We start from the raw sequence: 44,659 nt of genomic DNA, 5'->3' as shown, positions 1-44,659 counted from the left end.
GGCTTCACACCTACAATCACCACCGCAGACACACCGCACTCAAGGGCCAACCACCCGCCAGCCGCGTCCCCAACCTCACAGGGCAATACACCTAGTCGCGTTTGCAGATGCGGTCGAGGAGGTTGGCCGTGGCGCGCTGGACGCGCTGGTCGACATGGCCGGGGCGGTCCAGCGCGGGCGACCAGGCGAAGGTGCCGGAGGAGAAGACCAGGGCGCCGCTGGGCGCGCGGTACAGGGAGGTCTCCTGGTGGCGGCGGACGCCCTCGCCGTCGCGGTACGGGGAGTGGGCGAGCAGGATGCGGCGGGTGTGCTGGGGGAGGCTGGTGCGCGGGAAGTAGCGGTCGGCCTCGCCGGCGACCAGGCCGGGGAGTTCGTCGCCTTCCTGGGCGCCGGTGGCCTCCCACAGCCAGTGCTCGGTGTTGCGGACGACCAGGGGGGCGGGCTCGGGGACCCGTCCCGCGTACTGGATGCCCATCAACAGCTGTTCGGGATTGCCCAGTTCGCGCCAGAGGGCGGGGCGGCCGGGGCCCTGGCGCTTGCGGCAGCTGAGCAGGGAGTCCGGGCCGGCCGGCGACGCGGCGAGCTCCACCTGCCAGTACATGGTGTTGGCGGAGAGGAAGACCAGGGAGGTGCCGCTGTCCCGGGCGGCCTCGACCGTGCGGCGCATGGGCACCGACCAGTACTCGTCGTGGCCGGGGAAGACCAGGCCGCGGTAGCGGGTGGCGTCGACGCGGCCGGCGTGCAGATCGCGGGCGTCGGCGTAGGCGAGGTCGTAGCCGTAGCGCTCGGCCCAGCGGATGAAGTCGTAGGCGTGGCCGACGTGGAGGGGGAGGCCGGCGCCGGCGTAGGGGCGGTCGAAGGAGACGGTGGCGGCGGCGTCCTGCTCGCCGAGCAGGACGCCCTTCCCGTCCCAGGCGTGGTAGAGGCTGGCGCCGGTGTGGCCGTCCTCGGGGTAGAGGTTGTACGCCTGCCAGGTGATGTCGGGGAGCAGCAGGAGCAGGTCGGCGGGCTCGGCGTCGCGGACGGTGAAGGGGATGTGGGAGCGGTAGCGGCCGTCGGCGGTGGTCAGGACCGCGACATAGGCGCCCAGTTGCCAGTACGTGGGGACCTGGAGGCGCCAGGACAGCCACCAGTGGTGGCAGGAGACGGTGCGGTCGGCGAGCAGCGGGGCCTGCTGGGCGATGCCGGCGAGGCGGGGGCTGGTGGTGATCTTGGCGGCGCCGGCGCCCGCGTAGTGGCCGATGCGGTAGACGTCGATGCTGAAGGGCTGCGGCGGGTCGACCGAGACCCGGAAGTCGAGGGCCTCGCCGGGGGCCACCGCGCCGGGGACGGTGAAGCCCTTGATCTGGCCGTGGACGTCGTCGGCGGTGCGGGGGCCGTTGTGTTTTCGGGGCGCGGGCACCTGCAGGTCGCCCTGGGCGACGGCCGGATCGACGTACCAGGGGACGATGCGGCCGGAGTCGAAGTAGGTCTCGCTGCCGCGGAGCCAGGGCAGCGGGCCCTGGCCGAACGGATCCGTGACCGCGTGGGCGAGGGCACCCGACTCCCAGCGCCTGATCTGTTCCGTCGCCACCTTCCACTCCCCTCCCGCGTCCCCCATGGCCGCGGCCGACCGGGCCTACCCACCCTCCAGCACATCACATTACGCACTCACTCCGTCACCCTTCGTCGTGAATTTAGACGCCCTTGCCCCGAAGCCCGAACTGGAAGGGAACATTCAGCCGGTGCGGCGGGCGCCGCGCCCCGGACTCACGCCAGCCGGACCGGCTTCTCCGGGCGGACGCCGACGCGGTGCAGCCAGCCGCGGAGCGGTTCGGCGTCGCCCTCGTCGACCAGGCTGAGGACCGGGTGGCCCAGATCCGCGCGGCGGGTGCCGTCCACGAGGAGGGCCGGGCCGTCGAGCCAGTCCAGGCCGGGGGCGGCGCCGGCGGTGTCCACGGCGGCGCAGCAGACCATGGCCGTGACGTGGTCGGCGAGCAGTTCGCGGGCGGTGCGGGGCGGTTGCAGGGGGAAGAGCGGGAGGCCGCCGTCGACCGGGCCCTCGCCCCAGGAGGTATCGGCGGCGGGCGGTGCGGAGCGGCAGTGGGCGGCCTGGCGGGCGGCCTCCTCGCGCTCCTCCCGGGCGACCTCGGCGCCCAGCCGGGCGGCCAGCAGATCGCCGGCGCGGGTGTCGCGGGCCAGGCGGTCGATGACCCGGGCCAGGGTCGGGCCGGTGGCCGAGGAGGGGGAGGCTGTGGCCTCGGCCTGAGTCCGTCCCGCTCGGCCGGGGCCGAGCGCTTCGGGGATGCCCCCGGGGTGGTGGGCGGCGGGCGTGTGGGCGCGGGCCCCGGCGTAGGTGAGGCGGGGGGCGGCGGCGGGCCGGGGGGCGGGGCCGGCGTCGGGGGCGTCCACGGGGACGGCGGGGCGGTCCGGCGGGCGGGGCGGCTCCGGCGCCGCGCGGTCCGGGTCCGGTGCGGCGAGCGGGAGTTCGTCCAGGACGCGGTGCAGGCGGGCGGCCTCCAGGCGCCACTTCCGGTCCACGATCTCCTGCGGGTACTGCTGCCAACCGACCGGCGACCAGCCGGGGCCGGCCGCGGCCGGGCCGCCGTGGAAGAGCCGGGCGGCCAGCAGGGAGGCGGCCCGGTCGACGACGCCGGGCTCCTCCAGGAGGTCGCAGGCGGGCCGCTCGCCGAGCCGGGAGGCGAAGCCCTCGGCGAGGCGGTCGCGGCGGGAGAGCTCGGTGAGCGCGGAGACCACGCCGGCGTCCAGCCGGGAGGGCCAGCGGCCCATCCGCCAGGCGGGCAGCGCGACCCGGGTGAGCAGCCGGTCCCAGCCCGCGTAGGCCAGGCCGACCTGCTCCTGGGCGACGAGCCGCAGGCCGTAGTCGACGCCCTGGGCGCGCTCGGAGGCGGCGGCCGCGACCCCGCGCTCCATGAGCGTGGCGTGCTCGCGGGCAGCGCGCAGCAGCAGCCGGGCGACCCGGCCGACGAAGCAGAGCGGGAGGGCGCGCAGCAGGCCCCGGGCCTGGGCAGCGACCGCGACGGCCGCGTCCAGCCCGCGGAGGAAGCGGCGGGCGGCGGCTATGTCCGGATCCGCCGACGGGCCGGTGCCGGCGACGACGGGGGCGAGCAGGGCGCGCAGTTCGGCGACCCGCATCCACCACAGGAACGGCGAGCCGATGACCAGCACCGGGGCCTCGGACACCGGGCGGCCGGCCCGCCGGTCCGGGCGCGGCGGGGCGTGGGCGCGGTGGGTGCGGTCCTCCAGCCAGCTGTCGCAGTCCGGGGTGAGGGCTATGGCCGAGGGGGCCGGGACGTCGAGGCGGTCGGCGAGGTCGCGGACCAGGCGGTAGAGGTCGGGGGCGGCCTCCTCGGCGATCGGCACGGAGGGGCTGAGCGCGGGCCGGGCGCGGGCGACGACCGCGGAGACCAGGGCGGCCAGGAGGAGGCTGAGCGCTGTGAGGCCGCCGGCCGTCCAGCGGGCGACGGCCCAGCCGCCGTCGGTGCCGAGCCGGCCGGTGGCGCCGCCGACCAGGAGCACCACGGCGACGGCCGCCGGCAGCAGGGCGACCGCCAGCGCGGCACCGCGGACGCGGAGCACCGCGAGGGCGCGGGCACGCGCCACCAGGACGCCTGTTTCCGGACTTGCCACGAGCCTGTACACCCCCAGCGGTCCTGATGGAGCGGGACGGAGAGAACACGGGACGGACGGAACGGTCGTGCGGTGTGCGGGCGAGGCGTGCGGCCCCACTCCCCCACTGTGGCACCGGCCACTGACATCGCAATGCCGGTGGGCCAGTTGCCGGACGCCACCGCGGCAGCGGTGCCGGAGTTCGGCACCGCTGACCGCAGGACGCTTGCGCGGCACCCTAGTTGGGGGTGCGGAGTTCGTCAGCAGGATGCCCGCGCGGTCACTCGATGGAATGGCTTTGGGTAAAGCCGCGGTCCCGAAAACAGCAGGTCTGGGCCGCTTCCCGGCGGATGGAACGGCCGGGAACGCAACCGAGGCATATGTCAAGCAATTGACATATGCCTCGGTCGTCGTGAAGAGCGGGAATCGGGTGCCGACCGCCGCGCCGGGTCCTACGCCCCCGCTGCCGCCTTCGCGGCGATATCGGTGCGGTGGTGCGAACCGTCCAGCGAGATCCTGCCGACGGCGCGGTAGGCGCGCTCCCGGGCGGTGGCCAGGTCGGCGCCGGTGGCGGTGACGGACAGCACCCGGCCGCCCGCGCTGCGCACCGCCCCGGACCCGTCGCTCGCGGTGCCGGCGTGCAGCACGTAGGCGTCGGGGCCGTCCTGCTCCGCGACCTCGGCGAGGCCCTCGATCGGGTCGCCGGTACGCGGGGTGCCCGGGTAGTTGTGGGAGGCGATGACGACGGTGACCGCGGCGCCGTCGCTCCAGCGCAGCGGCGGGAAGGCGGCCAGCGCGCCGGTGGCGGCGGCGTGCAGCAGGCCGGCCAGCGGGGTCTTCAGACGGGCCAGCACGACCTGGGTCTCCGGGTCGCCGAACCGTGCGTTGAACTCGATCACGCGGACCCCGCGGGAGGTGATCGCCAGGCCGGCGTAGAGGAGTCCGGAGAAGGGGGCGCCGCGGCGCCGCAACTCGTCGACGGTGGGCTGCAGGACGGTCCTGAGCACCTCGTCGACCAGCTGGGGGTCGGCCCAGGGCAGCGGGCTGTAGGCGCCCATGCCACCGGTGTTGGGGCCCTGGTCGTCGTCGTGGGCGCGCTTGAAGTCCTGGGCGGGCTGGAGCGGGACGACGGTCTCGCCGTCGGTCACCGCGAAGAGGGAGACCTCCGGGCCGTCGAGGAACTCCTCGATCACTGCCCGCCCGTCTCCCGCCACCGCCCCGGCAGGAGTCGCTTCGCGACGCTGCGACACACAGGCCAGCGCATGCGCCCGGGCCGCCTCGACGTCCTCGGTGACCACGACGCCCTTGCCGGCCGCCAGGCCGTCGTCCTTGACGACATAGGGGGCGCCGAAGGCGTCCAGGGCGGCGTCGATCTCCTTAGGGGTGGTGCAGACGTAGCTGCGGGCGGTGGGCACGCCGGCGGAGGCCATCACGTCCTTGGCGAACGCCTTGGAGCCCTCCAGCCGGGCGGCCTGCGCCGAGGGACCGAAGACCGGGATGCCGCGCTCGCGGAGCGCGTCCGCGACGCCCGCCACCAGCGGGGCCTCGGGGCCGACGACGACGAGGTCCGCCGCCAGGCGCGCGGCGAGGTCGGCCACCGCCCGGCCGTCGAGGGCGTCGACCTGGTGCAGTTCGGCCACCTCCGCGATGCCGGCGTTGCCGGGGGCGCAGTGCAGCGCGGTGACGTCGGGGTCGAGGGACAGGGAGCGGCACAGGGCGTGTTCGCGGGCGCCGCCGCCGATGACGAGGACCTTCACGGGGTGAAGCCTAGACGAACGCACCAATCGGCCGGTCGCCGGGCGGGCCCGGATCGCACAAGGGGCGGCCTCGACCGGAAGCCGCCGGCGGCGGCGCCACCGTCCCCCCGCACGCCGACAACTCTTTCGGGTGAGATCGACGAGCGCCCTATACCGGATCCCGCACCACTTCCGGGCGGAAACCGGGCGATCTTGGGACAGAGCCCAGCCGTTCGGCGGTAGGAAAGGGGGCGGTGCGCGGCCCTCCCGTAGGCCGTGCGCGCACCGCACGTATCCGCCTACGAGGGAGCGCACGGGTGAGTCAGCCGGAGATGCAGCCCGAGGGGCCCCCTCGGGGCGAGGGCAGGCCCGAGGGGGGCCGCGGGCGGTCCCTGGACCGCGACCGGACCGAGGGCCGGCCGCAGCGCCGTCCCGCCGGGTCGCTCAGGAGCCGCGGCGACCTCGTGGGACGGGCGTTCCCGCACGGCGACTGGGGCGAGCCGGGCGACCGGCTGGACGCGCTGTACCTGTGGAGCGAGGAGGGGGCGCTGCGCACCGCCGACTGGTACCTGCGCGACCGGCTGGCCAAGCGCCGGGGGGCGCGGGCGCTGCGGGTGGGGGCCGCGGCCGGGGTGACCGCGGGCGGGACGCTGCCGCTGCTCGACCTCGCCGGCGTCTGGGAGCACGGGGCGCCGTGGGGCGCGCTGACGCTGCTGCTGGCGGCGGTGTGCGTGGGCTGCGACCGGTACTTCGGGGTGACCGCGGGCTGGATGCGGGACCTGGCCACCGCGCAGGCGATCCACCGGCGGGTGGAGGCGCTGCAGTTCGACTGGGCGGCGGAGAGCGTGCGGGAGGTGCTCGGGCCGGCGGAGGGCACCGCGAGCGAGGCGGCGGAGCGCTGCCTGGCCGTGCTGCGGCGGTTCAACGAGGACATCGGGGAGCTGGTGCGCGCGGAGACGTCGGACTGGATGGTGGAGTTCCGGTCCGGGCCGGTGCCGCAGGCCACGCACGCGGTGCTGCCGTGGGCCGCGCCGCGGCCGGACGGCCAGGGGCACCCGGCGCGGTTCATGCTGCCGCCCGGCACCCGGCCGAACATGCCGCGGCAGCGGCCGCCGGAGACGCCGCGTTGAGCGCGGACCGGCCGGGGCGGGGACACGGCGCCCCTGGCCGGTCCGGCCCGCTCAACTGAAGACGATCATGGAGCCCTGGCCCAGGCTCCGGGTGGCGGCCGCGTGCAGTCCGAGCCAGACGTGCCGTTCGCGGGCGAACGGACCGTCGTCCACGGGGACCCCGGTGGCCCGCTCCTCCAGGGAGGTGGGGCCGGCCGGCGGTGCGGGCGGGGCCGGTGGGTTGGCCGGGTCGATGCCCAGCGCCGGGGCGACCAGTTCGAGGTCCCGCAGCAGGCCGTGGGAGGAGCCCAACGGGCCACCACCTGCCAGCAGTTCCTCGGTGGCCAGCGGATGCGGGAAGTCGACCGGGACGTACGCGCCCGCGTGGTCGTAGTGCCAGACCAGGTGGGACTGCTGGGCGGTGGACTCGAACATCTCCAGCAACTGCTCGTAGTCGCCGCCGAGTTCGTCGACCGGGGTCACCTCCAGGCCGCACAGCCGTAGCAGATAGGCGCGGCGCAGGAAGTGCAGCGCGTCGTAGTCGAAGCCGGCGACCGGCGCCACATCGCCGGAGAGGCCCGGCATGTAGCTGAAGACGGGGACCGCGGGCAGGCCCGCGCTCGCCAGCGCGTCGTTGTAGGCGGCGAGTTCTTCGGAGAACGGGTTGTCGGGGCTGTGGCACAGCACGTCGACGAGGGGTACCAGCCACAGATCACATGCCACGGGTGGGGACTCGCTTCCGGTCGGGGACGAAGTGCACCGGCCCTCGTACCGCCACGGGTACGGCCCATGACGGCCGATGGTCGGGACAGCGTAGTGCTACCGGGCCGTTCCGACGAGAGCGAGGGAGTGCGCGTTGTACTCGCCGATCAGCCGCTGGGCCGCCGGCAGGTCGTGCCGCAGCAGCGCGTCGGCCAGTTCGCCGTGGCCGTGCCAGAGAAGGCCCTTCAGCCGCGGCTCGCGGCGCAGCAGCGGCACCGCGAACATCCAGGTCTGGACGCGGATCCGGTCCAGGAAGTCGCTGATGTAGGCGTTCTTGACGATGCCGCCCAACTCGCGCCAGAACCGCAGGTCGTAGCCGATGAGGACGTCCAGGTCGCCGGCCCGGGCGGCGCGTTCGGCCTCCTCGGCGCGGCGGCGGACGGAGATCAGCACCTCGGCGGGGGTGGTCAGCAACGCCCGTTCGGCGTTGCTGCGGAAGATGCCCTCGATGATCAGGGTGCGGGCCTCGACCATGGCGCGGAAGTCGTCGGCGGTGAAGGCGTGCACCTTGAAACCGCGGTGCTGCTCGACGTCGAGCAGCCCCTGGGCGCACAGGTCGAGCAGCGCCTCGCGCACCGGAGTTGCGGAGACGCCGTACTGCTCGGCGATCTCCTTGACGGTGAACGGGTGGCCGGACGGCAGCCGGCCCGCCAGGATCTCGTCGCGCAGCGCGTCGGCGATCTGCTCGCGCAGGGTGGTGCGCCGTATCACGGAGCTGTCCGAGCCCGGGGCCATGCGGTGCGTCTCCTTCGACGTCCATGACCGCGGCTGGAGCGGGCCTCGTCCACGACGGGCGAGGCGGTTGCGGGGTTTCACGTGAAACCTCGCAGCGAGCGGCCCCCGCCACGATAGGCGAGGGCCGCTCGCGCGTGCTCCGCGGAGGGGGCCGCTCAGACGGTGTGCGCGTCCGCGACGGCCAGGGCCGCGTCGAGGGCGGCGAGGCCCTCCTTGGCCTCGGCCTCGGTGATGGTGCAGGCCGGGACGACATGGGTGCGGTTCATGTTCACGAACGGCCACAGGCCGCCGCGCTTGCAGGCCGCGGCGAACTCGGCCATGGGTGCGTTGTCGGCACCGGCCGCGTTGTAGGGCACCAGCGGCTCGCGGGTCTCCTTGTCGCGGACCAGGTCGAGCGCCCAGAAGACGCCCAGGCCGCGGACCTCGCCGACGGACGGGTGCCGCTCGGCCATCTCGCGCAGCGCGGGGCCGATGACGTTCTCGCCGATCTCCGCGGCGTTCTCCACGATGCCCTCCTCGGCCATCGCGTTGATCGTGGCGACGGCGGAGGCGCAGGCCAGCGGGTGACCGGAGTAGGTCAGACCGCCGGGGTAGGGCCGCCGGTCGAAGGTGGCGGCGATCTCGGCGCTGATCGCCACGCCGCCGAGCGGGACGTAACCGGAGTTGACGCCCTTGGCGAAGGTGAGCAGGTCGGGGGTGACGCCGAAGTGGTCGGCGGCGAACCAGTGGCCGGTGCGGCCGAAGCCGGCCATCACCTCGTCGAGGATGAAGACGATGCCATGGCGGTCGCAGATCTCGCGGACGCCGGCGAGGTAGCCGGGCGGCGGGACCATGATGCCGGCGGTGCCGGGCACGGTCTCCAGGATGATCGCGGCGATCGCCTGGGGGCCCTCGAAGGCGATGGTCTGTTCCAGGTGGGCCAGGGCGCGCTCGCACTCCTGGGCCTCGTTCTCGGCGTGGAACGGCGAGCGGTAGAGGAACGGGCCCCAGAAGTGGACGACGCCGGCCGAGCCCGTGTCGGAGGGCCAACGGCGCGGGTCGCCGGTGAGGTTGATCGCGGCGGCGGTGGCGCCGTGGTACGAGCGGTAGGCGGAGAGCACCTTGGGGCGGCCGGTGTGCAGCCGCGCCATCCGGACGGCGTTCTCCACCGCCTCGGCGCCGCCGTTGGTGAAGAAGATCTTGTCGAGGTCGCCGGGGGTGCGCTCGGCGATCAGCCGGGCGGCCTCGGAGCGGACGTCCACCGCGAAGCCCGGGGCGAGGGTGCACAGCTTGCCGGCCTGCTCCTGGATGGCCGCGACGACCTTCGGGTGCTGGTGGCCGATGTTGGTGTTGACCAGCTGGGAGGAGAAGTCGAGGTAGCGGTTGCCGTCGTAGTCCCAGAAGTACGCGCCCTCGGCGCCGGCGACCGGGAGCGGATCGATCAGGCCCTGGGCGGACCAGGAGTGGAAGACGTGCGCGCGGTCGGCGGCCTTAACTGCGGCGCCGGCGGCAGGGTCAGGGTGCGTCGTGGTCACGGTCAGTACCTCGGATCGGGTCGCTCGGTTCCGCCGCCGGGCAGCGCGGCGAACGGCCCCAGCCTAGGGATCACGGTGCGTCGGGCGGTACCGACACTGTGTATGGCCCTCACCGCGGGCGCGGACAGTATGTCTACGGTCCTGGAGGAAACTCCAGAGATGCCCGGGGGTGGGGTACCTGCCCCCGGGCACCGTCAGGATCCGTGGCGCTGCGGGCGTGCCGCCCCGCGCACCGGCTCAGGCCGCCAGGGCGGTGGGGAACGCGGTCCGCACCGGGCCGCGCCAGTGGTCGGCGTACAGGTTCGGGCGGAGCGCCGACAGCCCGCCGCAGTACGTCGCGAAGTCGGCGGCCTGGGCGCCGTATGCGGTCAGCAGCCGGTCGGCCTCGGTGAACCGGTCGCTGCTCTTGGTCCGGACGACGACCAGGCCGCCGTCGGCCCGTACGGTGCGGCCGGTCTCCGCGTCGCGGCAGACCAGGGCGGCGTCGCAGGTGATCCGCTGGCCGTCGGCCACGAAGGTGGCGCGCTGGTGCTCGGTCTCGATGGAGCGGGCCAGTTCGGTGGGGGCCTCGATGCCGTAGGCGCGGTCGAGCACGGCGGCGAGGAAGTCGCGCGAGGCCGCACCGAGCGCCGGCTCGCCGGGCGGCAGCGGCTGCCGGTGCGTGACCGTCCGGCCGTGCTCCTCCGTGAGCCGGACGTCGAACTGCCGCTCTCCGGTGTCCGCGTAGCGCCGTTCGCGGAGCGTGAAGCGGTGCCCGCCGCGCTGCCGGTGGTCGTGGAAGGAGCGCAGGTCGGGGGTGTCGTAGTAGGCGGAGTGGTAGCGGAACCAGCGGCGGCCGTTGATGCACAGCACAGCGAACGGGCCGCCGGGGCGGCGGCGGTCGGTCAGGTCGGCCGCGAAGGCGGCGAAGACGTCGAACGGGACGAGGTAGTCGGTGCTGTGGCGGGCCAGGAGTGCGGCGCGGGCCTGGACCTCGGCCAGCGGGACGGGACGGGCGGCCATGGCGGCGCGTGCGATGGCTCGTACGGCGGGTATCACACGGTCTCCTTGGGATTCGGGGGCGGGGGATCGTGCGGGTCCGGTCGTCGCTCTCTGCGGTTTTTCTCCTTTCTTTACGATCGATAACCCCGGAAAGTTCCGGGACGCGGAATCAGCCATCCATTACGTCAGTTCCCGGACGGCACACTTTTTCTGACGTGAGGTCACCGCCGTGTCCGGATACGTGCCCCAGAAAGGCCGGTACTCCGTGGACGCGGCGGTCCGGGCCGTCCCCACAGGCGCGCACCATGGCCGAATACCGCCCCGGCACCGGTGCGCGCGGTCTCGATATCCTCGCCGCGGACAAGCGGCCGCTCCCACAGGGCGGAGCCGGGGGAAGCCGGACAAAAAGGGGCTGCGGGATCATGGAACAGCCTGGACGGACCGGGCAGCAGCGACGGGCCGGAGGGCTCGGCGGGCTGGCGCCGCTCGGCGCGCACGACCCCCAGCAGATCGGCGACTACCGCCTGCTCGGCCGGCTCGGCGAGGGCGGCATGGGGCGGGTGTTCCTGGCCCGTTCGGACCGCGGCCGGACCGTCGCGGTCAAGCTGGTCCGCGCGGAACTGGCCCACCAGGAAGAGTTCCGGGACCGCTTCCGCCGCGAGGTGCGGGCCGCGCGGAAGGTGGGCGGGGAGTGGACCGCTCCGGTCCTGGACGCGGACACCGGGGCCGAGACCCCGTGGGTGGCCACCGGCTACATCGCCGGCCCCTCCCTCCAACAGGTCGTCGCGCGCAACGGTCCGCTGCCGGAGCGCACGGTGCGGATCCTGGCCGCCGGACTGGCCCGCGCGCTGCGCTCCGTCCACGCCGCCGGCATCATCCACCGCGACCTCAAGCCGTCCAACGTCCTGCTGACCATCGACGGCCCCCGGGTCATCGACTTCGGCATCGCGCGGGCCCTGGAGGGCGTCACCACGAGCGTGGCGACCCACACCGGCTCGCCCGTCGGCTCCCCCGGCTTCATGGCCCCCGAACAGGTCCGCGGCGAGCCGCTCACCCCGGCCTGCGACGTCTTCTGCCTCGGCTCCGTCCTGGTCTACGCGGCCACCGGGCGCCAGCCGTTCGGCTCCGCGACGACCCTGCCGCACGCGATGATGTACCGCATCGCCGAGGAGGAGCCGGACCTGACCGCGCTCCCCGCGGGACTGCACGAGCTGATCGCGGACTGCCTGGCCAAGGACCCGGCCCGGCGGCCGACGCCCGAGGAGCTGGTGGCGCGGGCGGCGGACGCGGACGCCGACGGGGCGGCGGACGACGAACCGTGGCTCCCGGGGACGCTGATCGCCCGCCTGGGACGGCACGCCGTGGAGCTGCTGGAGGCGGAGGACCCGCAGGACGGCACGGCGGACCGGACGTCCGCCCTGCCGACCGCCGGCCAGGCGTCCGCGGCGGCCGCCACCGTGGCGTCGCCGGCCGCCCCGGCGCGCCGCCGCCGCACCGGCCGGACGCTGCTGGCCGCCGCCGTGCTGGCACTGGTCGGGGCGGGCGCCGCCACCGCCTACACGCTGCTGGGCAGCCCGAACGGCAGCGCCGCCGCCATCGAGAACGCCACCGGCCGCACCCCGGCGGCCGACGGCGCCATCCCCGCCGGCTATCTGGGCATCTGGTCGACGACCGTGGGCGACTCCGCCCTGGACGTCCGCCGCTTCACCCTCGTCCAGGGCAAGCCGGGCGAGACCGTGCTCCGGATGCAGGCCACCGGCCCCACGTACGACTGCCGGTTCGTGGCCACCCTCAAGAGCGCCGGCCCGCCGGTGCGCCTGGGCCCGTCCACCGTGGTCTCCGGCCCGCCCGACACCTGCCGCCCCGGCTCCCCCAGCACCCTGGAGCTGATCGGCGGCCAGCTGCGGCGCACCTTCGACCAGGCGAACGGCCTGGCGCCGCTGCTGTACGCGAAAAAGGGGTGACGGCGAAGGCGCGCCGCCTCCGCCGCCACCCCGGACGGCCGGTGTCCCCGGCGGGACCCGGCGGCCTCAGGCCGCCGCGAACCGCCTTACGACAGGAACGAGTTGATCTCGATCGTCTCGTCCCGGCCGGGGCCGACGCCGATCGCGGAGATCGGGGCGCCCGACATCTCCTCCAGCGCCTTGACGTACGCCTGGGCGTTCTTCGGCAGGTCGCCGAAGGTCTTGGCCTTGGTGATGTCCTCGGACCAGCCCGGCAGCATCTCGTAGATCGGCTTCGCGTGGTGGAAGTCGCTCTGGCTGTAGGGCAGTTCCTCGACGCGCTTGCCGTCGATCTCGTAGGCCACGCAGACCGGGATCTGCTCCCAGCCGGTGAGGACGTCGAGCTTGGTGAGGAAGAAGTCCGTCAGGCCGTTGACCCGGGTCGCGTAGCGGGCGATCACCGCGTCGAACCAGCCGCAGCGGCGGTCCCGGCCGGTGGTGACACCGCGCTCGCCGCCGATCCGGCGCAGCGCCTCGCCGTCCGCGTCGAACAGCTCGGTCGGGAACGGACCGGCGCCCACGCGGGTGGTGTACGCCTTGAGGATGCCGATGACCCGGCTGATCTTCGTGGGGCCCACGCCCGCGCCGGTGCAGGCACCGCCGGCGGTCGGGTTCGAGGACGTGACGAAGGGGTACGTGCCGTGGTCGATGTCGAGCAGGGTGCCCTGCCCGCCCTCGAAGAGCACGACCTTGTCGTCGTCCAGGGCCTTGTTGAGGATCAGGGTGGTGTCGGCGACATAGCCCTTGATCTTGTCGGCGTAGCCCAGCAGCTCCTCGACGACCTGCCCGGCCTCGATGGCGCGGCGGTTGTAGAGCTTGGTCAGCAGCTGGTTCTTGACGTCGAGGGCCGCCTCGACCTTCTGGGTCAGGATCGACTCGTCGTAGAGGTCCTGGACCCGGATGCCGGTGCGGTTGATCTTGTCCGCGTAGGTCGGGCCGATACCGCGGCCGGTGGTGCCGATCTTCCGCTTGCCGAGGAAGCGCTCGGTCACCTTGTCGACGGTGATGTTGTACGGCGTGATCAAGTGCGCGTTGCCGCTGAGCAGCAGCTTGGACGTGTCGACGCCGCGCTCGTTGAGTCCGCTCAGCTCGGAGAGCAGAACCGCCGGGTCGACGACGACACCGTTGCCGATGACCGGGGTACACCCCGGCGAGAGGATTCCGGAAGGGAGAAGGTGCAGTGCGTACTTCTGGTCACCGACCACCACCGTGTGGCCGGCGTTGTTGCCGCCCTGGTAGCGCACCACATAGTCAACGGAACCACCGAGCAGGTCGGTGGCCTTTCCCTTGCCCTCATCACCCCACTGAGCACCGAGCAGCACAAGTGCGGGCACAGGCGTACACCCCTTCCGGGCGGGGCATGTCCAACGTGCGTGGACGGCGCGGCGCCCGCGTGTGTACGCGTGACGTCTCGCCGGCGCCGTTGAACCGGTGCCCCGGAATAGACGAAGCCCCTGGCGCAATAGCGCAAGGGGCTCTTGCACCGAGATGCTACCTGAGGAAGGACCGAGGTGTCGGCGCAGTCTTCTGGGCACTCTCCCGCGGACTCGGTTCCGGGGTGCTGCCTGCTTGTGGTCATCGACCCGGTCGCGCGCAGGACGGACGGCGAGTCCGTGCGGATCGCCAAGGACGTGCTGTGCGCGGGCGCGGGGGCGAAGATCTGCCTCCCGGAGGGGCCGGCGGAGTTCGCCCAGGCGCTGGCCCGGCGCGGCCGGCGCCGTCCGGTAGTGATCGGCGACGACCGGGCGCTGCTCCGGGCCGTGGCGCTGCTCCACAAGGAGCGGGAGCTGGCCGGGGTGCCGCTGTCGATGGTGCCGGTGGGGCCGCCGGAGACGGTCGCGCTGAGCCGGACGCTGGGCCTGCCCACGGACGCGGTGGCCGCCGCGCGGGCCGTCCTGAACGGCGGCGAGCGGCCGATGGACCTGCTCACGGACGACAGCGACGGCATCGTGCTGGGCGGCCTGCGGATCCCCTGCGGCGAGGCGGACGGGGCGCCGGCGGCATACGGGGCGGCTTACGGCGTGTCGCCGGAGCGCGGTGAGCCCACCGCCGACGGGGCGCCGGGGCCGGCCGCGGCGCGGGACCGGGCCGTGCCTCCCGGGGAGGGCGGGCTCTCCGGGCGAGCGCCGTCCGAGCCGGCGAAGGGGGCCGGCCCGACGGACCTGGCGGGCCGGCACCGCCCCTGGTGGGCACCGGCCGCCCGCACCGCCCGTACGGCGCTGTCGCTGCTCACCGCGCCCGCTGCCGGGCGCTGGGGCGCCGGCCGGCCGGGTGCCGCCGAGGCCGGCGGCGGCCGGCGCGGGCGGGTGCCCACGCAGCGGCTGCGGCTGCGGATCGAGGCCGACGGGGCGCTGCTGGCCGATCTGGACCAGCCGGTGCGCGGGGTGTCGGTGGTGCCGGGCGCCGGGGACGGCGGGGGCGCGGAGCGGCCGGGCGGGCTGGCCGAGGTGATCGTGCACTGGCCGGGCGGGGAGCGGCCGGTGCGGGTACGGGCGCGGGCGGTGACGGTGTCCGGGGCGGACTTCCACTACCGGGCGGACACGCTCGTCGGCGGGCCCGTACGGACGCGGACCTGGACGGTGCAGCAAGGGGCCTGGCGGCTCCAGTTGCCGCGGCAGCGCTGAGGGCCGCAGGGGCCGGGCCCGCCGGGCGGTGCGCCGGGCGGGCTCAGCGCCGCGCGGCCGGGCCGCCGCCCTGCGCGGCCTCGGAGGCCGCCGGCCCGCCCTCCTGATCCGCGCGGAGCCCTTCGAGGTGGCCGCGCCAGCGCTCCAGCATGCCGGCGAGCTCGTGCTGCATGAACTCCGTGAAGGCCAGCGTCTCGCCGATCCGGCGGCCGGCGGCGCTGTCCGGACCGAGGCTGTCGACGCCCTCGCGCAGGGTGCTCTCCCAGCGGGTGAGCATGCTGTCCCGGCGGGTCAGGGCCTCGTACCACTGGTCGCTGTGGACGCGGTAGCGGTCGCGGCGGGAGCCGGGCTCGCGCTCGCGGCCGACCATGCCCACCTGGGAGAGGGAGCGGATCGCGCCGGAGACGGCCGCCGGGCTGACCTGGAGCCGCTCGCCCAGCTCGGCGGAGGTCAGGATGCCGGAGTCGGAGGCCAGCAGGCAGGCGAAGACCCGGGCCGGCATCCGCTGCATCCCGGTGTCGACCATCTGCGCCGCGAACCGCTCGACGAAAGTCAGGACCGCCGCGTCGTCGCGGGCGGCCGCCCGGCCCGCTTCCCGCTGCCGCTGCTCGCTCATGTCCGCATCCTCTCCCCTGACCAGAGCCTCCCACCCGACTTTATACGGTTTTTTAGCTTCACAATTTTGTGAAGTCAGAGTATCTTCGGGGGCATGACGCAGGCGATCTCGAACGCGGCCGCGCATCGTCGGGCAGGGAGCGCAGTCGGCGCACTCCCGTGGGGGCACCCGGCCGTCCACAGGCTGTGGACGGCCGGGTGGGCGGCGCCGTCAGCCGCCCGGGGTCACCAGCCGCGCTTCATAGGCGAAGACCGCGGCCTGGGTGCGGTCGCGCAGCCCCAGCTTCACCAGGATCCGGCTGACGTGCGTCTTCACCGTCGATTCGGCGACGACGAGATGCGCGGCGATCTCGCCGTTGGACAGGCCCTGGGCCACCAGCACAAGGACCTCCGTCTCCCGCTCCGTCAGATCCCCGATGCGCTCCTGGGCCGGGGCGCGCGGCGACCCCAGTCGGGAGAACTCGCTGATCAGGCGCTTGGTGACGGTCGGGGCGAGCAGCGCCTCACCGGAGGCGACGATCCGGACGCCCTCGGCGAGCTGGCCGGCCGAGGCGTCCTTGAGCAGGAAGCCGCTGGCTCCGGCCCGCAGCGCCTGGTAGACGTACTCGTCCAGGTCGAAGGTGGTCAGCACCAGCACCTTGGCGTCCGCGTCGGCGGCGACGATCTCGCGGGTCGCCTCCAGGCCGTTCATCTCCGGCATCCGGATGTCCATCAGGACCACGTCCGGCTTCAGGAGCGCGACCTTCTGCACCGCCTGCCGGCCGTCCACGGCCTCGCCGACGACCTCGATGTCCGGCATGGCGTTGAGCAGCACGGAGAAGCCCTCGCGGACCATCACCTGGTCGTCGACGATCAGTACCCGAATCATGCCGCGCCCCCGCCCTTCGTGAGCGCCGCCGGCAGGAAGGCGGCCACCTCGAAGCCGCCGTCCTCCGTCGCGTCGGCCGTCATCTCGCCACCGAGCATCTGCACCCGCTCCCGCATGCCGAGCAGACCGTGGCCGGCGCCCGGCGACGGCTTGGCCAGCCGGCTCGGGGCCCCGTTGACGATCCGCAATCCGATTCCTCCCAGGACGTACGAGACCTCCACCCGCGCCTCCGCGCCCGGCGAGTGCCGCAGGGCGTTGCTCAGCGCCTCCTGCACGATCCGGTACGCGGACAGCTCCACGCCCTGCGGCAGCGGCCGGACCGCCCCGGTGACCGTCGCCTCGACGGTCAGCCCCGCGCCGCGGACGCTCTCCAGCAGCGCGTCGAGGCTGGCCAGCGTCGGCTGCGGTGCCTCCGGGTCGCGTTCGGCGAAGGCGTCGGGGTCCTCGGAGCGGACCACGCCGAGGATGCGGCGGAGTTCGGCCAGCGCGGCGACGGCGTTCTCCCGGATGGTGGCGAAGGACTTGGCGAGCTCGGGCGGCGTGTCGGCGACCCGGTACGGCGCCGCCTCGGCCTGGATGGCGATCACCGACATATGGTGCGCCACCACGTCGTGCAGCTCCCGGGCGATCAGCGCCCGCTCCTCCAGCAGCGTGCGGCGGGAGCGCTCCTCGGCGGTGACGCTGCGGGTCTCGACGACCTGCTGGCGCTCCTCCCGCCAGGCCCTGATCGCCGCGGCGGAGACCAGCACCACCCCGGTGAAGAACGCCACCGGCGGCATATCGCCCAGCGCACCGCCCCCGACGAGCACCGACAGCACCGCCCCCAGACCGAACGTGACCACCCACATCTCCACGGCCAGCCGCGGCCGGGTCCGCAGCACCACCAGCGTCATCACCGCGAGATGGACGACGAAGCCGGAGCCCCAGACACTGAGGTACGGCGTGAAGAAGCGGAAGCCGACCGCCTCCACGAAGAACGCCATCAGCGACAGCCAGAAGGCGCCCACCGGCCGGAAGAGCACCAGCACCAGCGGCACCGCCAGCAGCAGCGCCAGGACCACGCCCAGCACCTGCCGCACCACGTTGTCGCCGTAGCCGGAGGCGCTGGACTCCAGGAAGACGATGAACGCAAGGAAGGCGACGACGCTGTGCGGGAGCCAGCGGGCCCACCGGCGGGCCCGGCCGGGCAGCCACGGCGCCCACCGGGAGAACTTGGCGTCGTCCAAGGGCGGCAGCGGGCGGAGGGCGAAGGCGTCGACGAACAGGTCCTGGCGCAGGGTGTGCAGCACGCCGTGGACTATTCGCGCCTCCGAACGCAGCGGGCCGTGCGTCTGGTTCGTCTCGTTCACGCCCCCTACGGTATGCAGTGACACCCCACCGGGGCGTCCTCACCGAAGCGGATCTGCCGGTATCCGTCTGAAGTACTACGCGGGGTGGCCGGGCCGGCACCCGGTGCTTCCCCCGGCGGCCGGTCCGGCGCCGCGCAGCAGCGCGAGCAACGCCCCGAAGGCGTCGGTGCCGGGTGTCAGCGCGGCGTAGTGGCCGGTGCCGGGCAGCTCGTGCAGCGCGGTGGCGGCCGGATGGGCGGCCGCGTAGCGGCGGGAGAGGTCCACGGGGACGTCGGGGTCGGCGGTGCCGTGCAGCAGCGTGACGGGGACGCCGGCGGGCGGATGGCGGACCGGGTCGGCGGCGGCCAGCCGGCCCGCGAAGCCGGGCCCGGGGCCGAGCAGCCCGGCGACCGCGCCGTCGCTCAGGCCCAGCTCGTGGGCGCGCGCCAGGTCCGCGACCGGAGCCACGGCGATGACGCGGGTGACCGGCGTGCCGGGGCGGGCGGCGGCGAGCAGCGCGAGGTGGCCGCCCGCGGAGTGCCCGACGAGCACGACCTCCCGGGGCGGGCCCCCGGGCTCCGCCCCGGCCCCGGCCGCGGCCGCGACGGCCGCCGGCACGTCCTGGAACGTCTGCGGCGCGCCGCCGCCCGCACCGACCCGGCGGTACTCGGCGAGCGCGACCGGCAGCCCGTGCCGGGCCAGCTCCGCCGCGCACGGCGAGAGATGGCGCCGGTCGTAGGCGGCCCGCCAGAACCCGCCGTGCAGCAGGACGACCAGGGGCCCGGCCCCCGGCCGGCGTCCGTACAGATCCACGACCTGGTCCGGGTGCGGGCCGTAGGGCACCGTGCGGTCCGGCGCCACCGGGGCGAGCCCCAGCAGCGCCGTCTCCTCGTCCGCCGCGCTCACCCGGCGCCGCCGCCCGACGGCGCGCCGTCGGACCCGGTGGCCTCCTGCTCCGGCCCGGCCGCCTCCGAACCCGGCTCCGCCTCCGCTTCCGGGCCCGGCTCCGCCGCGGCCCGTTCCCGCAGGACCTCGCCGAGCACCCACGCCGCCCGCTCCGCGTCCGCGAAGGTGGTGTAGAGCGGGGTGAAGCCGAAGCGCAGCACGTCCGGGTGGCGGAAGTCGCCGACCACCCCGCGCCGGATCAGCTCCGCCATCACCGCGCCGGCGACCGGCGTGCCGTGCTGCTCGTCCGCCGCGGCGGACGAGGGGGTGCAGGCCAGCGACACCTGGCTGCCCCGCCGCCGGTGCTCGTGCGGGGTGACCGAGCGGACCTGCCCGGGCGGCGCGTAAGCCGCCACGCACTCCAGGAAGAAGTCGGTCAGCGCCAGGCTCTTGGCGCGCACCTCCTGGATCGAGACGCCCTCCCACGCCTCCAGCGCCGCCTCCAGCGCCAGCATCGAGAGGATGTCGGGGGTGCCGACGCGGCCGCGCAGGATCCCGTCGGCCGGGGTGAAGCGGGGTGCCATCCCGAACGGGTCGGCGTGCGAGTTCCAGCCCGGCAGCGGCGACTCGAAGCGCTCCTGGAGGCTCTCGCGGAGGTAGAGGTAGGCGGGCGAACCCGGGCCGCCGTTGAGGTACTTGTACGTGCAGCCCACCGCGAGGTCGACTCCGCAGGCGTCCAGCTCGACCGGCAGCGCACCGGCGCTGTGGCACAGGTCCCAGACCGCCAGCGCGCCGGCGGTGTGCAGCGCGGCGGTGATCGAGGCCATGTCGTTGAGCTCGCCGGTGCGGTAGTCGACGTGGTTGACCAGCGCCAGCGCGGTCCGCTCGGTGACCTCGTCGGCGATCCGCGCGGGCTCGACCGGCCGCACCGCGAGGCCGGCCATCCGGGCCGCGGAGCGGGCGACATAGCCGTCGGTGGGGAAGGTCGTGGCGTCGACCAGGATCTCCGTGGTGCCCTTGCCGGCCATCCGGATCCCGCCGGTCACCGCCTTGAAGACGTTGACGCTGGTGGAGTCGCCGACCACCACCTGGCCCGGGGCGGCGCCGAGGAGCGGGGCGATCTTGTCGCCGATCCGCTCGGGCGCGGTCCACCAGCCGGCCTCGGTCCAGGAGCGGATGCGCAGCTCGCCCCACTCGTGGTGGATCACCTCGGCGATCCGGTCGGGCACCGACCGGGGCAGCGCGCCGAGCGAGTTGCCGTCGAGGTAGACGGTGTCGTCGAGGACGAACCGGTCGCGGGTGGTGGTGAGCGGCCCGGCCGCGTCCAGCTCCGCGGCGCGGTCCGCCAGCGTGCGCGCCCCGGCGCCCAACGGGCCGGGACTCTGCGGGGTTTCGCGGCTCTCAGACATGGCTTCGCGCCGTCCACAGCTCGGGGAAGACGTTCTTGCGGGCCCGCTTCTCCAGCCACGCGACTCCCGCGGACCCACCGGTACCCATTTTCGCTCCCATCGCGCGCCGGGTCGCCACCAGGTGATCGTTGCGCCAGCGCCAGACCAGCTCCGCGACGTCGGTCAAGAGCTCGGCCAGCCGCGGGAGTTCGGCGTCCTGCGGTCCGGCGAGGATCTCCGCCCAGACCTCCTCGACGGCCCCGTCCGGCTCGTGGCGCTCGGCCGGGTCGCGCCGCAGGACGGTCTCCGGGACGGGGTGGCCGCGGCGGGCCAGCAACCGCAGCACCTCGTCGTACAGGCTCGGTTCGTGCAGCGCCTTCTCCAGCGCGGCGTAGTCCTCCGGGGAACCGCGGTGCGGCACCAGCATCGACGCGGACTTCTCACCGAGCAGGAACTCCAGCCGCCGGTACATCGCGGACTGGAACCCGCTGCCCTCGCCGAGCGCGCCGCGGTAGGCGTTGAACTGCGCCGGCGTCAGCCGGGCCAGCGGCTTCCAGGCCGCGTTCAGCGCCTCCAGCTCCCAGGTGGAACGCCGCAGCGCCTCCGTCGCCGCCGGCAGGTCGTCCCGGCGCAGCGCCTCCGCCGCGGTCTGCCACTCGTGGACGATGACGGTGAACCACAGCTCCATCACCTGGGTGGTGACCAGGAAGACCATCTCGCCCGGATCGTCGGACTGGAGCTGCTGGAGGTGGGTGAGGACGCTCGCGCGGACGTAGTCCTCGTAGGGGGTGCTGGCGCGGGCGCCGATGCTCATATCGGGACCGAACGGCGGCTCCGCCTCGGTGACCGCGGGATCCGGCGCCGGGGCGCCGTACGCGGAGTGGGTGGGAGACGGCTGCGACATGAGGGACTCCTCAGGTGCGAACTACCGGGTAGCGGTCCGCTCCTTCCTCGTCGGCTCTGGAGCCCCGGTCCCCTCGGGCCGGGACGTCCCGGCCCACTGAAATCATCGGTGCTGCACCAGCGCCGCGCAAGGGCCGGCGACGCTCACATGACCGGCGCGGCTGCCCGCCCCGGGGGCCGGGACGGGCAGCCGCGGCAGCTCAGGAGAGCGTGTCGGCCGCGGTCGGCGAGGAGTCGCGGAGGAAGGTGGCGCAGCGCTCGTACTCCTCCTGCTCGCCGATCGCCTGGGCGGCGCGGGCGAGGGCGTGCAGCGCGCGGAGGAAGCCGCGGTTGGGCTCGTGCTCGAACGGCACCGGGCCGTGGCCCTTCCAGCCGGCCCGGCGCAGCGCGTCCAGGCCGCGGTGGTAGCCGGTGCGGGCGTAGGCGTAGGACTCGACGACCCGGCCGGCCTGGAAGGCGTCGTCGGCGAGCTGGGCCCAGACCAGGGAGGAGGCCGGGTGCTTCGCGGCGACGTCGGCGGGTGCGACGCCCGAGGCGAGCAGCGCGCGGGGCTCCGGGTCGTCGGGCAGGCGGGTCGGGGGCGGTCCCCCGAGCAGGTTCTCGTGAATCGGCATGGTCCCAGTCTGCCCGGTCGCTGCGCGGGGCTTGCCCCCACGTTGTCGGCTTTCCCGCCGTGGGCGTTTCTCGCGGCTGCGGGGGGGCGCTTCCCGCCGTGGGGGCTGCTGTGCGCCTGCGGCGCGGGGCCGCTGCGCGGGGCTCGGCGGCCGCGGTGCCGGGGTTGTGGGGCAGGGGTGTGCCGTACTGCCGCGCTTTACGTCCGGCACACCCCTGCCCCACAACCCCGGCACCTCCCGTCGGTGGGTGAGATTGCGGTGGGTGGGAGGTCGGGTGCGTGGGTTGGCGGCCGGTCAGGGTGGGGTGGTGCGTTCCGGGGGGCCTTGTTCGCCGGGGTCCAGGGGTGGGGCGGCCACGCCGCAGTGGTAGGTGCACTCGGCCTGGCAGGGCTCCTCGGTCGCCGGCTGGAGGACGTCGCGGCGGACGGTCAGCCAGGCGATCAGCGCGCCGATCAGCAGCACCAGCGCGCACAGCGGCATGGCGCGGCGGAAGGCGGCGGCGAAGGCGGGGGCCGAGCGGTAGGCCTCCGGGCCCATCCCGGCCAGCAGGGGCAGGGCGGCGACCGCCACCAGTCCGGCGGCCCGGGCCGCCGCGTTGTTGATGCCGCTGGCCAGGCCCGCCCGGTCGACGTCCACCGACGCCAGCACGGTGGCGGTCAGCGGGGCGACCAGCGTGACCATCCCGACGCCCAGCACCACCAGCGCCGGCAGCACATCGGTGACGTAGGAGGCGCCCGGTCCGACGCGGGTCATCAGCAGCATGCCGACCGCGCAGAGCACCGGGCCGACGGTGAGCGGGATCCGCGGCCCGATCCGCTGCCCCAGCTCACCGGAGCGGGCCGACAGCAGCAGCATCAGCACGGTGGTGGGCAGCAGCGCGGTGCCGGCCTGGAGGGCCGAGTAGCCCGCGACGACCTGGAGCTGGAGCACGGAGAGGAAGAAGAAACCGCCGAACGCGGCGTAGACGCACACCGTCACCGCGTTGACGGCGGTGAACTGGCGGATCGTGAAGATCTGCGGGGGCAGCATCGGATCGGGCCGCCGCCGTTCGACGCCGATGAAGACCGCGCCGAGCAGCAGCCCGGCCAGCGCGGGCACCAGCACACCGGGGGCCACGCCCCGGCCGGGTGCCTCGATCAGCGCGTAGGCGACGCCCGCCAGGGCCAGCGCGCCCAGGACCGCGCCCAGCACGTCGAAGCCGTGCGCCCTGGCCGCGCCCCGCTCCCGGGTCTCGGGGACGTGCCGCAGCGCGATCGGCACACAGACCGCCGCCAGCGGCACGTTCAGGAAGAACACCCAGCGCCACCCGGCGCCGTCCACCAGCCAGCCGCCCACGAACGGACCGACCGCCGCGGCCACCCCGCCCAGCCCGGACCAGGCACCGACCGCCCGGGCCCGGTCGTCGGGATGGAACACCGCCTGGATCAGGGCGAGCGAACCGGGGGTGAGCAGGGCCCCGCCGACGCCCTGGAGCGCGCGGGCCCCGACCAGCACCCCGGCGTTCGGCGCGAGCCCGCACAGCAGCGAGGCCGCCGCGAACCAGACGACGCCGATGACGAAGATCCGGCGCCGGCCGTACCGGTCGCCGAGCGAACCGCCCAGCAGGATCAGGGCGGAGAGGGTGAGCATGTAGGCGGTGACGGTCCACTGGAGGACCGCCAGGTCCGCGTCGAGATCCGCGCCGATCCTCGGCAGCGCGACATTGACGACCGTGCTGTCGAGCATCGCCATGCCCGAGCCGAGGACGGTCGTGGTCAGCACCCAGCGGCCCTGCGGCGAGGTCAGCCGGATCTGCCCCGGCGTGCTGCGCGGCTCGCTCCTCGCCGGCTCATCCATACGGTGAGCATGCCCCGATCCGCTGCGCTCCGCCCGTCCTTTGCTGCGGAAGGGCCCCGCAACCGGTGCGGTTGCGGGGCCCTTCGAGAAGCCGCGGGGCGGCCGGCGCCTACTTGAGCCTGGTGCCCGTGGAGCGCAGGTCGGCGCACGCCTTGGTGACGCGCTTGGCCATACCGGCCTCGGCCGCCTTGCCCCAGGTGCGCGGGTCGTAGGTCTTCTTGTTGCCGACCTCGCCGTCGACCTTCAGCACACCGTCGTAGTTGCGGAACATGTGGTCCGCGACGGGGCGGGTGAAGGCGTACTGGGTGTCGGTGTCGAGGTTCATCTTGACCACGCCGTTCTCCAGCGCGGTGGCGATCTCCTCCGCGGTGGAGCCGGAGCCGCCGTGGAAGACGAAGTCGAACGGCGCGCTCTTGCCGTACTTGGCGCCGACGCCCTGCTGGAGGTCCTTCAGCAGCTCGGGGCGGAGCACGACGTTGCCCGGCTTGTAGACGCCGTGGACGTTGCCGAAGGAGGCGGCGAGCAGGTAGCGGCCCTTCTCGCCCAGGCCCAGCGCCTCGGCGGTGCGCAGCGCGTCCTCGACCGTGGTGTAGAGCTCGTCGTTGATCTCGTGGGTGACGCCGTCCTCCTCGCCGCCGGTCGGGGTGATCTCGACCTCAAGGATGATCTTGGCAGCGGCGGCGCGGGGCAGCAGCTCCTGCGCGATGGCGAGGTTGTCGGCGAGGGTCTCGGCGGAGCCGTCCCACATGTGCGACTGGAACAGCGGGTTGCGGCCGGCCTTGACGCGCTCCTCGGAGATCGCGATCAGCGGGCGGACGTAGCCGTCGAGCTTGTCCTTGGGGCAGTGGTCGGTGTGCAGCGCGATGTTGACGCCGTACTTCTCGGCGACCACGTGCGCGAACTCGGCGAGCGCCACCGCACCGGTGACCATGTCCTTGCTGTACTGACCGCCCAGGAACTCCGCACCACCGGTGGAGATCTGGATGATGCCGTCGCTCTCGGCCTCGGCGAAACCGCGCAGCGCCGCGTGCAGCGTCTGCGAGGACGTCACGTTGATGGCCGGGTAGGCGAACTTGCCTGCCTTCGCCCGGTCCAGCATCTCGTTGTAGACCTCAGGGGTTGCGATGGGCATCTGTCCGCTCCTTGTATGTGCGGGGTGTGCGTTCTTGGCCCTGACCAGGGGGCGACGACTTCGCCGTGGCACATCTTCCCAGACTCACTGGATTGCTCCACATCGCCCGTACGGTGGCCTTCGGCGAGATCTGCGGTGTTTCACGGGAAACCGCACCCGGTGTTCCACGGGAGACCCTGTCCGCAATTCCCCGTGGAACACCGGGCTTTCGGCGAAGCCGCAGATCAACGAGAGCGGCCCGCTCGGGTCGTCAGCTCAGGTCGAGGTCGTCGAGCTGGTAGCCGGTGAGGTAGGGGACCCCGGCGTCGGCGATGGCCGAAGCCGCACCCCGGTCGACGATCGTCGCAACCGCAACCACCTCGGCGCCGGCCTCCCGCGCCGCCTCGACGGCGGTCAGCGGCGAACCGCCGGTGGTGGAGGTGTCCTCGACGACCAGGACCCGGCGGCCCTTGATGTCCGGGCCCTCGATGCGGCGCTGCATGCCGTGGGCCTTCTGCGCCTTGCGGACGACGAAGGCGTCCAGCCGGCGGCCGCGCGCGGCGGCGGCGTGCAGCATCGACGTCGCCACCGGGTCGGCGCCGAGCGTCAGCCCGCCGACCGCGTCGAAGTCGAGCTCGGCGGTCAGGTCGAGCATCAGCCGACCGACCAGCGGCGCCGCCTGGCTGTCGAGGGTGATCCGGCGCAGGTCGATGTAGTAGTCGGCTTCCTTGCCGGAGGAGAGCGTCACCTTGCCGTGCACCACGGCCTTGTCCTTGATCTGCTGCAGCAGCTCGCCGCGCACGTCGTCAGTCATGCGCACGAGCTTAGGACAGCGCCCTGGCCACTCCGTCCGCCGGCTACAGGGCGCGCCAGCTCCAGGTCGTCGAGACCTCCAGCGGGTCGATCGGGGTGACCAGGCGCGGGGTGGTGTTCAGGCCGTTCGGCGGGCCGGACTGCGGCTCCACGCAGACCGCCGCCTCCTGCTCGTCGTAGACCACGACCCATGCGGCGCGGCTGGACACCGTCAGCTCCAGCTGTCCCGGCCAGGTGAGCGTGACCTCGACGCCGCGCGGCATCCCGAAGCAGTCGTCCCAGGGCCCCGGCTTCGGCGTGATCCGGCGGCCGGCCGGGAGGTGGTCCGGCCCCCGCTCCTCCTGCCACTCGGGGGCGAAGTCGAGACGGACGTCCTCGCCCTTGCCGAGGTTCCGCAGGAACCACGGGTGCCAGCCGGCCTGCGCCGGGAAGGAGTCGCCGGTCGCCTCGACGCCCATGGTGAGCGTGAGCGAACCGCCGTCCTCGGCCAGCTCGACGACCTGGGTGACGGTCCCCGGATACGGCCAGGGGGCCGCGGGATCGGCCAGGTCGTAGGTGAAGGCGGCCCCGGTGTCGTCGACGCGCGCGGTGCGCCAGCGGAGGTCGCGGCCGGTGCCGTGGATGGCGTGCGGCGGGGAGTTGACCGGCATCTGGTGCAGCTCGCCGCCGTTGCGGAACCGGCCGTGGTCGATCCGGCCGCACCACGGGACCATCGGGAAGCAGCCGTACTTGTCGCCCTGCCGCAGCAGCTCCGTGCCGCCGATGCGGAGGCTGCCGATGCGGCAGCCGTTGTCGGGGTGAACGGTCAGTTCGGCCTCGCCGGCGGACAGCAGTACGCCGTCCGCGCCCCGGGCAGCGCTCTGCGTGGTGTTCTCGGTGCTCACGGAAGCGACCCTAGCGGGGTGCCCACTCACGGGCGGGGACCCGGGCAGGCGTGGCACCGCCCGCCACCGGCGGCCCGCCCCACCGGTGCCGGCGTCCGGCCCGGCGGGCCGACGGGTCACCGGCGGCGGCGCAGCACCCGTCCGACCACCACCGCCGACGCCAGCACCACCGCGGCGGCCGGCGCCGCCCAGCGCAGCGGTACCGAGCTCCCGCCGGCCTCCGGCGCGGGCACCGGTGCGTACCGGCCGCGCGGCGGGGCGTGGTCGACCTCCTCCGCACTGCGGCCGATCATCGTCCGGCGGGCGTGCGCGGCCTCGGCGGGCGCCGCCTCGTCCTCTTCTTCCGGGCCGCCGGGGGCGCCGGGCCCGTCCTCGTCGTCGGCGGCGAGGTCCTCCGCCGCCTCGGCAAGGGGCTCGTCGGGATCGGCCACCACGTCGACGTCGTCCTCGGCATCGCTGAGCGGATCGAGCGACGGGGGCGGCACCTCGGCGTCGAAGATGCTCTGCGGCACCGGACCGGGGGCCTCGGGCGCCTCCGCGACCGGCCGCTCCGCCAGATCCGCCGCGAGGTTCTCCGCGAAGCGGTCCAGCAGCCGGCGCCCGGCGGTCCTCGCGGCCTGGCCGTCGGCGGCGGCCAGCCGGCCCTCGCAGCGGACCGTGCCGGCGCACCGCAGCGTCGTCCCGGGGCCGGGCTCGGTGGCCGGGGCCGGCCGCACGGTCAGCGACAGCGCCACGGAACCGTCGCCGCGGGTCTCGGTGCCGGACACCTCGACGGTCACCGGGGCGGCCGCGTCGTCGGCCCCGCGGGAGCCGTCCCCCGACGCCGCTTCCGCGGCGGGCTCCGGGCCGCCGTCGACGGTCAGCGTGCCGCGGTAGGTGATGGTGGAGCCTGCGATCCGCAGCCGCAGCCGGCCCTCGGGGCGGTGCGGGGCGGCGTCGGCGTCGAGCTGGACGCCTGGGACACAGCGCGCCACCCGCTCCGGTTCGGTGAGCGCCTGCCGCACGGTCCGGACGGGGAACGGAACGTACACCTCATGCTCCATGGCATGGGAGCCTAATTCCTCCGCCCGCACGAGGGGAGCCCCAGGCCGGGACCGCGCCGCTCACTCCGCGTACCGCGGGCGCATCAGCGTCGACGGCGGCAGCCCGGGGATCCGCTCCCGGGCCGCCTGCTGCGCGTCGGCCCGCAGAGTCTGCGGCGGGACCGCGGTGGCCGGGGCGTCCGGGGCCGCCGCGAGCCGGGGCGGCCGGCGGGCGGCCAGGACGAATCCCCAGTACCGCCGCCCGTCCGGCGGCGCGACGGCCGCCGCCCGGTCGCCCGCACCGGGCCGGGCCGGCGGGAGGACCGGGGCGAGGGGGCGGTCCGCGCCGCCCGAGAACTCCGGCGGCCGGCCGGGGATCCGGTAGGGCAGGGTCTTCAGGCCCACCGAGCGCAGCGTCGCCTCCACCGTCCAGTACGCCCGCGGCCGGGCGAGCGGCGGTCCGGCGTGCACCACCAGCCGCCCGTCGGGGGCGAGCGTCCGCAGCGCCAGGCCGTAGAACTCCTGGGAGTAGAGCTTGGTGCTGGCGGTGATGCCGGGGTCGGGGAGGTCGGAGACGACCACGTCGTACCGCTCCGGCCGGCCGCCGCGCGAACCGGCCTGCCACCGCAGCCAGTTGAAGGCGTCGGCGGTGACCACCCGCACCCGGGGATCGTCGAACGCGTGCCGGTTGAGCGCGGACAGCCCCGGGTCGGTGCGCGCCAGCCGCACCACCTCCGGGTCGAGCTCGACGACCGTCACCGACCGGAGCGTGCGGTAGCGCAGCAGCTCGCGCAGGGCCAGCCCGTCGCCGCCGCCGAGGACCAGTGCCCGGCCGTGCCGGCCGCCGGCCATCGCCGGGCCCACCAGCGCCTGGTGGTAGTCGCGTTCGTTGTCCGAGCTGACCTTCAGCCGCCCGTCGAGGTAGAGCTCCAGCGGTCTGCCGGAACCTTTCCTCCCGCGGCCCGAGCCGGTTCCGCCGTCGTCCGCGGCGTCCGTGCCGCCGGTCAGCACCACCTCCTGGACGCCGGTCTGCTCGGCCACCCGGGCCGCCGCCCCGTACACCGCCCGGCGCGCGGCCTGTTCGAACGAGCCGGCCAGCGCCATCCCCGCGCCCAGCAGGGCGAGCGCCAGCACGTTGGCGGCGAGCAGCGCCCAGCGCGCGCGGGGCGTCAGATCGCGGCCGAAGAGCCACAGCACCAGCACCGCGCCGGCGAGGAGGTTGACCGCGCCGGTGACCAGCGCGCCCGTCAACTGCCCCAGTCCGGGCAGCAGGAGGAAGGGGAAGGCCAGCCCGCCGACCAGCGCGCCGACGTAGTCGGCGGCGAACAGGTCGGCCACCGCACCGCCGGCGTCCTGCCGGCGCACGCGCTGGATCAGCGTCATCAGCAGCGGTATCTCGGCCCCGATCAGCACGCCGATGGCGAGCGAGAAGCCGACCAGCGCGGTGCGGGACTGGTCCAGCCAGACGAAGCAGGCGTAGAGCGCCATCGCGGAGCCGCCGCCGACCAGCGCCAGCACCGTTTCGATCGCACCGAAGCCGACCGCGGCCCGGCAGCGCAACCGCTTGGCCAGCAGCGCCCCGACGCCCATCGCGAACACCATGAAGGAGAGCACGACCGACGCCTGGGTGACCGAGTCGCCGATCAAATAGCTTGCCAGGGCGACCAGTTCGAGCTCGTAGACCAGGCCGCAGGCCGCGCAGACGAAGACCACGGCGAGCACCAGCAGCCGGCCGAGCCCGGACGGCACCGGCAGGCACGCCGGCCGCAGGACCTCCGGCGGTCTGAGCGTGCCGACGACGAGGGGCTCTGACGGGTCGATCATGACATGAACGCTACGTGACGATTTGGTGGCACTACGTCACCCACAGGAGTGCAGTCTGCGTGCTGCGCACACCAGTTGAAGCACGCACAGAAGCGAGGCGCCATGGCCGGCGCTAGGCCGCGATCACCGTCCGCACCCCGACCCGGGTGCGGGTCGCCACCAGCCGCCCCTCCTGCGGATACGCATGCCAGGTGCGCCAGCGCACCTGGCCGTGCCGGCGCTGCGCCAGCATCGCGGTGAAGGCGTGCGGCGAGCCGGGGAAGGTGCCGGCGAGGCCGTAGGGATGCTCGGCGACCAGCGCCAGCAACTCCTGCGCCCGGCCGGCGAACGAGCCGCGCGAGAGCGTCTCGACATGCGCCGCGAACTCGTACTCCCAGTCACCCAGCCGCTTGGCCACGCCGAGCGGCAGCGGCGTGCTGCTGCCCGGCATACAGGCGACGGTCTCGGAACACGTGCCGTGCTCCTCTTCGAGCAGCACCTGGTGAGAGGCCCCGAGCAGCCTCAACTGCACCTGGGCGTCTTCGAGTTGGAGGTCCAGTACGGCCAGCGCCGGCAGGGGCTCCCTGCCCAGCGCCCAGGCCAGGTCGGATGCCCGGGTATCGGTGTAAGCCGTTTTGAGGGTCGTGAGCATGGGTCGGCTCCGCAAGCACGCAGGGGAATGGTGGGCCGGCCCGCCCAAGAAGGGGATCAGGGATGAGTGACTGCCTGCCGGCTCGTGCCCACGCGGGGTCCGAGAACTGGGGGATTCTCAAGGGAGAGGGAATCACGGATGCAGGCGCGCCCACAGCGTTTTTACCCATCTTCGCCCTGGTTTCCATCGCTAGGGGGCCATGCAGTTCACCTGTTCAACACCCCATCACACAAAGGACTTCGGGCCATTTCTCGCCACGCTCCGGGCACCGGCGCAGCACCGCGTGAGCCGGCCGCACGGGCGCCGGCGCGGGGCGCGGCGCGGCGGCCGGACCGGCCAGGGAAAAGGACGTGCCCACGGCCGCGGACGGATGCGTCCGCTGCCATGGGCACATGCGTGCGGGCGTCGAGGCAAGTACCTCAGCGGCCCCTGGCGTCGCGTTCAGGAGCCGCCGCCACAGCCTCCCCCGCCTCCGCAGCTGCTCCCACCGCCGCAGGAGGAACCCCCGCCGCAGGAGTGCCCGCCGTGATGGCCACCGCCCCCGCCGCACGAGGAGTGGTGGGTGTGGTGGTGCCCGCCGTCGCTCGTACCGGAGCCGGAGTCGCCGCCGGCCACCCACCAACTGCCCCCGCCACCGGCCGCACCGCCGCCTGCTCCCCGGTACCCGCCGGACGCACGGCGCTTCCTACGGGAGCCACCCCGCGCGGCCAGGGCCACCACCACCAGCACGACCACCACGATCGCGGCGAACACCACGAATCCCGTCATCCCTGCCTCACACCCCTTCCGTTCCCCCGAAGCGAGGCATCGCTCCGCCGGCGCTCCCGCGCCGCCGCGGCACCGTCCGCGCCGCCGGCCGCCGGTCCGGGCGGCCGTCGTCCCCCTTGGTCAGGGGGCTGATGCCCGGACCCCGGCGGCGCAAAGCACAGTTGAGGAACTCCAGAGGTTCGGCGGAGGATGGCGCCCATGGACCGACCGCTGCTCAACCGACGCCTCGCCGCCTTCGGCACCACGATCTTCGCCGAGATGTCGGCGCTCGCCCAACGCACCGGCTCCATCAACCTCGGCCAGGGCTTCCCCGACACCGACGGCCCGGAGGAAGTCCGGGAAGCGGCGGTGCGCGCCCTGCGCGACGGCCGCGGCAACCAGTACCCGCCGGGCCCCGGCATCCCCGAGCTGCGCACCGCCGTCGCCGCCCACCAGCAGCGCTTCTACGGGCACCGCGGCCTGTCCTACGACCCCGACACCGAGGTCCTGGTCACCGCCGGCGCCACCGAGGCCATCGCCGCCTCGCTCCTGGCGCTCCTCGAACCGGGCGACGAGGTCATCGCGCTGGAGCCGTACTACGACTCCTACGCCGCCTGCATCGCGATGGCCGGCGGCCACCGCGTCCCGGTGACCCTGCGCCCCTCGGCGGAGACCGGCCGGTACCACCTCGACCTCGACGAGCTCCGCGACGCCGTCACCGACCGCACCCGCCTGATCCTCCTCAACACCCCCCACAACCCCACCGGCACCGTCCTGTCCCACGACGAGCTCACCGCCATCGCCGAACTCGCCGTCGAGCGCGACCTGTTGGTCATCACCGACGAGGTCTACGAGCACCTGGTCTTCGAGGGCGAGCACCTGCCGCTCGCCTCGTTCCCCGGCATGCGCGAGCGCACCGTCACCATCGGCTCGGCCGGCAAGACCTTCTCCTTCACCGGCTGGAAGGTCGGCTGGGTCACCGCCTCCCCCGCGCTGGTCACCGCGGTCCGCTCGGCCAAGCAGTTCCTCACCTTCGTCTCGGCCGGCCCCTTCCAGTACGCCGTGGCCGAGGCGCTGGCCCTGCCCGACTCCTGCTTCACCGGGCTCCGCGCCGACCTGCGCGCCAAGCGCGACCTCCTCGCCACCGGCCTGGCCGACGCCGGCTTCCAGGTCTTCCGCCCGGCCGGCACGTACTTCATCACCACCGACGTCCGCCCGCTCGGCGAGGTGGACGGCTTCGCCTTCTGCCGCGCCCTCCCCGAGCGCGCCGGCGTCGTCGCCATCCCCAACGCCGTCTTCTACGACCACCAGGACCAGGGCGCGCCGTTCGTCCGCTTCGCCTTCTGCAAGAGCGTCGAGGTGCTCCAGGAAGCGGCGGACCGCCTCAAGCGGCTGTAGGCACCGGGCGCGGACGGGGACCGGGGCCCGGAACACGACGCGGGCCCCGGAGCCGACGGGGTCGGTTCCGGGGCCCGGGCAGCCGGGGCGGGGGTGCTCAGCCCTCGTCGTCGCCCGGCTTCTCGTCGGAGTCGCCTTCGATCTCGGTCTCCAGACCGAGCTGCTCGACGATCCACTTGTCGAATTCGATCGAGGCACGCACCCAGCTGACCGTGCTCGACACAAAGTGTTCGAGCGAGACGCCGGTGCCGACCAGCATCGATGCCTCACCGATCAGACGGACGCTGCCGTCGTCGTGGGTGTGGGTGTACACCTTGGGCCAGAGCGTCCGACGGTTCCAGTCGTCGATCGCCTCCAGCAGCTTCAGCTTCTCGTCGATGCCGTGGACGCGGTCGTAGAACGTACGGACCGAGAAGATCTCCTGCTCCGCCTCACCGCGGAACATGAAGTACGTGCGGAACTGCTCCCACGGGGCGGCGAGGTCACCCTCCTCGTCGACGACGTACTTCAGCTCCATCTGGTCGAGGAGCTGCTTGACCAGGTCCTGGTCGGGGACGACGGGCCCCTCAGGCCCCGACGGCTGCGGTTCGGGCTGGCCCCCGAAATTCGGAATCGAGGACGGGTCGATGCTCACCGTGGAATTCCCTTCGTATGGTCCTTGCCATCCTCCCCCATACGCTCCCGGTCCTGGCAACCCCAGGGCGGCGGACCGGCGCGTATGGGGGCGGCGCGGCTGGTCAGGCGGCGGTGCGCACCGCCTCGACCGACAGTCGCTCGCCGTCGCCGTCGACGTCCACCCTGACGGTGTCCCCGTCGAGCACGTCGCCGGCCAGGATGGCGCGCGCCAGCTGGTCGCCGATGGCGGTCTGGACCAGGCGGCGCAGCGGACGGGCGCCGTAGGAGAGGTCCGGGGCCGGGGCGCCCGTGACCGGCTCCTGGCCGAGCCAGGCGAGCCAGCTCAGCGCCCGGTCGGTGACGTCCAGGGTGAGCCGGCGGTCGCCCAGGCGGCGCTGGAGGTGGTCCAGCTGGATCCGGGCGATCCGCTGGAGCTGGTCCGTGCCCAGCGGGTGGAAGACGACCAGGTCGTCCAGGCGGTTGAGGAATTCGGGGCGGAAGGCGGACCGGACGGTCTCCAGCACCTTCTCCCGTTTCTGCTCCTCCTTCAGCAGCGGGTCCATCAGGAAGTTGGAACCGAGGTTGGAGGTGAGGATGAGGATGGTGTTGCGAAAGTCGACGGTGCGGCCCTGGCCGTCCGTGAGGCGCCCGTCGTCGAGCACCTGGAGCAGGATGTCGAAGACCTCGTGGTGCGCCTTCTCCACCTCGTCCAGCAGCACGACGCTGTACGGGCGGCGGCGGACCGCCTCGGTGAGCTGGCCGCCCTCCTCGTAGCCGACGTAGCCGGGGGGCGCGCCCACCAGCCGGGCCACGCTGTGCTTCTCGCTGTACTCCGACATGTCGATCCGGACCATCGCCCGCTCGTCGTCGAAGAGGAAGTCCGCCAGCGCCTTGGCCAGCTCGGTCTTGCCGACGCCGGTGGGGCCGAGGAAGAGGAACGAGCCGGTGGGCCGGTCCGGGTCGGCGATGCCGGCGCGGGTGCGGCGCACCGCGTCGGAGACCGCGCTGACCGCCTCGGTCTGGCCGATCAGCCGCTTGCCGAGCTCCTCCTCCATGCGGAGCAGCTTCTGGGTCTCGCCCTCCAGGAGGCGTCCGGCCGGAATGCCCGTCCAGGAGCCGACCACGTCCGCGATGTCGTCCGGGCCGACCTCCTCCTTGACCATCGACTCCTTGGCCGCCTCCTGCTCGGCCTCCGCCTGGGCGGCCTCCTCCAACTCCCGCTCCAGATTGGGGATCTCGCCGTAGAGCAGCTTGGAGGCGGTGTCGAAGTCGCCGTCGCGCTGGGCGCGCTCGGCCTGGCCGCGCAGGTCGTCGAGGCGCTCCTTGAGCTCGCCGACGCGGTTGAGGCTCTGCTTCTCCTTCTCCCAGCGGGCGGTCAGACCGCGCAGCTCCTCCTCCTTGTCGGCGAGGTCCTTGCGCAGCTTCTCCAGCCGCTGGACGGAGGCGGCGTCGGTCTCGTTGCGCAGCGCCAGCTCCTCCATCTTCAGCCGGTCCACGGAGCGCTGGAGCTCGTCGATCTCGACGGGGGAGGAGTCGATCTCCATCCGGAGCCGGGAGGCCGCCTCGTCGACCAGGTCGATGGCCTTGTCGGGCAGGAAGCGGGAGGTGATGTAGCGGTCGGAGAGGGTGGCCGCGGCGACCAGCGCGGAGTCGGCGATCTGGACCTTGTGGTGCGCCTCGTAGCGCCCCTTGAGCCCGCGCAGGATCGCCACGGTGTCCTCGACGGTCGGCTCGGCGACCAGCACCTGCTGGAAGCGCCGCTCCAGCGCCGGGTCCTTCTCGATCCGCTCGCGGTACTCGTCGAGCGTGGTCGCGCCGACCATCCGCAGCTCACCGCGGGCCAGCATCGGCTTGAGCATGTTGCCCGCGTCCATCGCCGAGTCGCCGCCGGCGCCCGCGCCGACGACGGTGTGCAGCTCGTCGATGAACGTGATGATCTGGCCCTCGCTGGCCTTGATCTCGGCCAGGACGGTCTTCAGCCGCTCCTCGAACTCGCCGCGGTACTTCGCGCCCGCGACCATCGCGCCCAGGTCGAGGGCGACCAGCCGCTTGTTGCGCAGCGACTCGGGGACGTCGCCCTTGACGATCCGCTGGGCCAGCCCCTCGACGACCGCGGTCTTGCCGACGCCCGGCTCGCCGATCAGCACCGGGTTGTTCTTCGTCCGGCGGGAGAGCACCTGCACCACCCGGCGGATCTCCTGGTCCCGGCCGATGACCGGGTCGAGCTTGCCCTCCCGGGCCGCCGCGGTGAAGTCCGTGCCGAACTTCTCCAGCGCCTTGTACGTGCCCTCCGGGTCCGCGTTGGTCACCCGCTGCGCGCCGCGGCCGGCCTCGAAGGCGGCGAGCAGCTTCTTGGCGGTGGCGCCCTGCGCCTCCAGCAGCTCACCGGTGCGGCCGCCCTTGGCGGCGGTGCCGATGAGCAGGTGCTCGGTGGAGATGTAGGCGTCGCCCAGGTCCTTGGCGCGCTGGGCGGCGTCCGCGATGACGGCGAGCAGCTCGCGGTCCGGCTGCGGCGGGGCCACGGTCGAGCCCTGGATGCTGGGCAGCCCGGCGAGCAGCCGCTCGGCACCGGATCGCAGCTGGGCGGCGTCCGCCTCGACGGCCGCCAGCAGATCCATGATGTTCTCGTTGTCCTGCCCGGCGAGCAGTGCGAGCAGGAGGTGCGCGGACGTCATGTCCGCGTGCCCGGCGGTGACCGCCCGCTCATTGGCGGCGCTCAGCGCCTCCCGGCTCTTGTTGGTCAGCTCGGCGTCCACGTCTGCCTGGTCCTCCTCGTGCGTCCGGCGCTCGGCGCGCTCTCCTTATCCAATCCTGCCTTGATTAACGTGCGATAAGTTGAGTCTACTCCACTCAAGGCACTCGCTCACGCTTGCGGGTGAAGATCCGACGATCGGCCTCTTCCGCCGGCCACGGCCCGTGACACTGGCCTTCGACCACAAGGAGGTGCAGCATGACGGCTATGGCACACGAGCCTTTGCCCACGCAGGACGACTCCCTCCTCGAGGGCTTTCTAGCCCTGGACACTCCGACCGGCTTCAGGGCCGAGCTCATCGAGGGGGAGATTGTTGTGACACCGCCGACGGACGGCGATCACGAGGACTACCTGGGCCTCATCATCGAGCAGGTGCTGTATGAGTCCGCGATCCGCATGCAGGTCTCGGGCTACAAGGGACTCGTCCTTCCCGGCGCAGGCGACCAACCTGCCGACCACACGATCCCCGACGCCACGTTCGCCCCACGCGAGCTGCGCCTCTTCCGGGGTGCGGAGCCGTGGATGCCCAGTGACGGCGTCGCCATGGTCGTCGAGGTGACGTCGAGCAAGCCCCGCAACGACCGCGTCGCCAAGCGCCACGCCTACGCCCGCGCAGCCATCCCGCTTTATCTCCTCGTCGACCGCGGCAAGTCCGCGGTCACGCTCTTCAGCGAACCGAAGGGCGACGACTACCTCACCATTCACACCGCCCTCTTCGGTGACCGCCTTCGCCTCCCCGCCCCCTTCTCCTTCGACCTGGAGACGGCCGACTTCGTGTGACCGGCCGGGGCCGCTCGCCGGCCCCCAACTACCCTGGCGCCCATGGCCCACGACCTGCGCGCACTGTCCCCCGAGTACCTCGCCTTCTGGGACGAGTACCTGATGTCGACCCTCACGACCCCGCGGGCGGACGGCACCCCGCACGTCGTCCCGGTGGGCGTCACCTTCGACGCCAGGCAGCGGATCGCGCGGGTCATCACCCGCAAGGACAGCACCAAGGTCAAGAACATCCTCGCCGCCGGCGCCGACGGGGCGCGGGTGGCGGTGTGCCAGGTGGACCGCGGCCGCTGGGCGACCCTGGAGGGCGTCGCGCGGGTGCGGACCGACGCGGAGACGGTCGCCGACGCCGTGCGCCGGTACGCCGAGCGGTACGGCCGCACCCCGCAGCCCAACCCCGACCGCGTGATGATCGAGATCGCGGTGACCAAGGCCCTCGGGCGGGCCTGAGCGCCCGGCCCGCAAGGCGCCCGCGCCACCCCACGCCTCCGCCATCCCGCGCGCCCGCGCGCCCGCGCACGACGACTTCGTATCGGCCGTATCCGCGTGCGCGTCGATGGCCGGGACGGGCACCGGGCACCCCGCCCCGGCCGGCAGGTCCGGACCTGGCCGAAACGGGACTCTCCCGCTCCGCCGACGGGCACCCACCTGGTACCTAGGAACGGCAGGAACGAACACCTCCGTGCATCCGCGAGCGGCAAACGGAACCGACCCGGACACGGCGACGGCAGCTGGAGGCCGCATGGCGTCGGCATCGCACACCACGACGACCGTTCCGCGCCGGTCGCACGGGAAACGGACAGCCCGGCTCCGGCCGCGCGCCGAGAACCGCCCCCGCTGCGGCGGCCAGTTGGCCGTGAATCAGGACGGCTGGAAGATCTGCCACGCCTGCGGATATGCCTCGCCACCCGGCGCCGCCCCTCCACCCCGGGCCCTTCGCGGGGGTATCGTCGCCCCCACAGTCGCCACGCCCCGGAGGGCACGATGAACTCGGTCCGAGTGACGGCGATCGCCTGCCTGATGCCGCTGTCCGAGCTGGACGAGGATCCGTTCCTGGTCGACGACCGCAGCCAGCACGCCATGTGCAAGCAGTGGGCGGCGGCCCGTGACTACCGCCTGACCTGCCAGCTCAGCCTGCACCAGCTGCGCGCCGACCACAGCGCGCTGTGGCACGACGTCGAGGCGGGTCTGGTCGACGTGTTCGTCGCGCCCAACCGCCGGACGCTGGAGAACGCCATCGACGGCGCCGAGGAGTTCACCGAGCGGTGCGCGGCCGCCGGCATCCGGCTGGAGACCACCGACCTGGACGAGCCGGTCTACACCCTGGCGATGAAGTCGCAGGTGCACCGGCGGCTGTCGATGCCCACCGCGGGCTACGACGGCCGCTGATCGCGGACGGTGGCGCGGGGAAGCCCGGCGCCAGGACGCACGAAGGGCCGGGGTGGTGTGGCCACCCCGGCCCTTCGTCGCGTCGGCTACGGCGTCACTCCGACGACCGCTTGGGCCGCCAGACCACCAGCGCGCTGGTCTGCTGCACGTCCTGATACGGCACCAGATCGCGGCGGTAGGAGGCGTGCACCGCCGCCTCCCGCTGCCGCATCGTGCTGGCCGCGCCCTCCAGGGCGCCCTGGAGCTCGGCGACCCGCTGCTGGAGGGCCGCGACCTGGTTCTCCAGCTCGATGATGCGCTTGATGCCGGCGAGGTTGATGCCCTCCTCCTGCGACAACTGCTGGACCGTACGCAGCAGTTCGATGTCGCGGGCGGAATACCGGCGGCCCCGCCCGGCCGTGCGGTCGGGCGAGACCAGGCCCAGGCGGTCGTACTGCCGCAGGGTCTGCGGGTGCAGGCCGGAGAGCTGGGCCGCGACGGAGATGACGTACACCGGCGACTCTTCGGTCAGTTCATACGGGTTACGACGCTGCCCGCCCCGGCTGTCCATCTCATGCTCCCTTCGCGGCCTGGAACAGCTCCGCCCGCGGGTCGGGGCCCGCGGTCGCCTCGCGATAGGACTCCAGCGCTTCCCTGGCCCGGTCGCCGAGGTCCTTGGGAACGACCACCTCTATGGTGACCAGCAGGTCACCGCGGGTGCCGTCCTTACGGGCCGCGCCCTTGCCGCGGGCCCGCATGGTGCGTCCGTTGGGCGTGCCGGCCGGCAGCTTGAGCGTGACCGGCGGGCCGCCCAGCGTCGGCACCTTGACCTCGCCGCCGAGCGCGGCCTCCGGGAAGGTGACCGGCACCGTGACGGTGAGGTTGTCGCCCTTGCGGCCGAAGACCGGGTGGGCATCCACATGGACGACCACGTAGAGGTCGCCGGCCGGGCCGCCGTGCTCGCCCGGTGCGCCCTTGCCGCGCAGCCGGATGCGCTGCCCGTCCGAGACGCCCGCGGGGATGCGGACCTGCATCGTGCGGGAGCTGGACGCCCGGCCGCTGCCCTTGCAGACCTCGCAGGCGTCCTGCGCGATCAGGCCGCGGCCCTTGCAGTCGGCGCACGGGTCGGTGAGCGAGAAGCCGCCGCCCGCGCCCCGGCTGACCTGGCCGGTACCGACGCAGGTCGGACAGACCCGCGGGGTGCCGTTCTTGTCGCCGGTGCCCGAACACGCCTTGCAGGGCGCCTGGCTGGACATCCGCAGCGGGACCGTGGCCCCGTCGACCGCCTCGGTGAAGCTGAGCGTCACCTCGGACTCGACGTCCTGGCCGCGGCGCGGCTGGGTGCGGGTGGTGGCGCCACCGCGGTTGAACAGACCGCCGAAGACGTCCCCGATCCCGCCGCCGAAACCACCGGAACCGCCGGCCCCGCCCCCGGCGCCCCCGAAGAGGTCGCCGAGGTCGAAGTTGAAGTTTCCGCCCCCGCCGGGGCCGGGGCGGAAACCTCCGTTGCCGAACAGCGCCCGGGCGTCGTCGTACTCCTTGCGGCGCTTGGCGTCGCCGAGCACGTCGTTGGCCTCGGAGATCTCCTTGAAGCGCTCCTCGGCCTTGGCGTCGCCCTTGTTGGCGTCCGGGTGGTACTCGCGGGCGAGCTTGCGGTACGCCTTCTTGATCTCCGCCTCGGTGGCGTCCTTGGGGACGCCGAGGACCTTGTAGAAGTCCTTCTCGACGAAGTCCTTGGTGCTCATCCTCGACGTCCCTCCTTCCGGGCGGCTCTCTCGTCGGCCCCTACGTCAGCCCTCGTCCGGGCCACCGCTCTCCTCGTCCGCAGCCTCGGCACCCTTGGCTCCCTTACCGCCCTTGGCGCCCTTGGCCTCCTCCTCCGAGGAGGACTTGGCGTTCTGCGCGCCCGGCTGCGGCTCGGCGACCGCGACCCGCGCGGGGCGGATCGTGCGCTCACCGATGCGATACCCGGGCTGCAGGACGGCGACGCACGTCGTCTCCGTGACGTCGGGCGCATAGGAGTGCATCAGCGCTTCGTGGATCGTCGGGTCGAAGGGCTCGCCCTCCTTGCCGAACTGCTGGAGGCCGAGCTTGGCCACCACGGTCTCCAGCGACTCGGCCACCGACTTGAAGCCGCCGACCAGTTCGCCGTGATCCCGGGCCCGCCCGACGTCGTCGAGCACCGGAAGGAGCTCGGAGAGCAGGTTGGCGGCCGCGATCTCCTTGACCGTCACACGGTCCCGCTCCACCCGGCGGCGGTAGTTCTGGTACTCCGCCTGGAGGCGCTGGAGGTCACCGGTGCGCTCGTTGAGTGCGGTGCGCACCTGGTCCAACTGGGCCTGGAGCGCAACGTCCTGGACGTCCCCGGCCGGGGCCGAGCCCGCCTTGTCGGCGGACTCGGCCTTCGCCGCGTCTTCGGGAGCGGCGTCGGAAGGGACGTCGGGCTTCTCCTCGAAGCCCGGGGTCTCCTCCGTCACGCCGCACCGTCCTTCTTGGGCTTCTCGTCGTCGACGATCTCGGCGTCCACGACGTCGTCCTCGGCCTTGGCCTTCTGGCCGCCGGCCTGGGCGCCCTCGCCGCCGGCCGCACCCTGGGCGGCCTGGGCGTCGGCGTACATGGCCTGGCCGAGCTTCTGGGAGACGGCCGCGACCTTCTCCGACGCGGTCTTGATCTCGGCCGTGTCCTCGCCCTTGAGCTTCTCCTTCAGCTCGCCGACGGCGGTCTCGACCTCGGCCTTGACCTCGGCGGGCACCTTGTCCTCGTTGTCCTTGAGGAACTTCTCGGTCTGGTAGACCAGCTGCTCGCCCTGGTTGCGGGCCTCGGCGGCCTCGCGGCGCTTGTGGTCCTCGTCCGCGTAGCGCTCGGCCTCCTCACGCATGCGGTCGACCTCGTCCTTCGGCAGCGAGGAGCCGCCGGTGACGGTCATCTTCTGCTCCTTGCCCGTGCCCAGGTCCTTGGCGGTCACGTGCATGATGCCGTTGGCGTCGATGTCGAAGGAGACCTCGATCTGCGGGACGCCACGGGGGGCCGGCGGCAGACCGGTCAGCTCGAACATCCCGAGCTTCTTGTTGTACGCCGCGATCTCGCGCTCGCCCTGGTAGACCTGGATCTGCACGGACGGCTGGTTGTCCTCGGCCGTGGTGAAGATCTCCGAGCGCTTGGTCGGGATCGTGGTGTTGCGCTCGATCAGCTTGGTCATGATGCCGCCCTTGGTCTCGATACCGAGGGACAGCGGGGTGACGTCCAGCAGCAGGACGTCCTTGACCTCGCCCTTGAGCACACCGGCCTGGAGGCTGGCGCCCATGGCGACGACCTCGTCCGGGTTGACGCCCTTGTTGGCGTCCTTGCCGCCGGTCAGCTCCTTGACGAGCTCGGCGACGGCGGGCATACGGGTCGAGCCGCCGACCAGGACCACGTGGTCGATCTCGGACAGCGCGATGCCGGCGTCCTTGATCACGTTGTGGAACGGGGTCTTGCAGCGGTCGAGGAGGTCCGCGGTCAGCTGCTGGAACTGCGAGCGGGTGAGCTTCTCGTCCAGGTGCAGCGGGCCCTCGGCGGAGGCGGTGATGTACGGCAGGTTGATCGTCGTCTCGCTGGACGACGACAGCTCGATCTTCGCCTTCTCCGCGGCCTCGCGCAGACGCTGGAGCGCCATCTTGTCCTTGGACAGGTCCACACCGTGGCCGCCCGCGAACTGCTTGACCAGGTAGTCGACGACGCGCTGGTCCCAGTCGTCACCACCGAGGTGGTTGTCACCGTTGGTGGCCTTGACCTCGACGACGCCGTCACCGATCTCCAGCAGCGACACGTCGAAGGTGCCACCGCCGAGGTCGAAGACGAGAATGGTCTGGTCTTCCTTGTCCAGGCCGTAGGCCAGGGCGGCGGCGGTGGGCTCGTTGACGATGCGCAGGACGTTGAGGCCCGCGATCTCACCGGCCTCCTTGGTGGCCTGGCGCTCGGAGTCGTTGAAGTACGCCGGGACGGTGATGACCGCGTCGGTGACCTTCTCGCCGAGGTAGGACTCCGCGTCCCGCTTCAGCTTCTGCAGGATGAACGCAGAGATCTGCTGCGGGTTGAAGCCCTTCTCGTCGACGTTGATCTTCCAGTCGGTGCCCATGTGACGCTTGACCGACCGGATCGTCCGATCGACGTTGGTCACCGCCTGGCGCTTGGCGACCTCACCGACCAGCACCTCGCCGTTCTTCGCGAAGGCGACGACGGACGGCGTGGTCCTGGCGCCCTCGGCGTTGGTGATGACGGTGGGCTCACCGCCTTCGAGAACACTGACGACGGAGTTAGTCGTGCCCAGGTCGATGCCGACCGCACGTGCCATTTCGATTCCTCCAGCTGACTTGAGTGGAACAGGCTCAAGGGTGCAGCACCGCGCCGAACCTGTCAACAGACCTGAGTCGGACCCACTCAACTTTTATATCGCCCTTATCCTCACCGGGTCGTCGGGAAGGACGCCGGCGCCGGGCCGCTGGTTGCCCGCGCGACACAGATCACCGGCCGGGCGGCTTCATGGGGCCCCGAATACTGGGTAACCTCAGCGCAGACCCGAAAAGTTACTGCTTAGTAGTTCCGCTCAGATCTCCGCGGCCCGGCCGTTTCGATCGCGCGGAGCGCCTTTCGATTCCCGCTCTCGCAGGTCCGAGGAGCCTCCCATGCAACTCGCCGCGATCATCGTGTCGCTGGTCCTAATCGCGGTCGGCGTCGCGTTGTTCGGCCGCGCCATCCTGCAGATCTTCCGCCAGGTCCGGCTCGGCCAGCCCGTGCCCGCCGGCACCCGCACCGACGAGCCCGTGCAGCGCACGGTCACCGTGGCCAAGGAGTTCCTCGGCCACACCCGGATGAACCGCTGGGGCGTCGTCGGCGTGGCGCACTGGTTCGTGGCGGTGGGCTTCTTCTCCCTGCTGCTGACGATCGTCAACGCCATCGGACAGCTCTTCAAGGCCGACTGGATCCTGCCGATCATCGGGGACTGGGCGCCGTACAACGTCTTCGTCGAGTTCCTCGGCACCATGACGACGCTCGGCATCCTGGCCCTGATCGTCATCCGGCAGCTCTCCAAGCCGGACAAGCCGGGCCGCAAGTCCCGGTTCGCCGGCTCCAACTTCGGCCAGGCGTACTTCGTCGAGGCCGTCATCCTCATCGTCGGCATCTGCATCTTCATGCTGCACGCCCTGGAGGGCGCCCAGCACCACGTGGACGGCTACGAGGCCTCGTTCTTCATCTCGTACCCGGTCGTCGCGGGGCTGAAGGGGCTGAGCGTCGCCACGCTCCAGAACCTCACCTACTTCTTCGCCGGCCTGAAGATCGCCACCTCGTTCATCTGGATGATCACGGTCGCCCTCAAGACCGACATGGGCGTGGCCTGGCACCGCTTCCTGGCCTTCCCCAACATCTGGTTCAAGCGCGAGGCGGACGGCGACGTGGCGCTGGGCGCGCTGCAGCCGATGACGTCGGCCGGCAAGCCGATCGACTTCGAGGACCCGGGCGAGGACGACCAGTTCGGCGTCTCTCAGATCGAGCACTTCTCGTGGAAGGGCCTGCTGGACTTCTCCACCTGCACCGAGTGCGGCCGCTGCCAGTCGCAGTGCCCGGCGTGGAACACCGGCAAGCCGCTCTCCCCGAAGCTGCTGATCATGTCGCTGCGCGACCACGCGCACGCCAAGGCCCCGTACCTGCTCGCCGGCGGCGGCAAGGACATGGAGGGCACCGAGAAGGCCACCGAGGAGCAGCTCAAGGACGTCCCGGCCGCCGCCCTCGCGGAGGCCGAGCGCCCGCTGATCGGCACCCTCGAAGAGAACGGCGTCATCGACCCCGACGTCCTGTGGTCCTGCACCACCTGCGGCGCCTGCGTCGAGCAGTGCCCGGTGGACATCGAGCACGTCGACCACATCGTCGACATGCGCCGCTACCAGGTCATGATCGAGTCCTCGTTCCCGTCCGAGGCGGGCACGATGCTCAAGAACCTGGAGAAGAAGGGCAACCCCTGGGGCCTGGCCAAGAAGCAGCGGCTGGCCTGGACCAAGGAGGTCGACTTCGAGGTCCCGGTCGTCGGCAAGGACATCGAGGACCTCACCGAGGTCGACTACCTCTACTGGGTCGGCTGCGCCGGCGCCCTGGAGGACCGCGCCAAGAAGACCACCAAGGCGTTCGCCGAGCTGCTGCACATCGCGGGCGTGAAGTTCGCGATCATGGGCGGCGACGAGGCGTGCACCGGTGACTCCGCCCGCCGCCTGGGCAACGAGTTCCTCTTCCAGCAGCTCGGCCAGCAGAACGTCGAGGCGCTCAACATGGCCTTCGGCGAGGACGGCGAGGACGAGTCCACGAAGAAGCCCAAGGCCTCCAAGAAGATCGTCGCCACCTGCCCGCACTGCCTCAACACGCTCGGCAACGAGTACCCGCAGCTCGGCGGCGACTACGAGGTCATCCACCACACCCAGCTGCTCCAGCACCTCGTCGACGAGGGCAAGCTGATCCCGGTCACCCCGGTCGAGGGCATCATCACCTACCACGACCCGTGCTACCTGGGCCGCCACAACAAGATCTACACGCCGCCGCGCGAGATCATCGGCAAGGTCCCGGGCCTGCGGAACGAGGAGATGCACCGCCACAAGGAGCGCGGCTTCTGCTGCGGCGCCGGCGGCGCCCGGATGTGGATGGAGGAGCGGATCGGCAAGCGCATCAACAACGAGCGCGTCGACGAGGCCCTCTCCCTCAACCCCGACATCGTCTCGACGGCCTGCCCGTTCTGCCTGGTCATGCTGACCGACTCGGTCAACGGCAAGAAGAACGAGGGCAAGGCCAAGGAGTCCATCCAGGTCGTCGACGTCGCCCAGCTGCTGCTGGACTCCGTCAAGACCCCGATGGACCCGCCGTCCGACGACGAACAGCCGGCGGGGGCCCCGGAGCCGGAACCGGTGAAGTAACCCTCGCGCCGCGCGGCGCTGGGCTGGGCTTGCGGCCCCTACGGCTTTCCCGCCGTGGGGGCCGCTGTTTTTGTGCCTGCGGTGCGGTTCCGCTGCGGTGCCGCTGCGCGGGGCGGGTCCGCTGCGGCGCGCGTCCGCTGCGCGGGGCTTGTCGGGTGCGGTGCCTGTCCGCTGCGCGGGGCTTGTCGGCCGCGGTGCCGGGTCTGTGGGGCGGGAGGGGTGGGGGGGGTAGCGAGAGCTAAGGTAGCCGCACACCCAGCCCCCCCACCCCC

Annotated in this window: 36 protein-coding genes; 8 read left to right on the top strand and 28 right to left on the bottom strand. The window is 73.1% G+C overall.

The genetic code is table 11. The features are described from left to right. Positions 1–91: 91 nt before the first annotated feature. From ACIQE0_RS33415 to purD, 3 genes are all read right to left on the bottom strand, one after another. Positions 92–1,573, bottom strand: a complete 1,482-nt coding sequence (locus ACIQE0_RS33415) for a N,N-dimethylformamidase beta subunit family domain-containing protein (RefSeq protein WP_402338988.1) — start codon at positions 1,571–1,573, stop codon at positions 92–94. Positions 1,574–1,749: 176 nt separating this feature from the next. Then, positions 1,750–3,630 (bottom strand): hypothetical protein, encoded by a 1,881-nt coding sequence (locus tag ACIQE0_RS33410; RefSeq protein WP_402338986.1) that lies wholly within the window; start codon positions 3,628–3,630, stop codon positions 1,750–1,752. A 431-nt stretch (positions 3,631–4,061) separates the two neighbouring features. Then, positions 4,062–5,366: a phosphoribosylamine--glycine ligase gene (purD, locus tag ACIQE0_RS33405; protein WP_402338984.1), complete on the bottom strand. Its 1,305-nt coding sequence runs from the start codon at positions 5,364–5,366 to the stop codon at positions 4,062–4,064. A 296-nt stretch (positions 5,367–5,662) separates the two neighbouring features. On the opposite strand from purD, the gene ACIQE0_RS33400 reads away from it, so the two are divergent. Next, a complete protein-coding gene (locus ACIQE0_RS33400) occupies positions 5,663–6,475 on the top strand; it encodes an SLATT domain-containing protein (RefSeq protein ID WP_402338982.1) in 813 nt (270 codons plus the stop codon). A 51-nt stretch (positions 6,476–6,526) separates the two neighbouring features. Here ACIQE0_RS33400 and ACIQE0_RS33395 read toward each other — a convergent pair whose 3' ends face one another. From ACIQE0_RS33395 to ACIQE0_RS33380, 4 genes are all read right to left on the bottom strand, one after another. After that, positions 6,527–7,177, bottom strand: coding sequence for a hypothetical protein (locus ACIQE0_RS33395; RefSeq protein WP_384103595.1), 651 nt, complete (start codon positions 7,175–7,177; stop codon positions 6,527–6,529). 96 nt (positions 7,178–7,273) lie between these two features. Then, the gene (locus ACIQE0_RS33390; RefSeq protein ID WP_366334817.1) at positions 7,274–7,951 is read right to left on the bottom strand and encodes a GntR family transcriptional regulator; all 678 of its coding nucleotides are present in this window, start codon (positions 7,949–7,951) and stop codon (positions 7,274–7,276) included. 155 nt (positions 7,952–8,106) lie between these two features. Next, positions 8,107–9,465, bottom strand: coding sequence for an aspartate aminotransferase family protein (locus ACIQE0_RS33385; RefSeq protein WP_402338979.1), 1,359 nt, complete (start codon positions 9,463–9,465; stop codon positions 8,107–8,109). Between the two features lie 237 nt (positions 9,466–9,702). Beyond that, entirely contained in the window at positions 9,703–10,503 is an 801-nt protein-coding gene (locus ACIQE0_RS33380; protein WP_366334821.1) for a VTC domain-containing protein, read from the bottom strand. 365 nt (positions 10,504–10,868) lie between these two features. Between ACIQE0_RS33380 and ACIQE0_RS33375 the strand changes: the two genes are divergently transcribed. After that, positions 10,869–12,410 carry a serine/threonine-protein kinase gene (locus ACIQE0_RS33375; RefSeq protein ID WP_402338977.1) on the top strand — a complete coding sequence of 514 codons (1,542 nt, stop codon included), beginning with the start codon at positions 10,869–10,871 and terminating at the stop codon, positions 12,408–12,410. 86 nt (positions 12,411–12,496) lie between these two features. Here the strand turns inward: ACIQE0_RS33375 and ACIQE0_RS33370 are convergent, their stop codons facing one another. Beyond that, positions 12,497–13,783 (bottom strand): adenylosuccinate synthase, encoded by a 1,287-nt coding sequence (locus tag ACIQE0_RS33370; RefSeq protein WP_366334825.1) that lies wholly within the window; start codon positions 13,781–13,783, stop codon positions 12,497–12,499. 237 nt (positions 13,784–14,020) lie between these two features. Between ACIQE0_RS33370 and ACIQE0_RS33365 the strand changes: the two genes are divergently transcribed. Beyond that, positions 14,021–15,073 carry a hypothetical protein gene (locus ACIQE0_RS33365; protein ID WP_402338975.1) on the top strand — a complete coding sequence of 351 codons (1,053 nt, stop codon included), beginning with the start codon at positions 14,021–14,023 and terminating at the stop codon, positions 15,071–15,073. Between the two features lie 43 nt (positions 15,074–15,116). Here ACIQE0_RS33365 and ACIQE0_RS33360 read toward each other — a convergent pair whose 3' ends face one another. From ACIQE0_RS33360 to ACIQE0_RS33295, 14 genes are all read right to left on the bottom strand, one after another. Next, positions 15,117–15,689: a GbsR/MarR family transcriptional regulator gene (locus tag ACIQE0_RS33360; protein ID WP_402338973.1), complete on the bottom strand. Its 573-nt coding sequence runs from the start codon at positions 15,687–15,689 to the stop codon at positions 15,117–15,119. Positions 15,690–15,899: 210 nt separating this feature from the next. Then, entirely contained in the window at positions 15,900–16,556 is a 657-nt protein-coding gene (locus ACIQE0_RS33355; protein ID WP_366334830.1) for a response regulator transcription factor, read from the bottom strand. Further along, on the bottom strand, positions 16,553–17,905 hold the full coding sequence (locus tag ACIQE0_RS33350) for a sensor histidine kinase (protein ID WP_402338970.1): 1,353 nt from the start codon (positions 17,903–17,905) through the stop codon (positions 16,553–16,555). Before ACIQE0_RS33350 ends, ACIQE0_RS33355 begins: the two co-directional genes overlap by 4 nt. Positions 17,906–17,980: 75 nt before the next feature. Beyond that, a complete protein-coding gene (locus tag ACIQE0_RS33345; RefSeq protein WP_402338968.1) occupies positions 17,981–18,790 on the bottom strand; it encodes an alpha/beta hydrolase family protein in 810 nt (269 codons plus the stop codon). Next, positions 18,787–20,178: a kynureninase gene (gene kynU, locus ACIQE0_RS33340; RefSeq protein ID WP_366334836.1), complete on the bottom strand. Its 1,392-nt coding sequence runs from the start codon at positions 20,176–20,178 to the stop codon at positions 18,787–18,789. The genes ACIQE0_RS33345 and kynU overlap by 4 nt, the downstream gene beginning before the upstream one ends. Continuing rightward, the gene (locus ACIQE0_RS33335) at positions 20,171–21,061 is read right to left on the bottom strand and encodes a tryptophan 2,3-dioxygenase family protein (RefSeq protein WP_402338966.1); all 891 of its coding nucleotides are present in this window, start codon (positions 21,059–21,061) and stop codon (positions 20,171–20,173) included. Before ACIQE0_RS33335 ends, kynU begins: the two co-directional genes overlap by 8 nt. A gap of 199 nt (positions 21,062–21,260) precedes the next feature. Then, entirely contained in the window at positions 21,261–21,674 is a 414-nt protein-coding gene (locus tag ACIQE0_RS33330; RefSeq protein WP_366334840.1) for a DUF3151 domain-containing protein, read from the bottom strand. Between the two features lie 294 nt (positions 21,675–21,968). Then, the gene (locus tag ACIQE0_RS33325) at positions 21,969–23,510 is read right to left on the bottom strand and encodes an MFS transporter (protein WP_402338964.1); all 1,542 of its coding nucleotides are present in this window, start codon (positions 23,508–23,510) and stop codon (positions 21,969–21,971) included. 109 nt (positions 23,511–23,619) lie between these two features. Then, positions 23,620–24,642, bottom strand: a complete 1,023-nt coding sequence (gene fbaA, locus ACIQE0_RS33320) for a class II fructose-bisphosphate aldolase (protein WP_366334858.1) — start codon at positions 24,640–24,642, stop codon at positions 23,620–23,622. A gap of 250 nt (positions 24,643–24,892) precedes the next feature. Beyond that, positions 24,893–25,435: an orotate phosphoribosyltransferase gene (pyrE, locus tag ACIQE0_RS33315; protein ID WP_366334860.1), complete on the bottom strand. Its 543-nt coding sequence runs from the start codon at positions 25,433–25,435 to the stop codon at positions 24,893–24,895. 43 nt (positions 25,436–25,478) lie between these two features. Next, positions 25,479–26,318: an aldose 1-epimerase gene (locus ACIQE0_RS33310; RefSeq protein ID WP_366334862.1), complete on the bottom strand. Its 840-nt coding sequence runs from the start codon at positions 26,316–26,318 to the stop codon at positions 25,479–25,481. Between the two features lie 116 nt (positions 26,319–26,434). Next, the gene (locus tag ACIQE0_RS33305) at positions 26,435–27,361 is read right to left on the bottom strand and encodes a carbon monoxide dehydrogenase subunit G (RefSeq protein ID WP_402338961.1); all 927 of its coding nucleotides are present in this window, start codon (positions 27,359–27,361) and stop codon (positions 26,435–26,437) included. 60 nt (positions 27,362–27,421) lie between these two features. Then, a complete protein-coding gene (locus ACIQE0_RS33300) occupies positions 27,422–29,164 on the bottom strand; it encodes a polyamine aminopropyltransferase (protein ID WP_402338959.1) in 1,743 nt (580 codons plus the stop codon). Positions 29,165–29,276: 112 nt separating this feature from the next. Beyond that, positions 29,277–29,795, bottom strand: coding sequence for a DUF2617 family protein (locus ACIQE0_RS33295; protein WP_366334868.1), 519 nt, complete (start codon positions 29,793–29,795; stop codon positions 29,277–29,279). Between the two features lie 966 nt (positions 29,796–30,761). Here ACIQE0_RS33295 and ACIQE0_RS33290 point away from each other — a divergent pair. Next, positions 30,762–31,940 (top strand): pyridoxal phosphate-dependent aminotransferase, encoded by a 1,179-nt coding sequence (locus ACIQE0_RS33290; protein WP_402338957.1) that lies wholly within the window; start codon positions 30,762–30,764, stop codon positions 31,938–31,940. A 97-nt stretch (positions 31,941–32,037) separates the two neighbouring features. Here ACIQE0_RS33290 and ACIQE0_RS33285 read toward each other — a convergent pair whose 3' ends face one another. Both ACIQE0_RS33285 and clpB read right to left on the bottom strand, forming a co-directional pair. Further along, complete coding sequence (locus tag ACIQE0_RS33285; protein WP_366334874.1) at positions 32,038–32,574, bottom strand: YbjN domain-containing protein; 537 nt, start codon at positions 32,572–32,574, stop codon at positions 32,038–32,040. Between the two features lie 103 nt (positions 32,575–32,677). Beyond that, the gene (gene clpB, locus ACIQE0_RS33280; RefSeq protein ID WP_366334875.1) at positions 32,678–35,311 is read right to left on the bottom strand and encodes an ATP-dependent chaperone ClpB; all 2,634 of its coding nucleotides are present in this window, start codon (positions 35,309–35,311) and stop codon (positions 32,678–32,680) included. A gap of 194 nt (positions 35,312–35,505) precedes the next feature. Here clpB and ACIQE0_RS33275 point away from each other — a divergent pair, with 194 nt between their 5' ends. From ACIQE0_RS33275 to ACIQE0_RS33265, 3 genes are all read left to right on the top strand, one after another. After that, positions 35,506–36,087, top strand: coding sequence for a Uma2 family endonuclease (locus tag ACIQE0_RS33275; RefSeq protein WP_402338955.1), 582 nt, complete (start codon positions 35,506–35,508; stop codon positions 36,085–36,087). A 42-nt stretch (positions 36,088–36,129) separates the two neighbouring features. After that, positions 36,130–36,534 (top strand): pyridoxamine 5'-phosphate oxidase family protein, encoded by a 405-nt coding sequence (locus tag ACIQE0_RS33270; RefSeq protein WP_402338953.1) that lies wholly within the window; start codon positions 36,130–36,132, stop codon positions 36,532–36,534. A 534-nt stretch (positions 36,535–37,068) separates the two neighbouring features. Continuing rightward, complete coding sequence (locus tag ACIQE0_RS33265; RefSeq protein ID WP_402338951.1) at positions 37,069–37,473, top strand: hypothetical protein; 405 nt, start codon at positions 37,069–37,071, stop codon at positions 37,471–37,473. A 94-nt stretch (positions 37,474–37,567) separates the two neighbouring features. Here ACIQE0_RS33265 and ACIQE0_RS33260 read toward each other — a convergent pair whose 3' ends face one another. The 4 genes from ACIQE0_RS33260 to dnaK are packed head-to-tail and all read right to left on the bottom strand — an operon-like array spanning position 37,568 to position 41,785. Beyond that, positions 37,568–38,023, bottom strand: a complete 456-nt coding sequence (locus tag ACIQE0_RS33260) for a heat shock protein transcriptional repressor HspR (protein ID WP_274914840.1) — start codon at positions 38,021–38,023, stop codon at positions 37,568–37,570. Position 38,024: 1 nt separating this feature from the next. Continuing rightward, positions 38,025–39,197, bottom strand: a complete 1,173-nt coding sequence (gene dnaJ / locus ACIQE0_RS33255) for a molecular chaperone DnaJ (protein ID WP_366334883.1) — start codon at positions 39,195–39,197, stop codon at positions 38,025–38,027. Positions 39,198–39,242: 45 nt separating this feature from the next. After that, the gene (grpE, locus tag ACIQE0_RS33250; RefSeq protein WP_366334885.1) at positions 39,243–39,929 is read right to left on the bottom strand and encodes a nucleotide exchange factor GrpE; all 687 of its coding nucleotides are present in this window, start codon (positions 39,927–39,929) and stop codon (positions 39,243–39,245) included. Continuing rightward, complete coding sequence (gene dnaK / locus ACIQE0_RS33245; protein ID WP_366334887.1) at positions 39,926–41,785, bottom strand: molecular chaperone DnaK; 1,860 nt, start codon at positions 41,783–41,785, stop codon at positions 39,926–39,928. The genes grpE and dnaK overlap by 4 nt, the downstream gene beginning before the upstream one ends. Positions 41,786–42,116: 331 nt before the next feature. On the opposite strand from dnaK, the gene ACIQE0_RS33240 reads away from it, so the two are divergent. After that, positions 42,117–44,387, top strand: a complete 2,271-nt coding sequence (locus ACIQE0_RS33240) for a (Fe-S)-binding protein (protein WP_366334889.1) — start codon at positions 42,117–42,119, stop codon at positions 44,385–44,387. The last annotated feature ends 272 nt before the right edge of the window (positions 44,388–44,659 follow it).

Origin of the sequence: Streptomyces sp. NPDC093097 (genome assembly GCF_044754325.1) — a bacterium.
GTDB lineage: Bacteria > Actinomycetota > Actinomycetes > Streptomycetales > Streptomycetaceae > Streptomyces.
Note: the sequence above shows the minus strand (reverse complement) of the source record. Positions and strands in the feature narration are given on the sequence as shown.

Coding starts and splice junctions, on each gene's coding strand:
- ACIQE0_RS33390 (WP_366334817.1), bottom strand. CDS start 7,951: ATGGCCCCGGGCTCGGACAGCTCCGTGATACGGCGCACCACCCTGCGC.
- ACIQE0_RS33375 (WP_402338977.1), top strand. CDS start 10,869: ATGGAACAGCCTGGACGGACCGGGCAGCAGCGACGGGCCGGAGGGCTC.
- ACIQE0_RS33360 (WP_402338973.1), bottom strand. CDS start 15,689: ATGAGCGAGCAGCGGCAGCGGGAAGCGGGCCGGGCGGCCGCCCGCGAC.
- ACIQE0_RS33355 (WP_366334830.1), bottom strand. CDS start 16,556: ATGATTCGGGTACTGATCGTCGACGACCAGGTGATGGTCCGCGAGGGC.
- kynU (WP_366334836.1), bottom strand. CDS start 20,178: ATGTCTGAGAGCCGCGAAACCCCGCAGAGTCCCGGCCCGTTGGGCGCC.
- ACIQE0_RS33335 (WP_402338966.1), bottom strand. CDS start 21,061: ATGTCGCAGCCGTCTCCCACCCACTCCGCGTACGGCGCCCCGGCGCCG.
- ACIQE0_RS33330 (WP_366334840.1), bottom strand. CDS start 21,674: ATGCCGATTCACGAGAACCTGCTCGGGGGACCGCCCCCGACCCGCCTG.
- ACIQE0_RS33325 (WP_402338964.1), bottom strand. CDS start 23,510: ATGGATGAGCCGGCGAGGAGCGAGCCGCGCAGCACGCCGGGGCAGATC.
- fbaA (WP_366334858.1), bottom strand. CDS start 24,642: ATGCCCATCGCAACCCCTGAGGTCTACAACGAGATGCTGGACCGGGCG.
- pyrE (WP_366334860.1), bottom strand. CDS start 25,435: ATGACTGACGACGTGCGCGGCGAGCTGCTGCAGCAGATCAAGGACAAG.
- ACIQE0_RS33305 (WP_402338961.1), bottom strand. CDS start 27,361: ATGGAGCATGAGGTGTACGTTCCGTTCCCCGTCCGGACCGTGCGGCAG.
- ACIQE0_RS33300 (WP_402338959.1), bottom strand. CDS start 29,164: ATGATCGACCCGTCAGAGCCCCTCGTCGTCGGCACGCTCAGACCGCCG.
- ACIQE0_RS33295 (WP_366334868.1), bottom strand. CDS start 29,795: ATGCTCACGACCCTCAAAACGGCTTACACCGATACCCGGGCATCCGAC.
- ACIQE0_RS33290 (WP_402338957.1), top strand. CDS start 30,762: ATGGACCGACCGCTGCTCAACCGACGCCTCGCCGCCTTCGGCACCACG.
- ACIQE0_RS33275 (WP_402338955.1), top strand. CDS start 35,506: ATGACGGCTATGGCACACGAGCCTTTGCCCACGCAGGACGACTCCCTC.
- ACIQE0_RS33270 (WP_402338953.1), top strand. CDS start 36,130: ATGGCCCACGACCTGCGCGCACTGTCCCCCGAGTACCTCGCCTTCTGG.
- ACIQE0_RS33265 (WP_402338951.1), top strand. CDS start 37,069: ATGAACTCGGTCCGAGTGACGGCGATCGCCTGCCTGATGCCGCTGTCC.
- ACIQE0_RS33260 (WP_274914840.1), bottom strand. CDS start 38,023: ATGGACAGCCGGGGCGGGCAGCGTCGTAACCCGTATGAACTGACCGAA.
- dnaJ (WP_366334883.1), bottom strand. CDS start 39,197: ATGAGCACCAAGGACTTCGTCGAGAAGGACTTCTACAAGGTCCTCGGC.
- dnaK (WP_366334887.1), bottom strand. CDS start 41,785: ATGGCACGTGCGGTCGGCATCGACCTGGGCACGACTAACTCCGTCGTC.
- ACIQE0_RS33240 (WP_366334889.1), top strand. CDS start 42,117: ATGCAACTCGCCGCGATCATCGTGTCGCTGGTCCTAATCGCGGTCGGC.